Genomic DNA, 57,671 nt, shown 5'->3' with positions numbered 1-57,671 from the left:
GGGGGCCAGGCGTCGCGGATCCGGGCGCGCAGGGGGCGGTTCGACGGGTTGGTGACGGTGAGCGTGACGTCTGCGGGCTCTCCAAGGCGTACCGAGGTGTCTCCTGAGCGCGTCAGGACCAAGCGCCGTACGGGCGCGGCCAGGGCGAAGTCGCAGGCGCAGGCGAGCGCCAGGGGACCGTTGACGGCCATGATGCCCGTCCAGCTGGGTTCCCAGATGCCGACGGGGAGTGAGCCCAGCGCCGCAAGGAGGGCGGCGCGTCCGGTGAATGCCATGGGTCCTCGGCTCAGCGGGGTACGGGGACGTGGGCGAGGATCGCGTTGATCACGGAGTCGGCGGTGACGCCCTCCATCTCGGCCTCGGGGCGGAGCTGGACACGATGGCGGAGGGTGGGGAGGGCCAGGGCCTTCACGTCGTCGGGGATCACGTAGTCGCGGCCCGTCAGCCAGGCCCAGGCGCGGGCGGTGGCGAGCAGCGCTGTCGCGCCGCGCGGGGAGACGCCGAGTGTGAGCGACGGGGACTCGCGCGTGGCGCGGCAGATGTCGACCACATAGCCCGTGATCTCGGGCGAGACGGACGTTTCGGCGACGGCCGCGCGGGCGGCCTCCAGGTCCGCGGGCCCTGCTACGGGGCGTACGCCGGCGGCGCGCAGGTCGCGCGGATTGAAGCCTTCCGTATGGCGCGTGAGGACGCCGATCTCCTCCTGGCGGGAGGGGAGGGGCATGTTGAGCTTGAGGAGGAAGCGGTCCAGCTGGGCTTCGGGGAGGGGGTAGGTGCCCTCGTACTCGATCGGGTTCTGGGTGGCGGCGACCAGGAAGGGCTCGGGCAGCGGGCGCGGGACGCCGTCGACCGTGACCTGGCGCTCCTCCATCGCCTCCAGTAGGGACGACTGGGTCTTGGGCGGGGTGCGGTTGATCTCGTCGGCGAGGAGCAGGTTGGTGAAGACCGGGCCCGGCTGGAACGAGAACTCGGCGGTGCGGGCGTCGTAGACCAGTGAGCCGGTCACGTCGCTGGGCATCAGGTCGGGGGTGAACTGGACGCGCTTGGTGTCGACGTCGAGTGCGGCCGCGAGCGCGCGTACGAGAAGGGTCTTGGCGACGCCGGGGACGCCTTCGAGGAGGACGTGGCCGCGGCAGAGCAGGGCGACGACGAGGCCCGTGACGGCGGGGTCCTGGCCGACCACGGCCTTGGCGATCTCGGTGCGCAGGGCCTCCAGGGACGCTCGGGCGGTGCCCGGATCCCCTGCGTGACCGGCGTTGTCAGTGGTCGGGTCCATCATGAAGTGCGTACCTCTCTTTCGAGGGCGTCGAGTTGGTCGGCGAGGGTGATGAGGGCTGCGTCGTCGCGGGGTGGCGGCCCGAAGAGAAGCGTGTGCAGGTCCTGTCCGCTGCCGTGGAGTTGGGCGGAGAGGGCCGGGAGGAGTGCCTCGGGCGCGTGCGCCTGGGCCGGGGGTACGCCGAGGAGGGGTGCGAGGCGGGTGCGGGTGGCGGCGCGGAGTGCTGTGGCGGCGCGCTCGCGGGCGTTCGCCTTGCGGTAGAGGCGGGCGCGGCCTTCGGCGGTTTCGGAGGCGCGGATGGCGACGGGAAGGCGTTCGGGGACGAGGGGGCCGAGGCGGCGGCCGCGCCAGAGGGCTGCGAGGGCGGCGGCGATGGTGAGCTGCAGGGTGCCCCAGAGCCAGCCCGAGGGGATCAGGTCGAAGAAGCTGCGGTCGCTTGCGTCGGTGGCGGTGTCGTCGGAGAGGGAGGGGAGGTACCAGACCAAGTGGGTGCGGGAACCGAGGAGTTGCAGGGCGAGCGAGGCGTTGCCGTGCTGGTCGAGGCGGTCGTTGTAGAGGATGTCGGCGGCGCCGATCACGATGGTGTCGCCGGTGCCGTCGGCGGCCGGGATGCGCACGAGAGTGGGAAGGCCGTCGTCGGGGTAGCAGCGGTCGGCGTCGGTCGCGGCGGTGTAGCGCCTTCCGCCGGTGTCGGCGTTTCCCGCGCGGCGGGCGGCGGGCAGGTCGCAGCCGGGGGAGAGCGTCGAGGCGAGGCTGGGAGCGGGGTCTGCCGTGACCCCTGGGGCGAGCGTGCCGAGCGACGGATCCCCGGGGGCGACCAGGACGGTGCGGCCGCCGGAGTCGGCTGTGGCGGCGCGGAGTTCGGTCTGCTGGCGGCCGGTGAGCAGATCGGGGGCGGCCACGAGGAGGGTGGTGTCGGGGCCCGCTGCGGCCCGGGCCTCATCGGTGGTGGTCACGATGCGCGTGGACACGCCCCGGTCGTCGAGGAGTTCGGCGACGGCCCGGCTTCCGTAAGGGTCGGCGGAGCGGGGGTCGAGTCTGCCGTGCCGGTCCCCGGAGCGGACCACGGCCAGCGCGATCGCTGCCGCCAGGAGAATCACGAGTGCGAGCACGACGCCTCGGGCGCGGGTCCACCGCTGACGAGCGGTGGGCGAGACGGAGGTGGAGGTGAGGGTGGCCTGGGTCATTCGGCGGCCCCGTGGTGGGTGGTGCTGTGGGGCGTGCTCTGGGCGCTGCTCGCGCTTCCTGCTGTTGTCGCGCTCCCTGCTGTGGCGGCGAGGACTGGCTTGGTGCGCTCCAGGTCGTGGTCCAGATCGGAGATGCGGCGGTACGCCGGTTCGTCCGCGGTGCGGCCGCCGTATGTGACGTCGTCGAACTCGCGGGCGGCAGCGCGTAGTCGGTCCGTGTGCGCGGGCAGGACGCGGCCGGCTTCCGCGGCGGCCTCGTCGGCGGTGCGGCCGGGGCGGGGGTCGAGCAGAGCCCGCTCCTCCAGGGAGCGGACGACGGCTCGCATCCGCTCCTGGACGGCCGGGTTCCAATGGCCCTGGGCCGCATGCGCTTCGGCGGTTGCTCGGTGGTCTGCCGCGCTGCGTGGCCGGTCGTCGAAGAGCGCGGAGGATGCGGGCGCGCGGCGCGGTGTGCCGAGGCGCCACCAGAGTGCGGCCAGGAGCGCGACGACGGTCAGTACGACCACGAAGAGGCCGATACCGCCGCCAGGTGTAGCGGCGGAGGCGGCGCTGAGGAGACCGTCGACCCAGTCCCAGAACGTGTTCAGGGCGCGTTGCAGCAGGCCGGGGTCGTTCTCGTGGTACATCGGCCGTGACAGTTCCCGCTCGGCTGCCTCCCGCGCCGGGTCGCGCGAGATCGTCACCGGCGGTTCGTCGTCGGCGCGTGGCAGCAGCAGAGCCGCCCTGAGAACTCCCCCCGTCGCACTCACTGCATCAGCTCCCTGGCGTGCCCGGTGCGCCGGAAGCGTATCCCTGGACGCCTGCGGCGCGGGCGAGTTCGAGGTCCAGGGCCTCGCGGCGGATCCTCTGGTCGATGTAGAGCAGCACGGTGACGCCGGCGGTGATCGGGAACGTGAGCGTGGATCCGATCACGGAGCCGATGCCGCTGACGATGAGGAACGTCCAGCCGACGTCCCCGACCCCGCTGTCGAGGAAGCCGGTGATGCCGCCGCCGCTCAGTGCCCCGGCGAGGAAGGCGAACGGGATCACGATGATCGACGCCACGATGTTGGCGATGATCGCGGCGAGCAGCTGGATGCCGAACACCCGCCACCAGGCGCCGCGCACCAGCTTGGCCGAGCGGCCCATCGACTTCACGATGCTTTGTTTCTCGAGCATCAGGGCGGGCGAGGCCAGCGAGAAGCGGATCATCAGCCAGAGGGCGACGACCCCGGCGGCCAGCGCGCCCAGTACGGCCAGTGCGGCACCGGCTTCGGCACCTCCCGCGGCGGCGATGAGGATGCCGGGCAGGGCGCCGACGCCGACGATGGCGAGGGCGAGGAGGAGCAGCAGGAAGGTCAGGCCGAACAGTTTCAGCAGCTGTGGGCGTGCGTCGCTCCAGGCCTCCCGGGTGGTGACCGATCTGCCGAGCACGGCGCGGCTCGTGACGGTCGTGAGCAGGCCGGTGGCGACGATCGTGCCGAGCAGGCTGATCAGCAGGATGACGCCGGAGTTCAGCAGGGTGTCGCTCATCGCGCGCATGAGTTCGTCGACGGTTGCGCTCGGATCTTCGAGGGCGGCGGTGCTGCTGTCGTCGAGTGTGAACTTCTGCAGCAGAACGACCACGATCTCGGTGACGACGGCCACGGCCAGGGAGATGCCGAGAACGGTGCGCCAGTGCGTACGCATGGTCGACACGGCGCCGTCGAGGATCTCACCGACGCCGAGCGGGCGCAGCGGGATGACACCCGGCTTGGCCGCCGGCGGAGGGCCGCCCCAGTTGCCGCCCCAACCGCCGTGGCCCGCAGGGCCGCCACCGTAGCCGCCAGGCCCCCGGGGAGGCTGCTGACCGCCCCAGCCGGTGCCGGCGGTCGGCGGCGTCTGGCCGGGGGCCTGCTGACCGGGAGCGGACCATTGGCCGGGCGGGGGCTGCTCCTTGGACCATTTCGAGGAGGGGCGCTTGTCGTCCGCCGGATCCACTGGGCCGTCCTGGCCGGGGGTGGTGTCGGTGGGGCGGGAGGCGTCCGGTTCCTGTCCGTCGGAGGGGGCAGATCCGGGCGAGGCCCAGCCCGGAGTGTCGTTCATCGTCGCTCCTTCACGGTGCCCGTCCGCGGTTGCGGCGGCAGGTTGGCAGCCATCGTGCCACGGTGTGTCCGGCTGTGGACCGGGCGGACCAGGCAGCTTCTCGGCTGTGCACCTTCAATTGTCCGTCGGGTAAGGGGCAGACTGGTCGAATGGCTGATCAGTACGTGCAACCCCATGAGGAATCACAGTCCTCTCAGACGCCGGCGATCCGCTGGGAAGAGCCACCGGAGGGTCCCGTACTGGTCCTTCTCGATCAGACCAGACTGCCGGCCGAGGAAGTCGAGCTGGTGTGCACCGATGCCCCGGCTCTGGTGCAGGCGATCCGGACGCTTGCCGTGCGCGGTGCACCGCTGCTCGGTATCGCAGGGGCGTACGGTGTCGCGCTCGCCGCCGTGCGCGGGTTCGATGTGGAAGAGGCCGCCGATGCGCTGGCGAGCGCTCGGCCCACCGCGGTGAACCTCGCGTACGGGGTGGGCAGGGCCCGCGCGGCGTACCAAGCTGCACTCGCGGGCGGTGGCGGCCAGGAGCAGGCCGCCACGGCAGCGCTCGCGGCTGCGCGTGCGCTGCACAAGCAAGACGCCGAGGCGAGCGCGCGGATGGCGGGGCACGGGCTGGCGCTGCTCGACGAGCTGCTGCCCGGCGGCAACCACCGGATCCTCACTCACTGCAACACCGGGGCACTCGTGTCGGGTGGTGAGGGCACGGCGTTCGCCGTGGCGCTGGCGGCGCACAGGGCAGGGAAGCTGCGCAGGCTGTGGGTCGACGAGACGCGGCCGCTGTTGCAGGGCGCGCGGCTCACCGCGTATGAGGCGGCGCGCAACGGCATGCCGTACACGCTGCTCACGGACAACGCGGCGGGATCGCTGTTCGCGGCGGGCGAGGTGGACGCGGTGCTCATCGGCGCCGACCGCATAGCGGCCGACGGTTCGGTGGCGAACAAGGTGGGGAGCTATCCGCTCGCGGTGCTGGCCCGGTACCACCATGTGCCGTTCATCGTGGTGGCTCCGCTGACGACCGTGGACCCGGACACCCCGGACGGCGCCTCGATCGAGGTGGAGCAGCGGGCCGGTCATGAAGTGACGGAGGTCACGGTGCCGCAGGCGCCGATGGCCGGGACGGAAGCAGGAGGCGGAATTGCGGTGGCTCCCCTGGGAACCCAGGCGTACAACCCGGCGTTCGACGTGACGCCGCCCGGATTGGTGACAGCGATCGTCACCGAACAGGGCGCCGTGTCGCCCGTGACCGCCGAGGCCCTGGCCGACCTGTGTGCCAGGTCACGCCAGGTAACGATTAGCTAATGGGATGATGACGTTTATGAAGGGACGAGTCCTTGTCGTCGACGACGACACCGCACTGGCCGAGATGCTCGGCATTGTGCTGCGTGGTGAAGGTTTCGAGCCGTCGTTCGTCGCGGACGGCGACAAGGCGCTGGCCGCCTTCCGTGAGACCAAGCCCGATCTGGTGCTCCTCGATCTGATGCTGCCCGGCCGGGACGGCATCGAGGTGTGCCGTCTGATCAGGGCCGAGTCGGGCGTGCCGATCGTGATGCTCACCGCCAAGAGCGACACCGTCGACGTGGTGGTCGGACTCGAGTCCGGTGCCGACGACTACATCGTGAAGCCGTTCAAGCCGAAGGAGCTCGTGGCCCGTATCCGGGCGCGGCTGCGCAGGTCCGAGGAGCCGGCGCCGGAGCAGCTCGCCATAGGTGACCTGGTCATCGACGTGGCCGGCCACTCCGTGAAGCGCGACGGTCAGTCGATCGCGCTCACCCCGCTGGAGTTCGATCTGCTGGTGGCGCTGGCCCGTAAGCCCTGGCAGGTGTTCACCCGCGAGGTGCTGCTCGAGCAGGTGTGGGGCTACCGGCACGCGGCGGACACCCGTCTCGTCAACGTACATGTGCAGCGGCTGCGCTCGAAGGTCGAGAAGGACCCGGAGAAGCCGGAGATCGTGGTGACAGTACGTGGCGTCGGATACAAGGCCGGACCCAGCTGATATGTCCCAGGACAGTGCCGCTCCGGCGTCCGGGACGCCGGGAGCCCGCTCGGGGCGGCCTGTCGACCGGAAGACACCTGCCTCACGCCTCGCGCGCCTGCTCGAAGGCGGGCTGCTGCTTCAGGGCGGGATGCAGGGCAGCCCCGTGCTGCGCCTCTTCACACGTTGGGTGCGGCGTCCGCTGCTGCCCGCGTTGCGGCTGTGGCGGCGCAACATCCAGCTCAAGGTCGTCGTCACCACCCTGCTGATGTCACTGGGCGTGGTCCTGCTGCTCGGCTTCGTCGTCATCGGGCAGGTACGCAACGGCCTGCTGGACGCCAAGGTGAAGGCATCGCAGAGCCAGGCCACGGGCGGTTTCAAGGCTGCCGAGACCGCTGCTTCCCCCACGGGCGGCGACCAGGACGCAGGCCCCGCGAACGGCCGCACCGAGCAGAACACCGCGGTGTGGATGACCGACCTCGTGGGGCAGCTGGCCAGCGGCGGCCAGAGTGCCTTCGACGTGGTCACGCTCAGCCCGGCCGCGTCCGGTGACGCCAGCGCGCGGGCTCCCCGGGCCTCAGGCGGTGTCAAAGCCGTGCCGAGCATTCCCGAAGAACTGCAGGACCGCGTCGAACAGGGCACCGGCGCGTTCCAGAGCTACACGCGCATCGTCTACGACAGCGGTCAGGAGTCGCAGCCGGGACTGGTCATCGGCAAGCGGCTCAACGATCCGAACAGCCAGCCGTACCAGCTCTACTACCTCTTCCCGCTCACACAGGAGGAGAAGTCGCTGAGCCTGGTCAAGGGGACGCTGGCGACCGCCGGACTCTTCGTCGTGGTGCTGCTGGGCGCCATCGCCTGGCTCGTCGTACGGCAGGTCGTGACGCCCGTACGGATGGCTGCAGGGATCGCCGAGCGGCTGTCCGCCGGGCGCCTCCAGGAGCGTATGAAGGTCACCGGAGAGGACGACATCGCGCGCCTCGGTGAGGCCTTCAACAAGATGGCTCAGAACCTCCAGCTCAAGATCCAGCAGCTGGAGGACCTCTCACGGATGCAGCGGCGCTTCGTGTCGGACGTCTCGCACGAACTGCGCACCCCGCTGACGACCGTCCGGATGGCCGCCGACGTCATCCATGAGGCGCGCGAGGACTTCGATCCGGTGACAGCCCGTTCCGCGGAGCTGCTCGCCGACCAGCTGGACCGCTTCGAGTCGCTGCTCGCGGACCTGCTGGAGATCAGCCGTTTCGACGCGGGCGCGGCGGCGCTGGAGGCGGAGCCGATAGACCTGCGGGAGGTCGTACGCCGCGTGGTCGGCGGCGCCGAGCCGCTCGCGGAGCGCAAGGGCACGCACATCCGGATCGTCGGCGACGAGCAGCCGGTGGTGGCGGAGGCCGATGCGCGACGCGTGGAGCGTGTGCTGCGCAACCTGGTCGTCAACGCCGTCGAGCACGGCGAGGGCAAGGACGTCGTGGTGAAGCTTGCCGTGGCCGGCGGCGCGGTCGCCGTCGCCGTGCGGGACTACGGAGTGGGCCTGAAGCCCGGCGAGGCGACGCGGGTCTTCAGCCGCTTCTGGCGGGCGGACCCGGCACGCGCGCGTACCACCGGTGGAACGGGTCTCGGACTGTCCATCGCCCTCGAGGACGCGCGGCTGCACGGCGGCTGGCTGCAGGCATGGGGGGAGCCGGGCGGAGGCTCGCAGTTCCGGCTGACGCTGCCGCGTACGGCGGACGAGCCGCTGCGGGGTTCACCGATACCCCTGGAGCCCGACGACTCGCGGCGCAACCGCGGTCTGAACGACGCGGGGTTGCCCCTCGGGAGCAGCAGCAAGCTCGCCACGGTGCCCGCGCAGCATTCACCCGTGGATGTCCCCCGGGCCGAAGGCTGGGGGAACACGCCTTCGCAGAGGGCCACGCGCGCGCCGATCGCCCCGCGGCTGGGCGCCGCGCCCGCGTCCGCTCCGGCCGCGGATCCGACAGCGCTTCCCGGGAGCGGCGCGCGGGTCGTGCCGCGGCCGTCCGGGGACGTCGCCGACAGGGCAGCTGCGCGGCCGGCACCGGCTGGTCCGGGCGAAGACCGCGAACCGGCCGAAGAGGAGGCCGGGAGCGGGCAAGCGGTGTCCCCGGTCCATGAAGGCCGGAAGGATCCCGTCAGCGACGCGACGGGCGCGGTGAGGGAAGGGGAGACCTTCGGTGGGCGCTGAACGCTTCGGGCGCGGTCGTCGGCGGCCGCTGCGTGCCGGGCTGGTCCTGGCCTGCAGTGGCGTCCTGCTGGCGGGCTGCGCGTCCATGCCGGACAGCGGGGACGTGCGGGGCGTTCAGGCCACGCAGGGACCGGACTCGCAGGTCCGGGTCTTCCCCATGCCGCCGAGTGCCGACGCCTCACCCGTGGAGATAGTCCAGGGCTTCCTGGAGGCGCTGACGAGCGACGACCCGCAGTTCGAGGTGGCCCGCAAGTATCTGACCGCGGAGGCGTCCAAGGACTGGAATCCGGACAGTTCGACCGTGGTCCTCGCCGACGGCCCGACCACCGAGGTGGACCGCGGTGGCGACGAGGGAGGCGGTGATCGCACCTACACACTGACCGGCCAGAAGGTCGCCAGGGTGGACGCTCAGCACGCCTATCAGCCCGTTGGCGGCCGGTACAGGGAGGCGGTGCATCTCACGAAGGTGGACGGCCCCGACGGCCAGGAGTGGCGTATCGACCTGCCGCCGGACGGGGTGGTCCTCGGTGACTCCGACTTCCAGCGGATCTACGAACCGGTCGACAAGTACTACTTCGCGGACTCGTCGTCCGACGGCGACGGGCAGAGGGAGCTCGTCGCGGACCCCGTCTACGTGCGCGGGCAGATCGACCCGCTGACACAGACGGTGAAGTCGCTCCTCGCAGGGCCCACAAACTGGCTCGAGCCGGTGGTGCGATCGCGCTTCCCCAGCCGTACGCAGCTGAAGAAGGGCACGAAGTCCCTGTCGCCCGACGACCAGAACAAGCTGAAGGTCCCGCTGAACCGGAAGGCCGACCATGTCGGGCGGGCACAGTGCATGGAGATGGCCGCTCAGCTGCTGTTCACCATCGACGATCTGACCCCGTCAGGCGTCGACGAGGTCGAACTGCAGCGCGCGGACGGTTCGCAACTGTGCGTGCTGAGCCAGGCCCAGGCGGAGACGATCGCACCGCACCGCACGGTCGGCCGCCCCGAATACCAATACTTCCTCGATGAGAAGCACCGTCTGGTACGGATGGGTGGCAGCAGCAGCGGCAGCGGCACGGCCTCCGAGCTGGAGCCGGTGCCAGGCCCACTGGGCAACGACGATCAGACGCTGCGGTCGGCGGCGGTCTCGCGTGACGAGGAGCGGGCGGCCGGTGTGTCACTGGATGGGCGCTCGCTGTTCGTCGCATCGCTCACTTCGGGCGGCTCGCTCGGGGATCCGGTGGTGACGAGCCGGGCCAAGTCCGAGAGCGACCGGCTGTCGACGCCGAGTTGGGACGGCAGGGGCGACCTGTGGGTCGCCGACCGCGATCCCAAGGATCCGCGACTGCTTCTGCTGGAGAAGGGGGCGGGGGAGCCGATCGAGGTGGGCACACACGACCTCGACGGCGGGCGCATCGAGGCGGTGCGGGTGGCCGCCGACGGCGTACGGGTCGCGCTGCTCGTGAAGGAGGACGGCAAGACGTCCCTGCGGATCGGGCGGATCGAGCGCCAGGACGGGTCCGGAGAGCGGCCCGAGGTGTCGGTGGTCAGACCGCGTCTGGCGGCGCCGCAGATGGAGGTCACGGCCATGTCGTGGGCGGGCGGCAGCCGCCTCGTCGTGGTCGGGCGCGAGTCGGGTGGTGTGCAGCAGATTCGGTACGTCAAGTGCGACGGTCTGACGCCTTCGGGCGGAGTGCTTCCCGGCCTCAACGGAGTCAAGGAGATAGCCGCCTCGGAGAACGACCAGCTGCCGTTGGTGGCGAACTCGGACGACGGGATCGTACGGCTGCCGGTGGGCGCGGCCTGGCAGACCGTCGTTGAGGACGGGACGGCGCCGGTTTATCCGGGGTAGCCGGCTTATTGGGGCGGCCTGTCGTTTGTCGCGGACCGGCGTTTGTCCTGGGCCGGCGTTTGTCGCGGACCGGCGCTCGTCCCGGGCCGGCGCTTGTCGTCGGTCGGGCTCTTCTCGCGGATCAGCTCTTCTCACGGTGCCGGACCTGGCGCCGCGGTGGCCGGGGCGCCGTCCGGTGACGGTGGCGCCGAGTTGTCCACAGGGCGTTACCTCGAGTTATCCACAGGGGTGGCAGCCCCGTGTCTGCAGAGGCACAGTGGTGGGCATGCGGGGGTGGTGGCAGGACCTCACAGACCTGGTGCTGCCGGCCGAGTGCGGAGGTTGTGGACGGCCTCGTACGGCGCTCTGCGCGCAGTGCCGTGAGGCCTTGTGCGGTCGCGCTCCGTGCCGGGTGCGGCCGGTGCCGGAGCCGGCGGGCCTGCCCGTGGTGCACGCGGCCGCTCCGTACGAGGACGCGGTACGGGCGGTGCTGCTCGCACACAAGGAGCGAGGCGCTTTGGGTCTCGCGAGGCCGCTGGGCGAGGCGCTGGCGGGTGCGGTGATGGTTGGAGCAGGGGAGGGGCATGGGTTCGGGGGCCTCATACAGACAGGCCGTGAAGAGCAAGAGCATGGGCACACAGGGGGTGAAAAGCATGTGCCTTGTCGGTGGGCCGGGCATGGGCGGGCCGGGCCGGATGGCGCCGGACACGCCGCGGCCACGGGGTGTGGGCCGCTGTTGCTGGTGCCTGTGCCGTCCGCGCGGCGGGCTGTGCGGGCGCGTGGGCACGATCCGGCGCGGCGGATCGCGCTCGCCGCGGCCGGCGAGTTGCGCAGGGCGGGGGTCCCCGCCCGGGTGCTCCCGGTACTGCACCAACGGCGCCCGGTGGCCGATCAGTCGGGGCTGAACTCCCGGCAGAGGCTGGCCAACCTGACGGGCGCCCTCGAGGTGGTGGCCGGGGGCGGACGGCTACTGCGCGGAGGCGGCCGGATCGTCCTGGTGGACGATCTCATGACGACGGGCGCCTCGCTGACGGAGGCTGCGCGGGCCGTCCGCGCGGCATGTACGGAAAGCCGGACAGGACAGGAGAGACAGGGAAGAGCTGGGAGAACGCGTGGATCGGCTCGAGCGCCGGGAACGAGCGGACCAGGAAGAACTCAGGAAGTATCGACGGGAGCGACCGGGGTAATGCTCCGGAGAAGCACACCGGTGAACGTGATCAGCGCCGCCGTCGTCGCTGCCACCCCCGATTCCTTCGAATAATCCGGAACTGGCTAATGACCTGCGTCGTTGCAGGAAGTGACCGGGTTAGTTCACCTGAATGGAGGTACGTCGCGGTAGAGGGTGACGACATCCGTCCGGGCGAGATATGTTCGGTGTGAGGGAATGGCGTCGCCGTCCCTCGCATATCCGAATGCCGTGCCGTGGGGTTTTCTGTAATCACCCGGTCGGCGGGGTGGAGATCTTGCCCGCGGGGGAGGAGGAGGTGGAAGTCACCGAGTCCGAGGCTCCCGGGGCATTCCGGGGCCTGGTGCAAAAGGGAGATGCTCCGCGCCGAAGCGGAGCGATCCGGGAACGGAGTTCTGCGTGGACATCGTCGTCAAGGGCCGCAAGACCGAGGTGCCCGAGCGGTTCCGGAAGCACGTGGCCGAAAAGCTGAAGCTGGAGAAGATCCAGAAGCTCGATGGCAAGGTGATGAGCCTCGACGTCGAGGTGTCCAAGGAGCCCAACCCCCGACAGGCCGACCGTAGCGACAGGGTGGAGATCACGCTCCGCTCCCGCGGTCCGGTGATCCGGGCAGAGGCCGCGGCGAGTGACCCGTACGCGGCGCTGGACCTGGCGGCCGACAAGCTGGAAGCGCGGCTGCGCAAGCAGCACGACAAGCGGCACACACGGCGCGGTACGGGCAGGCTGTCGGCAGCCGAGGTGGCGGACAGGGTCCCCGGTGCGGCGACGCTCAACGGGGACGGCACGCTCGCCAGGGAAGAAGAGCCGGACGGTGTGCCGACGAAGAAGATGGGTCCCCTTGAGGTCAAGGGTGAAGGCCCGCTCGTAGTCCGCGAGAAGACCCACGTCGCGGCACCGATGACGCTTGACCAGGCGCTCTACGAAATGGAGCTGGTCGGGCACGACTTCTATCTTTTCGTCGACTCCGAGACGAAGGAACCGAGCGTCGTCTACCGCAGGCACGCCTACGACTACGGCGTCATCCACCTGTCCACGGACCCTATGGTGGCCCAGCCGCCGTCGGCTGAAGCGGGCGGTGCACTCGGCGGTTGACGTTCCCCGGTGACCGCAGGACCGGTGCCCCTGGCGTGCGCGTGCGCCCCCGGGGGCACCCGTGTGCGCCCCTCCGAAACCGCGCTGTCGCCCCACTGTCGTCCGGGCATGAAATCATGGCGGTCAGGTCAACCCGTCGGCAGCGGCCACGGGTTGGCGCAGGACCCACCTGGCAGCGCAGACCGGGCAGCTCAGGAACACAGGCCACGGCCTTCAGGGGGAGGAACGATGGCGGACAGCTTCGGACCGATGCATGACGAGGACGCCGACGACGGCGCCGTCGCCATGGGACCGGACGGGGGCTCCCCGCGGAAGGAGCCCATCAGGGTCCTCGTGGTGGACGATCACGCCCTCTTCCGCCGCGGCCTCGAGATCGTGCTCGCCGCCGAGGAGGACATCCAGGTCGTCGGGGAGGCCGGTGACGGTGCGGAGGCCGTCGACAAGGCCGCCGACCTGCTGCCCGACATCGTGCTCATGGACGTCCGGATGCCCAAGCGCGGCGGCATCGAGGCATGCACCTCCATCAAGGAGGTGGCTCCCAGCGCCAAGATCATCATGTTGACGATCAGCGACGAGGAGGCAGACCTCTACGACGCGATCAAGGCGGGCGCCACGGGCTATCTCCTCAAGGAGATCTCCACCGACGAGGTGGCCACCGCTATCCGTGCCGTGGCAGACGGGCAGTCGCAGATCAGCCCGTCGATGGCCTCGAAACTGCTCACCGAGTTCAAGTCGATGATCCAGCGCACCGACGAGCGGCGCCTCGTGCCCGCCCCGCGGCTCACCGACCGCGAGCTCGAGGTCCTCAAACTCGTGGCGACCGGGATGAACAACCGCGACATCGCCAAGGAATTGTTCATCAGCGAGAACACCGTCAAGAACCATGTGCGGAACATCCTGGAGAAGCTGCAGCTGCACTCCAGGATGGAGGCCGTGGTGTATGCGATGCGGGAGAAGATCCTCGAGATCCGCTAGTGGATCTCCGCCGCCGGGCTCACGCGGAAACACCTACGGCCGAAGCCGTGCGGGCGGCGGCCACGCCGTCAGGCGAGCCTGCGGGCGAGCTCCGCCGACAGCGGCTCGCGGAGCTCCTCCGGATCCAGCCGCTCCACGCGTACATCGGTGCAGCCCACCCAGCTTGCGGCCTCGACAAGGGCCTCAGCCACGGCGGGGACGGCCTTGCGGCCCTCCAACGACACCTGTCTGGCGACCAGCGTCCGGCCCTGACGTGCGGGGTCCACCCGCCCGACCAGCCGGCCCCCGGCCAGGACGGGCATCGCGAAATAGCCGTGCACCCGCTTCGGCTTCGGCACATACGCCTCCAAGCGGTGCGTGAAGTCGAATATCCGCTCGGTGCGCGGCCGCTCCCAGATCAGCGAGTCGAACGGGGACAGCAGCGTCGTACGATGCCGGCCGCGCGGCACCGTCTCCAGCGCCGCAGGGTCGGCCCAGGCAGGCTTGCCCCAGCCCTCCACGGCCACCGGTACCAGCCCCGAGTCCGCGATCACCGCGTCGAACTGCTCGCCCTTGAGCCGGTGGTAGTCCGCGATGTCCGCGCGCGTGCCCACGCCCAGTGCTTCGCCGGCGAGGCGCACCAGCCGGCGCAGGCACTCGCTGTCGTCCAGCTCGTCGTGGAGCAGCTCGTCCGGGATCGCGCGCTCCGCCAGGTCGTACACCCGCTTCCAGCCGCGGCGCTCCGTGCACACCACCTCGCCGTACATCAGCGCGCGCTCCACCGCGACCTTCGAGCCCGACCAGTCCCACCACTCGCCGCCGTTCTTCGCGCCGCCCAGCTCCGTGGCGGTCAGCGGCCCTTCGGCGCGCAGCTGCTTGATGACCTGGTCGTACGCCCCTTCCGGCAGATCGTGGTACCACTGCGGTCGGGCGCGGTAGGCGCGGCGGCGGAAGGCAAAGTGCGGCCACTCCTCGACGGGGAGGATGCACGCCGCATGCGACCAGTACTCGAAGGCGTGCGGGGCGCCGTCGGTGCCCGGGGTCCAGTAGGCATCGTCCACCGTCTGACGCCCCACGGCGCCCAGGCGGGCGTACGGGATGAGCTCGTGCGAACGGGCCAGCACCGAGATCGTGTCGAGCTGGACCGCGCCGAGGTGCCGCAGCACGCCTCGCACACCCGCCTTGCGGTCGGGGGCGCCCAGGAATCCCTGTGCGCGCAGCGCGATACGGCGGGCCTCGTCGGCGGAGAGCTCGGCGGTGGGACGCGGCGGAGTCGTCATGCCCGCACGATAGGGCGTGCCACTGACAGCGGGTCCGGGACCGCCGAGTTCAGGCTCCCCGGGCAGGCAGATACGGTGCCGTCGACGGCAGGCCCAGGTCCGACGGAAGCAGCGAGCCGACCCAGCAGTCGCGTCGCACGCCCTTGTTGTTGATCGCCGAGCGCAGCGTGCCCTCCATCGTGAAGCCGGCACGCAGGGCCACAGAGCGGGAGCCCTCGTTGCCGACCTCCGCCCGCCACTCCACGCGGTCCATCCGTGCGCTCGTGAACGTCCAGCGGCACACGGCGAGCGCCGCCTCGCTCACATAGCCCTGGCCGCGGTGCTCCTTGGCGGCCCAGAAGCCGATCTCGCCGGTGCCCAGGGAACGCATGTCGAGGCCCACCATCGCGACCAGCACGCCGCCCCGCGGAGTGCCGTCCCGCAGGAAGACGCCCAGCGTGAACATCGAGCCGTCCCGCCAGCCGTCGGGTACCAACTGCCCCACGAAGCCGTCGGCGTGCTCCCGCAGGTACGGAGACGGGATGGTGGTCCAGCGCTGGATGTCGGGGTCCTGGCAGGCCGTGTACACGGCGTCTGCGTCGTCGGCGTCGACGGTGCGCAGGAGGAGGCGGTCGGTGGTGAGCGTGACGGGTTCCATCGGCCGATTCTGCTCGGGGGTCCTCGCGGACGCCACCACATTCCCGGGCTGCAGGGGCGCCACCGCGTTCCCGGGGGGCCGGGTGCGCGGATATCCGGACGCCATGTGACCGTTTATCGGGGAACGGGTCACCGGTCGCCGGTCACCGGTCACCGGGTGACGGGTGACGGACCGTGGCCGACGAAGGCTGCGTGATCCGGCCGTCACAATTCGCAGCGGGATCGCGGCACCTTCGCCGCGCCCCGCCCGTTCTCCTAGTGGCTGTCGCCATGGCAGACCTCCCGGCGCGGCGGGGTCCTCGCATACGATGGCCGTTGCTCAAGCAGTCAAATGGAAACCGACCATGCCAGGCCCGACCGGCAAGGAGACCAACCCCCGTGTCCGTCCTCTCAAAGATCATGCGTGCAGGCGAAGGCAAGATCCTGCGCAAGCTGCACCGCATCGCGGACCAGGTCAACTCCATCGAAGAGGACTTCGTGGGCCTCTCCGACGCCGAGCTGCGCGCACTCACCGAGGAGTACAAGGAGCGCTACCAGGAGTGGGTCGACAGCGAAGGCAAGAGCGGGGACAGCCTCGACGACCTGCTCCCCGAAGCCTTCGCCACGGTCCGTGAGGCCGCCAAGCGCGTCCTCGGCCAGCGCCACTACGACGTGCAGATGATGGGCGGCGCCGCACTCCACCTGGGCTATGTCGCCGAGATGAAGACCGGTGAGGGCAAGACCCTGGTCGGCACCCTGCCCGCGTATCTCAACGCGCTGTCGGGCAAGGGCGTGCACCTGATCACGGTCAACGACTACCTGGCCGAGCGCGACTCCGAGATGATGGGCCGCGTCCACAAGTTCCTGGGTCTGTCGGTCGGCTGCATCCTGGCGAACATGACGCCGGCGCAGCGCCGCGAGCAGTACGCGTGCGACATCACGTACGGCACGAACAACGAGTTCGGTTTTGACTACCTGCGCGACAACATGGCGTGGTCGAAGGACGAACTGGTCCAGCGCGGACACAACTTCGCGATCGTGGACGAGGTCGACTCCATCCTCGTCGACGAGGCCCGTACGCCGCTGATCATCTCCGGCCCCGCCGACCAGGCCACCAAGTGGTACGGCGACTTCGCCAAGCTGGTCACCCGCCTCAAGAGGGGCGAGCCGGGCAATCAGCTCAAGGGCATCGAGGAGACCGGGGACTACGAGGTCGACGAGAAGAAGCGCACCGTCGCCATTCACGAGTCCGGCGTCTCCAAGGTCGAGGACTGGCTGGGCATCGACAACCTCTACGAGTCGGTGAACACCCCGCTCGTGGGCTACCTGAACAACGCCATCAAGGCCAAGGAGCTCTTCAAGAAGGACAAGGACTACGTCGTCATCGACGGCGAAGTCATGATCGTCGACGAGCACACCGGCCGTATCCTCGCCGGCCGCCGCTACAACGAGGGCATGCACCAGGCGATCGAGGCGAAGGAAGGGGTGGACATCAAGGACGAGAACCAGACGCTCGCCACGATCACCCTGCAGAACTTCTTCCGCCTCTACGACAAGCTCTCCGGCATGACCGGTACGGCGATGACCGAGGCCGCCGAGTTCCACCAGATCTACAAGCTCGGCGTCGTCCCGATCCCGACGAACAAGCCGATGGTCCGCAATGACCAGTCGGACCTGATCTACCGCACCGAGGTCGCGAAGTTCGAGGCGGTCGTCGACGACATCGCAGAGAAGCACGAGAAGGGGCAGCCGATCCTCGTCGGCACCACCTCGGTCGAGAAGTCGGAGTACCTCTCGCAGCAGCTGAGCAAGCGGGGCATCCAGCACGAGGTGCTCAACGCCAAGCAGCACGACCGCGAGGCCGTGATCGTCGCCCAGGCCGGGCGCAAGGGCGCGGTCACCGTCGCCACGAACATGGCCGGCCGCGGTACGGACATCAAGCTCGGCGGCAACCCGGAGGACCTCGCCGAGGCGGAGCTGCGCCAGCGGGGCCTCGACCCGGAGGAGCACATCGAGGAGTGGGCCGCCGCCCTGCCCGCCGCCCTGGAGAAGGCCGAGGAGGCCGTCAAGGCGGAGTTCGAGGAGGTCAAGTCGCTCGGCGGGCTGTACGTGCTGGGCACCGAGCGCCACGAGTCGCGGCGTATCGACAACCAGCTCCGCGGCCGCTCCGGCCGCCAGGGCGACCCGGGCGAGTCCCGTTTCTACCTGTCGCTGGGCGACGACCTGATGCGCCTGTTCAAGGCCCAGATGGTCGAACGCGTGATGGCCATGGCGAACGTTCCGGACGACGTGCCCATCGAGAACAAGATGGTCACGCGTGCGATCGCCTCCGCCCAGTCCCAGGTCGAACAGCAGAACTTCGAGACCCGGAAGAACGTCCTCAAGTACGACGAGGTCCTCAACCGGCAGCGTGAGGTCATCTACGGCGAGCGGCGCCGCGTCCTGGAGGGCGAGGACCTGCAGGAGCAGATCCAGCACTTCATGGACGACACCATCGACGCGTACATCGAGGCGGAGACCGCCGAGGGGTTCGCGGAGGAGTGGGACCTCGACCGGCTGTGGGGAGCCTTCAAGCAGCTCTACCCGTGCCGGGTCACGATCGAGGAGCTGGAGGAGGCGGCGGGCGACCGCGCGGGCCTCACCGCGGAGTTCATCTCGGAGTCCATCAAGGAGGACGTCCACGAGCAGTACGAGGCGCGGGAGGCGCAGCTCGGCTCCGAGATCATGCGCGAGCTGGAGCGCCGCGTGGTGCTGTCGGTCCTGGACCGCAAGTGGCGTGAGCACCTCTACGAGATGGACTACCTCCAGGAGGGCATCGGCCTGCGGGCCATGGCGCAGAAGGACCCGCTGGTCGAGTACCAGCGCGAGGGCTTCGACATGTTCACCGCCATGATGGACGGCATCAAGGAGGAGTCCGTCGGCTACCTGTTCAACCTGGAGGTCCAGGTCGAGCAGCAGGTCGAGGAGGTCCCGGTGGAGGACGCGGCGCCGGCTCCGTCCCTGCAGAAGAGCGGTGTGCAGGATGCCGTGCCTGCGGGCGCGGCATCCTCGGGCGGCGGCGCCCGGCCCGAGATCCGCGCCAAGGGGCTCGACACGCCGCAGCGGCCGGACCGGCTGCACTTCTCCGCGCCGACGGTGGACGGGGAAGGCGGCATTGTCGAGGGCGACTTCACGAACGGGGACGCGCCGGGGCCGCGGTCCGAGTCGGATGGGCTTACGCGGGCGGAGCGGCGTAAGCAGCAGAAGGGCGGACGGCGTCGCAAGAAGTGACGGGCGTCTGCGACGCGTGAGCAGTTGAGGGGCCGGGCGCTGGGCGCCCGGCCCCTTTGTGTGTCCCCGGGGCTGCTGCCCAGCTGGGTGCACGTCCGACGCCGAGGGCGCCCGCCGTCGTGGGGCTGTGCCCACCATCTGCCATTGCCTCAAGGGGCATGGGCGGTACCCCCATCGCCCTGCGGTAACGGTGGTACCCCCATCGCCCTGCGGAACTGTGGTTCCCATCGCCCTGCGGAACGCCTGCCCACGGCCAGAGGGAGGCCTGCTGGAGCGCGGTTACCTTCGGATGGGGCGGGGGAGGCCTGGGACGGCTAGTTCTACTGCTGTACAGCGCCAGCGTTGGTCGGGGCCTTGCTCCAGGCGGAAGGCCATGGCGCGTAGGTGTTCGCCGGCGGCGATGCGGGCGAAGGCCTCGATGGCTCCCGGGCGCGGCATCTCGTAGCCGAGGTCGCGGACGACGGGCCTGTACCTGCCGATGCGCAGCGGGGCGTGCTCGGCCAGCCAGACGAGTTCGTCGTAAGCCCTGCCTGCGGTGTATCGCAGCATCGAGTGCACAGGGCGCTGCCCGCTGAGCACGGCCAGCAGGAGGTCGGCGAAGAGATCGTGGGGCCGGGGCGGCGGTCCCGGTGGGGTCACCCTTGGTGGAGCTCCGGCCGGACGCCGTGAATCGCGACGGCCGGGCGGGCGCGTGGCGGCGCCGGGCCTGTTGCGTGCCGACCTCGTCATCACCTTGTTCACAGTGGGTGGCCCCCGTCTGTTCCGGCCCAGTGGGATACCGGGCAGTAGCTTCGTTGGGGATCTTGTACGAGGCTGCGGGAGCGGCCCGCAAGGAGCAGCAGGGGGCGGCGGAGGCGGCGGGGGAATTCACCTATCAGGGTGATGGGCGGGTTGGTGCGCCCAGTAAGGGCCTGGTCGGAGGCGGGTTGGCGAGGGCTGCCGAAAGCCGCCGAGTCGACGCCGGACGTCCCTTCACCCGGCCACGAAGGGGGACTCCCGGCACGTATCCTGAAGGTCTCTCCGCGGCCCGGCGGTATGAATTCCGACTACGAAAGCGGCCAGTATGCGCGTCTACGTCCCCCTGACCCTTCACGGTCTCGCCGAGGCGCACAAGACGGGCGAGCTGGGCCCGGGACCGCTGACGGCGTACGCCGTGACGCCCGCGCTGCGGGAGTGGTACCTCTCGGACGACATCGAGGAGCTCGAGTACGCGGCGCTGAACCGCGCGGCGGTCGCCTCGCTGCGGCTGATCGCCACCGATCCGGGGGCCCCGCGGCGCCGGGTCGTCGTCGCGGTCGACGTACCGGACGGGGCCGCGGTCGCCGACCCCGACCGCGGGCTCGACCCCGCCGCACTCGGCGAGGTCCGGATCGCGGTCGCGGTGCCGCTGGCCAAGGCGGCGGCAGTCCACGTGGACGCGGACGACGCCGAGGCGGACGTGTCCGCGGCGGCGGACGCCCTCGGCGCGGCGGACCAGGGGGACGACGACGCGCAGTTCATCGTGGACGGGGCCGAGGACCACGAGCTGCTGTGGTACGCGACGCAGGAGATCCCGAACCTCATCGGCTGAACCGGCGCTCGTGGAGGGGCACGACGGGTTGTCAGTGGGGGCGGGTACGTTCTTGGACATGGGGAAGCACGCAGCGCACATCGTGTGGGACTGGAACGGCACGCTGTTCCATGACAACGACGCGGTCATCGGCGCGACGAACGCCGCCTTCGCGGAGATCGGCCTGGAGCCGATCACGCTGGAGCAGTATCGCGAGGTGTACTGCGTGCCGATACCCCGCTTCTACGAGCGGCTGATCGGGCGGCTGCCGACGGACGCGGAGTGGGAGCGCATGGACGCGGCCTTCCACCGGCACTACACCGCATGGCGCGCGGCGTGCAGGCTCGCCGACGGCGCGGAGGTGCTGCTGGCCGACTGGCGGTCGGCGGGCCACAGCCAGTCGATTCTCAGCATGTACGGGCACGACGAGCTGGTGCCGCTGGTCAGGGGGTTCGGCATCGAGCCGCACTTCGTACGGATCGACGGGCGGACCGGGCCCTCCGGGGGCAGCAAGGCGGAGCATATGGTGCGCCATGTGGCCGCGCTCGCCGGTGTGGAGCCGGCGCGGACGGTGGTCATCGGGGACGCGGCCGATGACGCGATAGCCGCGCGGCGGGTGGGGGCCCAGGCCGTTCTCTACACCGGTGGTTCGCACAGTCGGGCCAGCCTGGAGGTGGCGGGGGTTCCTGTCGTGGACAGCCTGGCGGAGGCGGTGGCGGAGGCGGAGCGGGTGGCTGCCGCCTGAGTCGGCGGCCGCCGGGGGGTGCCCCCGGCGGCCGACGTAGGCAGAGGACGCGCCGTGCGTCGTGGGTTGTGCCCACCCTCCCCAGACTCCGTCCGGGAGGTGCCCCCAGCCCTGCGGAACGATTGCCCACAACGGGACGCCCGGTGGAACCATTGCCCACACCGGCAACGGCTCGCCCCTGCGGCGGGCTACGTCACCGGCGCCTTCGCCCGCAGTACCGTCAGGAACTCCCTCATCCACGTGGAGTGGTCCGGCCAGGCTCGGGAGGAGACCAGGGTGCCGTCGACGACGGCCTCGGCGTCCTTGAAGGTGGCGCCTGCTGCCTGCATGTCCGGTTCCAGGGCGGGGTACGCGGTGACGCGGCGGCCGCGCAGGCCGTCCACGGCCGCCGTGAGCAGCGGGCCGTGGCAGATCTGTGCAACCGGCTTGTCGGAGTCGAAGAACGACTTGAGGATCTTGCGGAGTTCGGGGTCGTTGCGTAGGTACTCCGGGGCCCGGCCGCCCGGGATGACCACGGCCACGTACTGGCCGGGGTCGACCTCGGAGAAGGCCAGGTCGGCGGGGTACGTGTAGCCCGGCTTCTCCGTGTACGTGTCGAAGCCCGGCTCGAAGTCGTGGACCACGAACTGCAGCTTCTTGCGGGTCGGGGCCGCGATGTGGACGTCGTACCCCTCCTCACGCAGGCGCTGGTACGGGTAGAGGACCTCCAGTGACTCCGCTGCGTCGCCGGTCACGATAAGGATCTTGGCTGCCATTGCGCTGCGCTCCCCTCGCTCGACCTTCCCGGCCGAAGCCGGACGTTTCGCTCGGACGTTTCGCTCAACGTGCCTGCGGTGTCCGCCTCTGCCAAGGGGCCGTGCGTCGTTTCGGGTACCTCCATCGTGCGCTGTGCCCATCCCGTCCGCACCACCGCCGCCACCGGCACCCCACAACCCGCACCCCACAACCCGCACCGCCCTGTCCCTGTGCAGAACGTCAAACTTCCACCGCTGGTTTTGTACACATACGGCTCATGACGGGGCACCCGTACGGAGCGATAGCCTTGGAGCCGTGATCAGCGCGATATCCCGCGGGGGCGCCTTTGCCCCTGCCGTGCGCCCGGAGCACACGGAGGACATCCGTGCCCGGGCGATCGCTGGTCCGCACGGAGGGGGTGGGCCGGTGAGGCCGGCGGAGCCATCGGTGCTCCCGGAACACCCGGGATCACCGAGGCCATCGGAATGCTCAAGATTGGCTCATAACGCCCCTCTCATCTCTCATCGCGGCATAACGTCGACTCCGACCGGAGACCCCGCGTCGTGGCGTTGTGTCGCAAAACTTCCTTCTACGTCACGCAACGGCGCGCGACAGGAGCCAGAGGACAATGCAGACCAAGCTGGACGAAGCAAAGGCCGAGCTGCTCGCACGGGCCGCCCGGGTAGCTGAGAACAGTCCGGTCGGGGGGTACCTACCGACTGGAGAAACCGACAAGGGCACACCTGACCAGGAGACAGTGCTCGCGTTCCTCCAGCGCTACTACCTGCACACCGCGCCCGAGGACCTTGCCGGCCGCGACCCGGTCGATGTCTTCGGAGCCGCCTTCTCCCACTACCGGCTGGCCGAGCACCGCCCCCAGGGCACGGCGAACGTGCGGGTCCACACCCCCACCGTCGAGGAGAACGGCTGGACCTGCAGCCATTCCGTCGTCGAGGTCGTCACGGACGACATGCCCTTCCTCGTCGACTCGGTCACCAACGAACTGTCGCGGCAGGGCCGCGGCATCCACGTCGTCATCCACCCCCAGGTGGTCGTCCGCCGGGACATCACCGGCAAACTCCTCGAGCTCCTGCCCCCGGGTACTCCCGGGCACCCCGGCCCCGCCGTACTCGCCGCGGCCTCCGATGCAGCCCGCGAGGCCGACCTCGACGTCGCATCGAAGACCCCCGCGGGCACGCCGCAGTCGCTGCCGCACGACGCCGTCACCGAGTCCTGGATCCACGTCGAGTTCGACCGTGAGACGGACCGCGCCGATCTCAAGCAGATCACCTCCGACCTGCTGCGGGTCCTCTCCGACGCCCGTGAGGCCGTCGAGGACTGGGAGAAGATGCGCGACGCCGCGCTGCGCATCGCCGACGAGCTGCCCGTCGAACCCACCGCCGACGACCTGCGCGACCAGGAGGTCGACGAGGCCCGTGAGCTGCTGCGCTGGCTCGCGGACGACCACTTCACCTTCCTGGGCTACCGCGAGTACGAGCTCCGGGACGACGACTCGCTCACCGCCGTCCCCGGTACCGGCCTCGGCATACTGCGCTCGGACCCGCACCACGCCGTCGAGGACCACCACCCGGTGAGCCCGTCCTTCAGTCGTCTGCCGGCCGACGTCCGGGCGAAGGCGCGCGAGCACAAGCTGCTGGTGCTGACCAAGGCGAACAGCCGCGCGACCGTGCACCGGCCGTCGTATCTCGACTATGTCGGCGTGAAGAAGTTCGATGCGGACGGCAACGTCGTCGGCGAGCGCCGCTTCCTGGGGCTGTTCTCCTCGGCCGCGTACACCGAGTCGGTGCGGCGCGTGCCCGTCATCCGGCGCAAGGTCGACGAGGTGCTGCGCGGCGCGGGCTTCTCGCCCAACAGCCACGACGGCCGGGACCTGCTCCAGATCATGGAGACCTATCCGCGCGACGAGCTCTTCCAGACCCCGGTGGACGAGCTGCGCTCCATCGTGACGAGCGTGCTCTACCTGCAGGAACGCCGCCGGCTGCGGCTGTACCTGCGCAAGGACGAGTACGGGCGCTACTACTCGGCCCTCGTCTACCTGCCCCGCGACCGCTACACCACCGGCGTCCGGCTGCGGATCATCGACATCCTCAAGGAGGAGCTGAACGGCACCAGCGTCGACTTCACCGCCTGGAACACCGAGTCGATCCTCTCTCGCCTCCACTTCGTCGTCCGCGTGGCGCCCGGCACCGAGCTGCCGAAGCTGAGCGACGCCGACAAGGAGCGCATCGAGGCCCGTCTCGTCGAGGCCGCCCGGTCCTGGGCCGACGGCTTCGCGGAGGCGCTGAACGCCGAGGTCGGCGAGGAGCGCGCCGCCGCGCTGCTGCGCCGGTACGGGAGTGCCTTCGCCGAGGGCTACAAGGCCGACCACTCCCCGCGCGCCGCCGTCGCGGACATCCTCCACCTGGAGGCACTCACGCAGGAGGGCAGGGACTTCGGGCTCTCCCTGTACGAGCCGGTCGGCGCCGCGCCCGGCGAGCGACGCTTCAAGATCTACCGCCTGGGCGACCAGATCTCCCTCTCCGCCGTGCTTCCCGTGCTGAACCGCCTCGGCGTCGAGGTCACCGACGAGCGTCCGTACGAGCTGCGCTGCTCGGACCGCTCGACCGCGTGGATCTACGACTTCGGGCTGCGCATGCCCAAGGCCGCGGGCGCCCACAACGGGGACTACCTCGGTGAGGACGGCCGCGAGCAGTTCCAGCAGGCCTTCGAGGCCGTCTGGACCGGGCAGGCAGAGAACGACGGATTCAACTCCCTCGTCCTGCGTGCCGGAATCACCTGGCGGCAGGCGATGGTGCTGCGCGCCTACGCCAAGTACCTGCGTCAGGCCGGGTCGAAGTTCAGCCAGGACTACATGGAGGACACCCTCTGCAACAACGTCCACACCACCCGGCTGCTGGTCTCCCTGTTCGAGGCCCGGATGTCCCCGGACCGCCAGCGCATGGGCACCGAGCTGACGGACGCCCTCCTCGAGGAGCTGGACGGCGCGCTCGACCAGGTCGCCTCGCTCGACGAGGACCGCATCCTGCGCTCCTTCCTCACCGTCATCAAGGCGACGCTGCGCACCAACTTCTTCCAGGAGGCCGGGGGCGGCAAGACGCACGGGTACGTCTCCATGAAGTTCGACCCGCAGGCCATCCCGGATCTTCCGGCGCCGCGTCCGGCGTACGAGATCTGGGTGTACTCGCCGCGTGTGGAGGGCGTGCACCTGCGGTTCGGCAAGGTCGCACGAGGGGGCCTGCGCTGGTCCGACCGGCGTGAGGACTTCCGTACGGAGATCCTCGGCCTGGTGAAGGCGCAGATGGTGAAGAACACCGTCATCGTGCCGGTCGGCGCGAAGGGCGGATTCGTCGCCAAGCAGCTGCCGGACCCGTCCGTGGACCGCGACGCGTGGCTGGCCGAGGGCATCGCCAGCTACAAGACGTTCATCTCGGCGCTGCTCGACATCACCGACAACCTGGTCGCGGGCGAGGTCGTGCCGCCGCACGACGTGGTGCGCCACGACGGCGACGACACCTACCTGGTCGTCGCCGCCGACAAGGGCACCGCGACCTTCTCGGACATCGCGAACGAGGTCGCCCAGAACTACAACTTCTGGCTCGGCGACGCCTTCGCCTCCGGCGGCTCGGCGGGCTACGACCACAAGGGCATGGGCATCACGGCCCGCGGCGCCTGGGAGTCCGTCAAGCGGCACTTCCGGGAGCTGGGTGTGAACACCCAGGCCGACGACTTCACCGTGGTCGGCATCGGCGACATGTCCGGTGACGTGTTCGGCAACGGCATGCTGCTGAGCGAGCACATCCGCCTGGTGGCCGCCTTCGACCACCGGCACATCTTCATCGACCCGACCCCGGACGCGGCCGTCTCGTACGCCGAGCGGCGCCGCCTGTTCGAGCTGTCGCGCAGCTCCTGGGCCGACTACAACAAGGAGCTGCTGTCGCCCGGCGGCGGGGTCTTCCCCCGCTCGGCCAAGTCCGTCCAGCTCAACTCGCACATCCGCAAGGCGCTCGGCATCGAGGGCAACGTCGCCCGGATGACGCCGGCCGAGCTGATGCAGCGGATCCTCAAGGCGCCGGTCGACCTGCTGTGGAACGGCGGCATCGGCACGTATGTGAAGGCGTCGACGGAGACGCACACCGACGTCGGCGACAAGGCGAACGACGCGATCCGCGTCGACGGCGCCGACCTGCGGGTGAAGGTCGTCGGAGAGGGCGGCAACCTGGGCCTGACCCAGCTCGGCCGTATCGAGTTCGCACGCCACGGCGGCAAGATCAACACCGATGCGATCGACAACAGCGCGGGCGTGGACACCTCCGACCACGAGGTGAACATCAAGATCCTGCTGAACGCGGTCGTCGCGGACGGCGATCTGACCGTCAAGCAGCGCAACCAGCAGCTCGCCGAGATGACCGACGAGGTCGGCCGGCTCGTGCTGCGCAACAACTACGCGCAGAACGTGGCCCTGGCCAACGCCGCCGCCCAGGCACCGGACCTGCTCCACGTCCACCAGCGGATCATGCGCCGGCTGAGCCGGGAGGGCCGCCTGGACAGGGCCATCGAGTTCCTGCCCAACGACCGGCAGATCCGCGAGCTGCTCAACTCCGGGCGCGGGCTGACCCAGCCGGAGCTGGCCGTCCTCCTCGCCTACACGAAGATCACCACGGCCGAGGAGCTCATCGGCACGCCGCTGCCGGACGACGCCTATCTGCGGCGGCTGCTGTTCGCCTACTTCCCCCAGGCGCTCCGCGAGAAGTTCCCCGACCAGATCGAGGCGCACGCCCTGCACCGGGAGATCATCACGACCCTCCTGGTCAACGACACAGCGAACACGGGCGGTTCGACCTTCCTGCACCGGCTGCGGGAGGAGACGGGCGCGTCCACCGAGGAGATCGTGCGGGCGCACATGTCCGCACGGGAGATCTTCGGGCTGGCGCAGGTGTGGGACGCCGTCGAGGGGCTCGACAACGTCGTCGCCGCGGACGTGCAGACCCGTATCCGGCTGCACTCGCGCCGCCTCGTCGAGCGCGGCACGCGCTGGCTGCTCAACAACCGGCCGCAGCCGCTGCAGCTCGCCGAGACCATCGGCTTCTTCAGCGAGGGCGTGGCCCAGGTCTGGTCCGAGCTGCCGAAGCTGCTGCGCGGTGCGGACGCCGAGTGGTACCAGCGCATCTTCGACGAGCTGACCGGCGCGGACGTCCCGGAGGAGCTGGCCCAGCGCGTCGCCGGGTTCTCGTCCGTCTTCCCGGCGCTCGACATCGTCTCGGTCGCCGACCGCATGGGCAAGGACCCGATGGCCGTCGCCGAGGTCTACTACGACCTGGCCGACCGGCTCGGCATCACCGAGCTCATGGACCGCATCATCGAGCTGCCGCGGGCGGACCGGTGGCAGTCCATGGCGCGCGTGTCGATCCGCGAGGACCTGTACGCGGCGCACGCGGCGCTCACGGCGGACGTCCTCGCCGTGGGCAACGGGTCCTCCACGCCCGAACAGCGGTTCAAGGCGTGGGAGGAGAAGAACGCGGCGTTGCTGGCGCGGGCGCGCGGGACGCTGGAAGAGATCCGGAGCTCGGAGAGCTTCGATCTGGCAGTGTTGTCCGTTGCGATGCGGACTATGCGGACGATGCTGCGTACGCATAACTGAGCGTGGGCTCTATGGGGTGCCCTGGGCCTTCGGCCCGGGCACCTCGTCCGTTCGACGCCCTGCGGAACGCCTGCCCACAACCTATCGTCGAGTTCATGATCGCGGTGGGCGTCGTCAGGGCCCTCGGCCGGAACGGCGTGCAGGGCGTTGTTCTGCTCGTTCTTGTGCTGATGCTCGCCGTCGTCGTCCGGCTGCCCTGGGTCGGGGATCTCGGGATTCACGCGGCCACGACGGAACGGCTGCGGCACAGCCTGCTCGATCCGGGCAACCCGCTCGTCGCGGAGGACACACCGAGCCCGTACTACTCGCCGTGGATGCTGCTGCTCGGCTGTCTCGCCAAGGCCACGGGCCTCTCGGTGTTCGTCGTCCTGCGGATCGCCGCGCTGATCAGCCTCGCGTTGCTGGTGACGGGCGTGCGGCACTTCGTACGGACGTTCAGCACGCGCCGGGCGGCCGTGCCCCTCGCTCTCCTCTGCGTGCTGTTCCTGTGGGGCACGGAACTGTTCGCGTGGAGCGGCTTCCTCGGGCTGAACTCGCTTGCCCTGACCGTTTCCTACCCCAGCACGTTCGCGCTGGCCCTGGCCTTCCACTTCTGGGCCCTGCTGAGGAAGGCGCTGCCGGGACCGGCGGGATGGTGGACCTTCGCCGGGCTGGGGCTGATGTGGGCGGTCATTCTGCTCAGCCACCAGTTCTCGGGTGTGGTGGCGTCGCTCGGGGCCCTCGCCCTGGTGCTGGGGGCGCGGCCCTGGCCCGGCCGGGACGCCTGGGCTCGGCTGGGCGCCGGGCTCGCCCTGGGGGTGGTGGCCCTCGCGGTCTGGCCGTACTACGACTTCTTCGCGCTCTTCGGCACCCAGGACCTGGACGCCATCCACCGTTCCCTCTTCCGCGACGTGCTTCCGCGCTTCTGGCTGGTGCTCGTCGGAGTCGCCGCGCTGGCGGTCCGGTGGCGCCGTGATCGGCGCGATCCGCTGGTGATCTTCTTCCTGATGGGCGCGCTGGTGTTCATGGCCGGCCGGCTGACCGGCCACTACTCATGGGGGCGTGTCCTGCCCGCCGCCCTGATCCCGGCGCAGCTGGCGGCCGCGCTGGAGGCCGCGGAGTGGAGCGGCAGGCGGGCGGGATCTCCCGCCACGCGACCGGCGACGCTCTTCGCTGCGGTCCTCGCCGCCGCGCTCCTCGTGGGCGCGTGGACCCAGGCCGGGACGCTCGGCTACGCGATCCGCCCCGGCCTGCTGCCCATGGCCGTGGCCGACAAGTACCGCAAGCCCTGGAACGGCTACCACTGGATCACCCCATGGGTGTCGTACGGGGACGTGGTGATGGCCAAGACCTTCCCGGCCCGGCAGATCCCCGCGTACGGGCCCTACACCGTGGCGCCGGGCTACCCGGACTTCTTCCTCCCGGACCAGCAGCAGCGCCTGGACGCGGTCGAGCGCTACTTCGCCGCGGGCACACCTCGAGCCGAGCGGCTCGGCATCCTGCACCGGTACGGCGTCCGGTGGATCGTGCAGCGGCCCCGCGACGGCGGTCTGCCCGCCCGCGACCCGGGGCTGCGGCGGGTGACGTCGGGGCCGGGCGGACAGATCCTGTACGAGGTCGTCGGCTGAGCCGTCCCGTACGTACCGTGCCGGACGCCCTCAGGCCAACGCCCTGGCGACCGTCCGAGCAGCCTGGCACACCCGCGTCCTCGCGGCCCGCCGTGCCAGCGGCCGCACGACGTGTGCGGTGAGGCCGAGGGGTTTCCAGCGGATCTGCAGCCGTCCGGCGCCCCGGCCCTCCGGCTCGACCGTCACCCGATGCGGGGCGCCTCCCCGCCGGTAGTCGACGCGGGCGGTCATCGCAGGGAAGGAGAGCGGGGCGAGCAGCAGTCCGGTGTTGCGCTGCCGCTGCTGCTCGAGTTGCAGCACCGGGTGGCGGACGCCGTCGAAGCCGTGCACGGGCAGGGTGGCGGCGGACAGGTCCAGACGCACGCCGCCCTCGAAGACGCCGGGCCGCACCGGGTCCAGGCGGAACGGCGTGGTCAGCCGGCGGCGTCCGGGGGTGACGGCGAGGGCCGCGATGTGCGGGCCGACGGGAAGCCGCAGCCCCGGATCGTAGGTGCGGATCCGCAGGTCGACGCAGACGCCAGGCCCGCGCTCCACAACTGTGACCTCCGTGATCTCGTGGCGGAACCGCGCGCTCTGGAAGGGCCGGGCCTCCAGCCCTTGGTCGGTGAGGTCGAGTTCGTGCCGCCCGGACTCGGTGTCGGGCACCTGCTCGCCCCAGTAGATCCGCCCCGCCTCATCGGCGGTGACCGCGCGTGGCGCCACGCCGTGGCCGAGGCCCCGGGCGGCGAGCCGGGCGTCGGCGAGGCGTCCTTCGCGTACGAGCTGGAGGACCACCCGTTCGTCGCGCGGCAGCCGCTCGTACGCGCCCGGCGCGAGCGTCGCGAGATACGGGTTGACGATCTCCGCGAAGCCGGCCAGCCACTCCTCGTCGCGGTACGGCAGGTCGCCCGCGTACATACGGAAGTCGTGCTTGAGGAACTTGTGGTCCTTGTCCTCGCGGACGGCCTCGTGCCCGCTCTCGACGAGGAAGTCGTCGATCAGGGTCTGGACGTGTATCCGGTCCCGGACATTGGCGAGCATGTGCCGCTGGTTGGATATCGAGGCGGCTTCGGCGTCGGCGTACGGATCTATGTACCAGCGGTAGACCGGCTCCGGGACGATCGTGAAGGACTCGGCCAGGCAGTACGCCTGCGCGGAGAACAGCTGGTCCTCGTAGTGGATGCCCTCGGGGAAGCGCAGCCCGTGCCGGTCCAGGAAGGCGCGCGCGTACATCTTGCTGGTCGACAAGTGCTCGAAGAACAGCCGGGGTTCGGCCTCGATGCCGGGCACCGTCCGCCGTTCGGCGACCAGACGGGGCATCCAGGTCGACTTGGAGCCGGTGTCGACCCGGATCCGCTGGACCGCGCCCATCGCGAAGTCGATGTCGCGTTCGCGGTGCGCGGCGAGGAGCAATTCGACGGCGTCGTCGGTGAGTTCGTCGTCGCTGTCGAGGAACATCACATACGGGGCGCGGGCGACGTCGAGCGCGCGGTTGCGCGGTGCGCTGCAGCCGCCGCTGTTCTCCGGAAGCCGCAGACTGATGATGCGGTCGTCCTCGGCGGCAAGGGTGCGCGCCACCTCGGGGGTGCGGTCCGTCGAGTGGTCGTCGCTGATGACGATCTCGATGTTCGCGTGCGTCTGGCGGCGCGCCGAGGCGACGGCGCGCGGCAGCCGCTCCGCGTCGTTGTAGACGATGACGACGACGGTCGCATCGGGCGCTGCCGCAGGGGCCGACAGGGGTGAAGGGCTCGGGTGGGGGCTCATCGGGGTGCGGCCTCCTCAGGGGTCGGCGCGGGCGTGCGCTCGTCGATGGGCACGACCGGCGGCAGCGACTCCTCGCTCTCGCCGAGGAAGACCCGGCGTACGACCCGCTCCGCGGCGTGCCCGTCGTCGAACTCGCAGAAGCGGCGGCGGAACGCGGCCCGCGCCTTCGCGGCGGTCTCGTCGCGCCAGGCGCCCGAGGTGAAGATCTCCGCCAGCTCGTCCTGGGTGCGGGCGATCCGGCCGGGCGCCTCCTCCATCAGGTCGAAGTAGACACCGCGGGTCTTCGCGTACGTCTCCCAGTCGTCCGCGTACACGACGATCGGGCGGTCCAGGTTGGCGTAGTCGAACATGATCGACGAGTAGTCCGTGACCATCGCGTCCGAGGCGAGCGCCAGCTCCTCCACCGGGTCGTACGACGACACGTCGATGATCCGGCCGCTTCTGCGCAGCCAGGCCGGCGGGGCCGCGGCGCCGCTGTAGAAGTAGTGGCCGCGCACCAGGAGCACGGTGTCCTCGCCGAGCCGTTCGGCCAGCGAGGCGAGGTCCAGACGCGGAGTCCAGGTGGCCTCGTAGTCGCGGTGCGTGGGCGCGTACAGGATCGCCGTCCTGCCGGGCGCGATGCCCAGTTTCTCGCGGATCGCGAGGATGTCGTCGGCGCCGGCCCGGTAGAAGACGTCGTTGCGCGGATAGCCGTAGTCGAGGGATGTGTAGTGCGCGGGATAGGCGTGCTCCCACACTTCCGTGGAGTGGCTGTTCGCCGAGACGCTGTAGTCCCACTTGTCGACACGGGCCAGCAGGCCCCGGAAGTTGAAGCCCTTGGAGACCGCCGGATACTCCCGCTGGTCCAGGCCCATGCGCTTGAGCGGGGTGCCGTGGTGGGTCATGACGTGGACGGCCTCGGGGCGCTTCACCACGGCGCCCGGGAAGTTGACGTTGTTGACGAAGTACCTGGCGCGGGCCATGACCTCCCAGTAGCGCCGGGTGCCGGCCACGACATGGTCGGTGCCGGGTGGCACCAGCGGCGCCCTCGCGGCGGAGACCGTCCACACCGGGTAGATGTGCGGGGCGAGCCTGGCGAGTTCGGCGGCGATCGCCGCGGGATTACAGGCCACGCCGCGGTCCCAGTACGCCGAGAAGACGGCGAGGCAGGGGTCGACGGGGCGGCGGAGTTCGCGGTGGTAGCGGAAGTCGCGGACCCTGGCGCCGACCTTGGCCCTGACCTTGCGCTTTCGCGTCGCGAGCGCTGATCTGGCCTTGTGCTGCCGGTGGTTGGCGGCCTGCAGCAGGCGGTACTTGACGTATGCGTCCTGTTCGAGGAGCGAGCGCTGGACGCCGCCCAGTCCCGCGGGGCGGGCATGGCCCTCCGGGCGCCAGGCGACCGCGGCCCGTGAGGCGCGATGGAAGAACTCCCGTACGAGCGGCTCCGACAGTCCGCCTCGCGCGATGATCCGCAGCCACTCGGAGACCATCACGTCGTAGACGGTGGCGCGCAGCGCGGCGGGCGCCCCGGAAACGGCCATGAGCCGCTGTACGTCCTCGTACTGGCCGATCTGCGCGTACAACTCCTCGGGAGTGGGCGGCGGCAGACTCGCGGGCCTCAACTGCCGGTGGTCCAGGCATACGTGGCCGAAGCAGGCGACGGCCGTGGAGCACAGCAGTGTGGCGTACGCGGCGAAAAGCTCGTCGTCGGTGGGGGGTTCGGGGCCGGCCCCGTGGGGTCCGCTCGGGTCCGGCGCGCGGAACTCGGCGGCGTGCGCGTGCCAGAACTCCGCGCGCAGCGCCCGGTTCCCCAGCAGCGGTGCGACCCGCAACAGGCCCGGGAAGTCCGTGAGGGCGACGGGTGCGGGGCCTGCCTTGGCCAGGACCCGGCTGTCCCGCCCGGCTGCCCCCTGGCTGTTCCAGGTCGAGCGGACGTGGTCGAAGAGCAGGACGTCCACCGAGTCGGGGAGGCCGCCCGTGTGTTCGGCAACGGCACGCTGAGCCCCCGGAGGCAGGGCGTCCTTGCTTCGCACGAACTGCAGCCAGCGGCCGGTGGCCTGCTCGGCTCCCGCCGCCCGCGCTGCCGCGTCGGTCGTGTCCTGGGGGAGGGCGACGGGGACGATGCGGGGGTCGCGGGCGGCGTGGACCTCCGCGACCCGCTGGGCGGAGGGGCCGACCGCCGCGACGATCACCTCGACGTCGGCGCCGGGGTCGTCCAGGCAGATAGCGTCCAGGGACTCGTCGAGATGCCCCTGGACGTTACGTCCGTACACGATGACGCTCAGGCTTGGCTGCACACGGACTCCTTGCCCTCGAGCGGTACCGCGAGCTCTCCATAGCGTAATAAGTCATCGCTTGATGCGACAAAAGGGATACGTACGGTTGGGTCTCGGGACGGGAGTCACGGGCGGAAGTCTCGAGACCGAGCCTCAGGAGGATGCCCTTAGGAGGATGACTCAGGGGGATGGCTCAGGAGGATGCCTCAGGGGATGCCTCAGGAGGGAAGAGGGATCTTGGGCTTCGCCGAGGCCGCCTTCTTGCCGCTGGGCTTCTTGGCGCTGGGCTTCTTGCCGCCGGTGCCGCTGCTGCCGCCGGTGAAGGCTTCGTACTCCTCGAGCACCTCCTCCGTCGGCCCGTCCATGCGCAGCTGGCCGCGTTCCAGCCAGAGCACGCGGTCGCAGGTGTCGCGGATGGACTTGTTGTTGTGGCTGACGAGGAAGACCGTTCCGGCGTGCTTGCGCAGCTCGCGGATGCGGGCCTCGGAGCGCTTCTGGAACGAGCGGTCGCCGGTGGCCAGCGCCTCGTCGATCAGCAGGACGTCGTGGTCCTTGGCGGCGGCGATGGAGAAGCGCAGCCGGGCCGCCATGCCGGAGGAGTACGTACGCATCGGAAGGGTGATGAAGTCGCCCTTCTCGTTGATGCCCGAGAAGTCGACGATCTCCTCGTAGCGCTCGCGGACCTCCTCGCGGGACATGCCCATGGCCAGCCCGCCGAGATGGATGTTCCGCTCGCCGGTCAGGTCGTTCATCAGGGCCGCGTTCACACCGAGCAGCGAGGGCTGGCCGTGGGTGTAGATCCGCCCGTTCTCCACGGGCAGCAGTCCCGCGACGGCCTTGAGCAGCGTGGACTTGCCCGAGCCGTTGGTGCCGATCAGGCCGATGGCCTCGCCCTTGTAGGCGGTGAAGGAGACGCCCCTGACCGCGTGCACCGTGCGGACGCCCGCGGCCTTGGCCGCCCGGCCGGGCCGCAGGATCCGGCTCAGCGCGGCGGTGGCGGTGCCGCGGCCGCCGCTCACGCCGTTGACGCGGTAGACGACGTCGACGCGGTCTACGACGACGGTGGGGACGGGGGACTCGCCGGGGTCGGCGCCGGCGGTTGCCGAGGTTCCGGCGGCGCCGGTGGTGTCGCGGGGGGTGTCGGGTGCGGTGTCGGGTGTCTCAGCCACGGCCGTACTGCTCCTCTGCCTGCCAGAAGTAGATGAATCCGCCGACGCCCGCGAGCAGCGCCCAGCCCAGGGCCCAGGCCCACACATGGTCGGGGAGCTGGCTCGCATGGAAGCTGTCGATGAGCGCGAACCGCATGAGGTCGATGTAGATGGCCGCCGGATTCGCCTCGAGCACGACGCGCACGGCGTCCGGCAGGTTCGTGCGGCTGAGTACGTGGTCGATGCTCCACATCACACCGGACACGTACATCCAGGTGCGCAGCACGAACGGCATCAGCTGGGCGATGTCCGGGGTCTTGCTGCCCATGCGGGCCATGATCAGCGCAAGGCCGGTGTTGAAGGTGAACTGCAGCAGCAGAACGGGGATCACCAGCACCCAGGACAGGGTCGGCGGCACACCGAAGACGAGCAGGATCACGACCAGTGCGCACATGGAGAACAGCAGCTGCTGGAGCTGCTGTAGGCAGTACGAGATCGGCAGCGCCGCCCGCGGGAAGTGCAGGGCGCGTACGAGGCCGAGGCTGCCGGAGATCGCACGGGTGCCGGTCATCACGGAGCTCTGCGTGAACGTGAACACGAAGACGCCGGTGACCAGGAACGGGACGTAGTCCGGGACGCCGTGCTTGGTGTTCATCAGCACGCCGAAGATGAAGTAGTAGACCGCCGCGTTCAGCAGGGGCGTCATGACCTGCCAGAGCTGGCCCAGCTTCGCCTGGCTGTACTGGGCGGTGAGCTTGGCGGTGGCGAACGCTGCGATGAAGTGCCGCCGGGCCCACAGCTGGCGGACGTAGGCGGACAGCGAGGGGCGCGCGCCGCTGACGGTCAGGCCGTAGCGGGCGGCGAGGGCGGCGGCGTCTTCGGCCGGCTGCGCTGTGGGGGGCGCCGTCCGGGGTGCTGGCTGGGGGGTGGCATCGAGGACCTGACTCACGTCGCTGCTTTCACTCGGGTGTCAGGGAGGCTGAGGCGCGTACGACCGATCGAGATGGCCGCGTCGGGACGGGACGCCTGTCGGGACGGGACAAGACGTCGGGACCACACGACCACATAAGACGTCGGGACGGGACCGTTTCGTCGTAACGCCGAGAGTAGGACGCTCTTACGTCGGAACGCAACCGTTTCGTCGTAACGTCCTATGCTGGTCTGTATGACGACGAACGACGCCCAGCAGCGCCGCAGAGCCCCAGCCGGGGCGGCCGTGCTCCGCGAGGATGTGACGGAGGCCATCCGAGCCGCCGTCTTCGAGGAGCTGGCAGCGGTGGGCTACGCCCGTATGTCCATCGAGGGCATCGCGCGCCGCGCGGGCGTCGGCAAGACCGCCGTCTACCGGCGCTGGCGCTCCAAACTGCACCTCGTACTGGACCTGGTCTCGGCGGTGGCGGTGCAGGGTCTGCCGATGCCGGACACGGGGTCGCTCGAGGGCGACCTGCGCCTGCTGTACGAGGTGACGTCGCGCGCCCTGCGCCACCCCGTGGCCTCGCAGATCATCCCGGATCTCCAGGCGGAGGCGGCGCGCAATCCCGACATCGCGCAGGCCATGCAGAAGGCGCTCCGCGAGGGGCAGCACGGAGTGGCGAGCGGCATCCTCCGCTCGGCGGCCGCCCGCGGCGAACTCCGTGAGGATGTCGACGAGGACCTCGCCCTCGACCTGATCTCCGGCCCGTTGTACTGGCGGGCCGTGGTCGTCAGGGGCGACCTGTCCAAGGGCTATCTGGCGAGTTTGACGGGGGCCACGGCGGCGGCGTTGCGCGCGCTGTGAGCCTACGGGGAGCCTGGTTCAGGGTGTTCCCGCTGGTTCGTTGTTCCCGCTGAGTTCTGGGCGGACAGGGCCTAGTTGCGGCCCGCCTCCGGATGCAGCCGTACCCATCCCTCCCACGCCGACGTGATCATGTCCTCTACGTCGTGCTTCGCCTTCCAGCCCAGTTCCGCTGCGATGCGGTCGGCGGAGGCGACGACCCGCGCCGGGTCGCCGGGGCGGCGCGCCGTCACGGTCGGCGGGGTCTCGTATCCCGTCACCTCGTTGATCCGGTCGATCATCTCGCGGACCGAGACACCCTCGCCCCGGCCGATGTTGAGGGTCAGATCCGTCCCGGGGGCGGCGGCCAGGCGGCGGGCCGTGGCCACATGGGCCTCGGCCAGGTCCACCACGTGGATGTAGTCGCGTACGCATGTTCCGTCCGGCGTCGCGTAGTCCGCACCGAAGATGCGTGGCGCTGCGCCTTCCGTCAGCTTCTCGAAGACCATCGGCACGACGTTGAAGACGCCCACGTCGGCCAGTTCGGGTGCCGCTGCGCCTGCCACGTTGAAGTAGCGCAACGACGCCGTCGCCAGCCCGTGGGCGCGGCCCGCCGCACGCACCAGCCACTCGCCCGCCAGCTTCGTCTCGCCGTACGGGCTCATCGGGAGGCACGGTGTCTCCTCGGTCACCAGGTCCACGTCCGGCATCCCGTACACCGCGGCGGACGAGGAGAACACGAACGACGGGACGGATGCGGCCACCACGGCCTCCAGCAGGACCCGCAGGCCCTCCACGTTCTCGTGGTAGTAGCGCAGCGGCTCGTCCACCGACTCGCCCACCTGCTTCTTCGCCGCCAGGTGCACGACGCCGGTGATGCCGTGCTCGGTGAGTGTCCGGTCCAGCAGCTCGGGGTCCAGGGTCGAGCCGATGACGAGGGGTACGCCGTCGGGGACGCGCTCGGCGATTCCGGTGGACAGGTCGTCGTAGACCACGGCCGACTCGCCGGCCTCGGTCATGGCGCGGACGACGTGCGCCCCGATGTAGCCGGCCCCGCCGGTGATCAGCCAGGTCATGGTCGATGGTCACCTGTCCCGTCGTGTCGTTCGTGCGTACGTATTAGTGAACCAGGCCACCAGGCCGCCCGGTCGGCCACCGGGCCGATCACTGGAACAGTCTCGCCGCCCTGCGCCGCGCGGCATCCGCCACGCCGCGCGTCCCCGGTGCCAGCCGCACCGCGAGGGACCCGGAATGGGTGGCGTACGGCTGTACGAGCAGGATGCCTTGGCGGCGGCTGGGGAGGACCGAGCGCCGCAGCAGGCCGGGGCCCGCGGCGGCGTGGGCGGTCGTCTCGCGCCACGTGCCGTCGTGGAAACGGAGCCGCAGACGCAGGTCCCAGACGCCGGATGCCAGCGCCGCCAGGTCCACGAGCACATCGGCGGACCAGGTGTCCCCGTCGTCGGGATCCGGGGCGAAGGCGGCCGTCCTGCGCAGGCCGGGACTGCCTCGCTGCCGGTCCACGAACTCGACGTCGACGGACTCGGGCCCCGCGGCTCCCACCCGCCCGTACAGCTCGTGCAGGCGGAGCCGCAGTCGTGTGGCACGCGCGCGTGGCCGCAGTTCCGCGTCGACCGCCACCGGGAGTACGTGCATCGGACGGAGCAGCAGATGGTCCAGGCTCACCTGGGGCAGGTCCTGTGACCACACCGGAGTGCCGTCGGCGGCCCGTGCGTAGGGGGGCAGCAGCCGCGCCGGGCGGGACGCCAGCTCTTTCAGACGGGGCAGGTCGCGCGGCTCCTCGGAGGCGAGGACGACGCGGGCGACGACGCGGCCGGGGGCCGGGGCCCGGTCGAAGTCGGCCGCGTCGAACGTCTCCAGGTACGCGCGCGTGAGAGCCCACCAGGCGCGGCGGTAGCCGGGGCCGCGCAGCTCCAGTTCGCGCGCGTACATCCGCAGCGGGTGATCGAGGGAGTAGGCGCGGACCGCCCGTGCCAGCTTCTTCTCGCCGGCGGCCAGCAGGATCTCGACCGCCTGACGTTGGGCCGCCGTCCGGGCGCGCCAGTTGTCGATACCCGAGCGGTCGAGTGAGATCGACAGCTGTTCGGCGGCCCGGCGGACGTGCCATACGTAAACCGCGTCCCGGATCAGTGCGATGCGTGGCGCGGCAGCGAGCACGCGTGCGCTGAAGACGACGTCCTCGTACGGGAAGCGGCCATCGGGGAAGCGGATCGTGTGCTCGCGCAGGAAGGCGGCGCGGTACAGCTTGCCGACGCAGAGCGCGTCGCGGACGAGGGCCGGGCGCCTCTCCGGGCGGGCGACGAGGGTGGGTCGCTCGTGGAGCTCGGGCAGCCAGGGCGTCTCGCGGCAGGGGTGCGCGGCGCGGCGCCCGCGCCCTTCGCGGGATTGCTCGTCGTGGCCGGGCGGCAGTTCGCGGCGTACGCACAGGCCGGACGCGATGTCGGCTCCGTGCGCGACGGCGGAGTTAAGCAGGGCGGTCGCCGCACCCGGCGGCAGTACGTCGTCGCTGTCGAGGAACATCACGTACGGGGACGTACAGGCGTCGGTGCCGTCGTTGCGGGGCGTGCCGCAGCCGCCGCTGTTGGCGGTGCGGCGGATCACCTTCAGGCGTGGGTCCTCGGCGGCGAGCCGCTGCAGGATGTCGCCGCTGCCGTCCGTCGAACAGTCGTCGACGGCGATCACCTCGCGGACGGCGGGCTCTTGGCCGAGCGCCGAGCGCACCGCGTCCGTCACGTGGGCCGCGTCGTTGTAGCCGATCACGACGACGCATACCTGTGGCGGATGAGAGGGCGCCAGTTCCATAAGATGAAATCTTAGGTCTTCAGAGCATTTGTCCGGTGTGAGGTCGGCTGTCCGATGTGGGGGGCCGACTGGACCGCCACAGCCGCCGGAAGGACAGCACCGCCGCGGCGATGAGCAGCCCGTTGCGTACGAGCATCACCAGGCAGCCCGTCCAGGTGCCGCCCGTGATCTGCGTGTACAGCACGGGATAGGCCAGCGCGCTCACGCCGGCCGCGGCCGCGAGCAGCGCCGCCACGGGGCGTTGTGTGGTGTGCCGCGAGGTGAGGCAGACCGCGGCGAGGCCGAGGAGCCAGATCATGTACTGCGGGCTGATCACCCGGCTTGTGACGGTGAAGAGCAGGACGGCGCAGAGTGCGGCGTCGTACGGGGTGGCCTCGGTCCACCGGCGGGCGCACAGCCGCCACAGCAGGAGCAGGCAGAAGGCGGCCGCGGTGAGCAGCAGCGACAAGGCGGCCACCGTGGACACGTACGGGCCGGTGAACTCCATCGCTCCGAACTGGTATCGCACCTTGCCGGGCCAGCCGACCCGCCGCGCGAGCCCGAGCGCCGTGCCGCCCAACGACTCGATCTGCACACCGCGCTTGCCCTGTTGGCGCAGAAAGGACAACGGGTGTTGGAAGGCGAGGGCCAGGACCAGCAGCAGGGCACCCGCCGAGACCGCCGCCGCGGTCCAGGCCTCTCTGGTGGTACGCCCGCGCGGCGTTCCCAGCAGCGTCAGCGCGGGCCACACCTTCACGAGCGCCCCCCCGGCGGCGAACGCACCGCACGCGCGCGTGGAGCGTGAGAGGGCCAGCAGCGCGAACACGCCGAGGGCGGTGGCCTGCACGTCGTACCGGACGAGCGGGATGTGCAGGAGGAGTGGGAGGCCGGCAATCCAGAAGACGGCGCCGTGCAGGCTGCGTCCCGGCCGCTTCCCGACGCGCAGGAGCGCCATCGCCACCAGCGCGTCGGCGGCGAGCGTGAGTGCGACGAAGGCCTCGAAATAGGTGAGGGACGGCAGCGCCGGTGACAGCCACGAGGGTGACAGCAGCGCGGGTGAAAGCAGCACGGGCCCGGCGCCCGGTGGGTACTGCCACATCGGGTCGTCCACCGGGAAGCCGCCGTGCGTCAGGGTGACGTACCAGCGGAAATAGTGCTTGTGGACCTCGCGCGAAACACCGCCTCCGCCCAACGGGCCCCATTCGTCGTGCAGGAGAAGCCACAGCATGAGCGCGCGTGTCGCGAGCCAGGCGACGGCCAGGCAGGCGACCGCTGGCGGGCGCCTGAGGCGCGCCGGGCTCGGCTCGGGCGGCGAGGAGGTACGGGCCTGAGGCATGGGGCGGGTCCTGGACCGGGGCAGCGGGCGCGTCATCGCGGGAAGGGTAAGGCGTTCACCTGCCTACCGCCCGATAGGCCGTCAATACCGAGAAAAGGTGAGCTAATACCACAAAATCGGATTCATGTCTGCACAAGCGACCACATCTCGCAAGGAGCTCCTCGACGCGCGGCCCTTTCCGGCCCCGCTCCCCGCGCGGCTGGAGCGGCGGAGGTTCCGCTTGCCGTCCGCGCGGCCGAAGGGGTGCCCGGATGAGCGGCTCAAGAGCGGGGAGCCGGCGGGCGGGGAGCAAGCGGGCGGGGAGCCACCAGGCGGGCAGTCGCCGGTTGCTCAGCCCTCGGATACGCAGCCGCCCGGCGGGCGGCCTGTGGCCGAGCGGTCTCGGGGCCGGTGGTCAATGGGCGGGTGGTGGCCGCTGGGTGCGCGGTCTGGACGTCAGCGGTCCTTGGGCGGACGGTCGCGAGGCCGACAGTCCCAGGACCGGTCTCTGGACAAGGACCGGCATCTGGACAAGGACCGGTCTCCGGAAATCGACCGGTCTCTGGACAAAGTCACCACCCCACGTGTCACCGATCCACGTGGTACCGCCCCACGTGGTGCCAACCCACGCATCACCGCCACACGAGTCACCGCAGGGGCAGTCGACTCCCGGCGTGGTATCGCCGCCCGAGTCACCCGCGCGCGGGCCGACACCACAAGCGGCAATGCCGTCCTGAGCCGCGCGGCCCTCCTGAGCGGCGCAGCTGTCCGGCGGCTCGCCGTCGTACTGCTCCCGGCTCTTGCCATGTTCGGCGTGGGCCTGTGGGGACTCGAGCGCGGCACGATGTGGCGCGACGAAGCGGTCACCTTCGAGGTCGCCCAGCGCTCACTGCCCGAGATCTGGCGTCTGCTGCACACCTCGGACGCGGTGCACGGCCTGTACTACGCCCTCATGCACTTCGTCCTCGGCGGCCAGCCCGGCGAGTTCGCACTGCGGCTCCCTTCCGTGTGCGCGGCCGCCGTCACGGCCGGCCTCGTCGCCGCCATCGGCGCCCGTCTGGCACGCCCGCGTGTCGGCCTGTGGGCGGGCCTGCTCTACGCGGCCACGCCGATGGCCGGCTATTACGCGCAGGAAGGCCGCTCCTACACCATGGTCGCCGCCGGAGCCGCCCTGGCGACGCTGCTCCTGGTGCATGCGGTGCATGCGGTGGGCGGCGAGGCCCACGCGCGCGTGCGCTGGTGGTTCGCCTACGGCGCCGTCGTCGCGGTCACCGCCCTGCTGCACGAACTCTCGATCCTGCTGCTCCTCGCGCACGGGGTGACGCTGCTCGTCTCCCGGGTGCCGCGGCGTGTGTGGTGCGGCTGGGCATGTGCCGCGGTGGCCGCCGTACTGGTAGTGCTGCCGCTGGTGCTGGCCTCACAGGGGCAGTCCGGTCAGGTCGCATGGCTGAAAGCGCCCGACGGGGACGACGCGGAATACCTGCTGCGCTCCTTCGCGGGCCCGAGCCAACTCGTCCTGGCCGTCTACCTCGTACTTGCCGCAGTGGCCCTGCGCGCCCCGCTGCCGCGGGCTCGCGGAAGCCGGGCGGCCACGGATGTGGCGCCGACCCGCAGGGGCGGCGCGGTCTCGCGTGTGTCGTCGACCCGCAGGCCCGGCTCGGCCTCGTCGGTGCCGCCGACCGCCCGGGAAGGGACGGCCTCGCCGGTATCACCGACTCGTGAGGTCGCGGCACCCTCACGCATCGCGGCGCCCTCGCGAGTACCGCCGGCTCGCACAGGCGGGACGGCAGCGCGTACGTCGTCGGCCCGCTGGGGCGAACTGTCGCTGAACGCGGTGGCGTTGCCGCTCGTCCTGCTGCCGCCCGCCGTCCTGTTCGCCGTCTCTCAGCACTGGCCGCTGTACAACGCGCGCTACGTTCTGTTCGCGCTGGCGGGCGCACCCCTGCTTGCCGCGGCTGGTGCGGAGCGGATCGTTTCGTATGTGGGCCTTTTGGTGGGCGCACGCGCGCGTGTCCACGGCGGGGCCGCCGATCGCGGTGCGACCACGACCAGAAAGAGCTACAGGACCCCCGGAGGCTCAGCAACCACCCGAGGCTCAGTGACCACCCGAGGCGCAGCGACCAACCGAGGCGCAATCACTTCACGAGGAGCAAGTACCACCGCAGGCGCAAGAACCACCCCAGGCGCACTGGCCCCCAAAGGCACAGCGACCACCCGCGGCAAAGCGGCCACCCGGGTAGGGGCGCGCCCCTACGCCGGAGCCCTCGCCGGTGTTCTCGCCGTGGCCGTCGCCTTCTGCTGGCAACTGCCGGTGCACCGGCACGACCGGACGGCCGGACACCGGCCGGACGACCCGGCGGCCATGGCGGCAGTAGCGGCCCGGGTGGTGAACCCCGGCGACGCGATTCTGTTCCTGCCGTCGGCAGGGCGGCGCACCGCCCAGGCGTACCCGAAGAGCTTCCGAGGCGTGTACGACGTCGCCCTGCAGACGAGCGGACCCGACTCAGGCACCCTCTACGGGGTGGAGGAGGGGCCGGAGCAGCTGTGGCACCGGCTGGCCTTTCTGAACCGGCTGTGGGTGCTGGCCGAGCCCAACGCACTGCGGCCCGACTGGTCCCCGCGGAATCCGACGGAACGGGCGAAACTCGCCGCTGTCCAGCAGCAGTTCATGCCGCAAGCGGAGTTCGAACGGCCCGGGGGCGTACTGCGGCTGTACGTCAGGCAGCAGGCGGAACCGGCAAGCGCCTCGGCGGGTACCTCGGTGGGCCCGGAGTACCAGGAGTACCCGGAGTACCAGGAGTACCCGCAGCCGCCGTCGCCGCCCATGGGCCCACAGAACCCGGCGCAGCTGCACTTTTCCGTGCCGTAGCAGTACCTGTCGTCGTGGCGGGCCGCCGAAGTCGTCACTCGCAGACCGGGACCCCCTCCAGCGCCGCCGCGTCCAGAGCCAGGGTGAGACGGTCCAGGCGGGCACGGAGGTCGCGGATCTCCCTGAGGTCGAAACCGGTGGCCGCCGCGATCCGGCGCGGCACCACCAGGGCCTGTTCGCGCAGGTCGGCGCCCGCTTCGGTGAGGTTGACGCGGACGGACCGCTCGTCCTCGGCGCTGCGCTCACGCCGTACGAGACCGGCGGCCTCGAGTCGCTTCAGGAGCGGGGACAGCGTCCCCGAGTCGAGCCGCAGATGCTCGCCCAGCCGTTTCACGGGCAGCTCGCCGTGCTCCCACAGCACCAGCATCACCAGGTACTGCGGATAGGTGAGCCCCAGTTCCTTGAGCACGACGCGGTAGACGCTGTTGAAGGCCCGCGAGGCGGCGTTCAGGGAGAAGCAGATCTGCCGGTCCAGACGGAGGAACTCCTCGGCGGGCACGGCGGACGGGTCGGACGGGTCGGACGAGTCGGACAGATCAGGCAGTGCCTCGGCCTTGTCGGGCAAGTCCCGCACGACCCCCTCGGAAGCGGAAAGCGGCGTCTTGGTCATGCCCCCAGGATAGTCCAACGCAAGCCATTTAGTTGTGCACAACTTAATTGTGTGCTGTAGTAGTGCCCGCAAGGCGGCCTACCGAGGCCGCCCGGACACCGCACCCGGACACACAGAGGGATGGTTCTGATGGACGCGCTGTACACCGCCGTCGCCACCGCCAACGGCCGAGAGGGTCGTGCCGTCAGCTCCGACGGCCAGCTGGACCTGCCGCTGGCCATGCCGCCGGCCCTAGGCGGCAACGGCCAGGGCACCAACCCGGAGCAGCTCTTCGCCGCGGGCTACGCCGCGTGCTTCGCCAGCGCCCTCGGCCTGGTCGGCCGCCAGGCGAAGGTCGACACGAGCGATGTGTCGGTGACCGCCGAGGTCGGCATCGGCAAGGACGCCACGAGCTTCGCGCTCGCCGTCACCCTGCGCGTCGAGCTCCCCGACTCCCTCGCCGGCGAGACGGGCGAACTGCTCGTCAAGCAGGCCCACGAGGTCTGCCCCTACTCCAAGGCGACCCGCGGCAACATCCCGGTCGAACTCGTCGTCGAGTAGGGCCGAGTAGGTCGAGCAAGACGAGCAAGTGGAGCAAGTCGCGAGCAAGACGAGCAAGACGAGCAAGACGAGCAAGACGAGCAAGTCGAGTAGTCAGCCCGCCGGGCTTCCCCACCTCGAGCTGGACCCCGCCCTCGACACACCCCCGTCGACCCGCGTCAGGACCTCCCCGATCCGCCCGTTCCGCGCCACCACCACCGCCTCCTCCGGCACCTGTTGGCCCTCGGCAAGCAGGAGCCACCGCAGGTGGTACCGGCGCACGATCGCGGTGCGCTCCGCGCGGGTCGACGTCGGGGCCAGGTAGGCGCGGACGGCCTGCACTCGGCGGCCCCGCTCCCGTTCGCCGAGGGCGGGGTCGGGCCAGGCGGGGGCCATGAGGTTGGGCCCGCAGGCCGCGAGCGACCGCTTCGGCGGGTACCCGTCGGTCAGGACGACCTCGCGGGGCCGGATGTGCCGCGCTGCCCACTCACACCTGGGCCCGGCCGCCGCATGAGGCCGCTGCCGCGGTGTGGTGCCGGTGGCGCCGCGAGCCGTCCGCCGGTCGGCCGTTGCCGTGGTCACCGCTGCAACCGGCGACTGCTCGAGGCCTCAGCGCCCCGTCTTGGGCCTGACCAGAGCCCGGGACACCACCGGCGGCAGCAGCTCGAGCGCGAGACGGCGCGCGCCACGCGGACCGGGGATCGCGTTGATCACGCGGATCACCGGATCGCCGTCGATCTTCTCGTCCGCGACCACGCGGTCCACGCGGTCAGCTGCCCAACTGCGCACCGCCCGCTGGAACGGCTCGGGGTCGCCCCATGTCGCGTACAGCTTGGCCGCCGACAGGCACACCGGCCTCAGGCCCTTGGTGAACACGGCCTCCCAGGCGGCGGCGGCCACCCCCGGCACGTGCTCGGTGCGGTAGTCGTCGATCGCGACGATGCCGTGCTTGCGCAGGACGCTCCGGGCGATGTCGATGTCGCCGCTCATGTCCTCGTACGTGCGCGAGGCGTCGATGTGCACGAAACGGCAGCTGTCCCGCTCGATCCGTGATGCGAGTGCGGTGGTCCTGCCGTGCACGATGACAGGCAGATTCTCGTGAAACGCAAGGTAGTTGGCCTCGAAGGCCGCTCGCGTCAGGGTCTGGCGGTAGAAGGCCAGAGTGTCCCGGCGGCTGTACAGCCCGTGCGACTCGACGCCGAACAGGTCGCACACCGTGAACGTTTCTTCAGCGCGCAGATGCTCTCCCAGCAGGATGGCGCTCTTGCCGAGGTAGCACCCCATCTCCAGGAGGTCGCCCGGCTCGGTCGCGGTGGCATCGAGCAGGACGCGGAAGAGGTCCTGGTCGATGGCGCGGAACCAGCCCGGTACCTCGTTGAGACTGCGCGCTGTTCCTGGTGCGGTCTGGGTCGTCATGGTGATCAACTCGCTTCGTGATCCGGCCGGACGGCTGGCCCATGGATGGCTCCCCGCCAGTCCGGCGCTCGATCGGGTGAAGCGAACAGACACGGGAAACCGGGGACTCGGACCGTGAACGAGTACGAGGCCTCGGGATTACGGGGCCCATGGGCCTTCCGGGTGAATACGGAAAGTGATTTGCCTACCGGGACACGAGGAATCCGCTGGCGACTGAAGAAACGTATCGCTTAAGTATGTTCATCACTGAAGCGTCGGGTCGTATCCATCGCCATGTGCGGTGCTACGTTCCTCATCCATGGGCATGAGTATGCGAGCGTTGTCTGATTCACGGGCCATGCGGAGGGGGCAAGTTGTCGCCGTCGCCGTCGCGGTAGTGATCTGTCTCGCGATCAGACTGTTCTTCCTCCTCACGACGCACGGGAGAGCAGACGTTGATATCTTCCACGGATTCGCGAGGGCAATCGAACAGTTCGGTCCCATTCGTGTCTACGAGCAGCCGCTGCATGGGCTTCCCGTCTATAACCATCCGCCGCTGGCGGGGTGGATGCTGCTCGGGATGAGTGAACTCGAGCGAATGGGGATCCCCTTTCTGGTGCTCATTCGCTTGCCAGCGACGCTTGCCGATGCAGTCTCCGTAGTGCTCGTCTTTGAAATTGTCAGGCAACGCGCCCGTGTTCACACTGCGGTGGTCTGCGCGTGGACCGTGGCCCTCAGCCCGATCCTGGTCTGTGTATCCGGGTATCACGGGAACACCGACCCTGTCGCGGTCATGTTCGCGCTGGCCGCGGCTTACCTGCTTGCGGACCGGAAGCGGCCCTTGGCCGCGGGACTGGTCGCCGCGCTGTCGGTGAGTGTGAAGTTCATCCCCGTCGTGGCGATCCCCGTCCTCCTGGTCGTGGCCGCGCGCGGCGGACAGCGCGTGCTGGTCCGTTTCAGCGCGGGGCTCGCCGGGTTGATGACGCTCGTCTGGGGGCCTGTCCTTCTGACAGTGCCGGGTGCCCTAAAGGACAACGTCCTGAACTACGAAGGCAGCCGTTATCGCCTTTGGGGCCTTATCAGGTTCGCCGACTGGCTCGATGTGCCGGAACCGGCCATCGCTTTCGCCAAAGGCCCGGGCCACCTCCTCTTCGTGCTGCTCTGCGTCGCCGTCGGCGTCTGGCTGGCCTGGCTGCGTCCGGACGGGGCCCCGGTCGTTGTGGGGCTGACCTTGGCACTTCTCCTGCTGCTGTCCACGGCCTCCGGTGCCCACTACCTGTCCTGGGCCGTCGTCGGACTGTGTGTCAGTGGCATGTGGGCAGGCCTTGCCTACAACGCAGTCGTCGGAGTCGTTGCCTACCTCGCCTACACGGGAGGCTCCATCGTGATCTGGAGCAGGGAGACGCTGTTGCTCGGCGCATTCGGCTGGGCCGTCCTCGCGGCGGGCATCGCCAGCGGCATGTACAGGCTTCTCATCCGCCCGGGCGCCACAGCCGGGAACCACCTCCAAGCACTGACGAAGATCGGTGCCCCCCGTTCCGAGAGAGCCTCCGAACTCGCCGACCACTCGGCCAAGTAAGCATATTTCCAAGCGAAGATGAGGAACTACCCCGTGACGCAGACCCCGGCTCCCAGGATCGGCATCCTGGTCGTCGCGTACAACGCCGAGTCGACCCTGCGGACATCGCTGTGGACCTGGACGCGATCGTTCATGGTCGTACTCGGGCTCATCACGGTCATGGCGGGGCAGCAGAGCTGAGGACACACGTTCCGCTCGGGCACCCGCCGCCCCGCAACCTCTCGTACGGCTTCCCAGTTGTAGGTATTGGTCAATATGGCGAAATGAGAGGTCTGCTCAGATGCGTCCACTGACGATCGAGGGTGCGTGGGCGTGGGAGCCCAGGGTGTTCCCGGACGAGCGCGGCGCCTTCCACGAGTGGTTCAAGGAAGGCCCGTTCCATGAGGGCGCGGGACGGTCCCTGAGCCTCGCCCAGGCCAACTGCTCTGTCTCACGCAGGGGCGTGCTGCGTGGCATCCACTACGCCGACGTCCCGCCCAGCCAGGCGAAGTACGTGAAGTGCGTGCGCGGAGTGGTGCTCGACGTGATCGTCGACATCCGCGTCGGCTCGCCCACGTACAAACAGTGGGAGGCCGTACGCCTCGACGACGTGGACCACCGCAGCGTGTTCCTCGCGGAGGGCCTCGGCCACGCCTTCATGGCACTGAGCGACGAGGCGACGGTGGTGTACCTCTGCTCGACCCCGTACACGCCGAGCCGCGAGCACGGCATCCACCCGCTCGACGAACAGCTCGGCATCGCCTGGCCCGAGGTGTTCGAACCCCTCCTCTCCGCGAAGGACGCCGAGGCGCCCACCCTCGCCGAGGCCGAGCGGGCTGGGCTGCTGCCGCGCTACGAGGACTGCCTGGCGATGTACGCCAGCCACAGTCCCGCACTGCTCGGATGGTGAGACATGACGGTCAAGGTCAGCGTCGTCGTCCCCGTCTACAACCCGGGCCCGTACATCGAGGACTGCATCGCCTCGCTGCTGCGTCAGAGCCTCCCTGACGACGAGTACGAAGCGGTCTTCGTGGACGACGGCTCCACGGACGAGACCCCGACCCGCCTCGACGAACTCGCCGCCCGGCACCCGCATATGCGCGTCCTCCACCAGGAGAACTCCGGGTGGTCGGGCAAGCCCCGCAACGTGGGTATCGAGGCGGCGCGCGGCGAGTTCGTCATGTTCGTCGACAACGACGACTGGCTGGGGGACGAGGCGCTCGAGCGGATGTACGCGTACGGCGTCGAGCACCAAGCGGACGTCGTCATCGGGAAGATGGCCGGCAAGGGCCGCCCCGTACCGCTGGAGCTGTTCCGCGTGAACCGGCCCCGGGCCGACGTCATGAACGCCCCGCTGATCGACAGCCTCACCCCGCACAAGATGTTCCGCCGGTCGTTCCTGGACGAGCGCCGGCTGCGTTTCCCGGAGGGGCGGCGGCGGCTCGAGGACCATGTCTTCGTCACCGAGGCGTATCTCACCGCGGGCAGCGTCGCTGTCCTCAGCGACTACGTCTGCTACTACCACGTCAAGCGCGAGGACGCCTCCAACGCCGGTTTCCAGCGCATCGACCCGGTGGGCTACTTCCGCAACCTGCGGGAGGCCCTCGACGTCGTCGAGAAGTACACCGAGCCCGGACCACTGCGGGACAGGCTGTACCGCCGCTGGTTCCGCAACGAGATGATCGAGCGGATGCGCGGCGGCCGGCTGCTCGGCTGGCCGGAGGACTACCGGCACGAGATGTTCCGCGAGATCCACAAGGTGGCCGTGGAGCGCTTCGGGCCCGGCGTCATGACGGGGATGCTGCCCACGCAGCAGGTCGTCGGCGCGCTGATCAAGGCGGACCGCTACCCGGACATCGAGGCGCTCGCCCGGTGGGAGAAGGACATCAGGCCGGGCGCCGAACTGACCGGCCTGGAGTGGGAAGGCGGCACGCTCCGACTCGCTTTCACCGGCGAGATGCGCGTCAGCAAGGAGCCGATGACGTTCCTGCACAAGGGCGAGGAGGGCCTGCTCGACATCCCGATCGAGACGGCGGGCCGGGACGTCGTGGCGCTGCAGGACGCCGACATGTCCGCCCGTACCGGCAAGACGAAGATCGATCTGGTGGTACGGGAACGCTCCACGGCCGCCGAGTTCTACCAGCCCGTCGAGTTCACCAGGCAGCGCATGGACGGCCAGGAGGCGGACCGGTTCAGGCTGGTGCTGCGTGCGACAGCCACGATCGACCCGCAGTCCGCGGCGGGCGGCGCGCCGCTGACGCGCGGCATCTGGGACGTCTTCGTACGGATCCATATCTGCGGCTGGACCAAGGAGACCCGCCTGGGCGCCGTGCGCAGCGAGGCCGCCCGGGCGGGCCGCCGCGCCGCCTTCCTCGGCGAGCCCGCGCGGCTCGTCCTGCCGTACTGGACCGAACCCCACGGCAATCTGTCGCTGGACGTCGGCCAGGCGACCTCGCGATTCGCGTACGACCTCGCGGACCTCGGCGTCCGGGAGGTGCGCGTGGACGGCGCGGATCTGGTGGCGCACCTGCCGGTGCAGGTCGCCGAGGAGGCCGAGGCACTGCTCCACCTGTCCGGGAACGCGGGCGCGGAGCGCACGGTGACGGCCCGCGCGGTGGTGACCGCCGCCGAAGGACGCTCCGGGTCGGTGCTGCGCGCCGGGCTCTCCGACCCGGAACTCGCCGAGGGGGACTGGCGGCTGGAGCTGAGCCTGTGTGACGAGCCGGAGCGTCGCACCCGGCTCCCCCTCGTCCTGATCGTCGGCCCCGGAGGCGCGTTCTGCCTGCGTCGCCCGCACGAAGGCGCCGCCCAGCATCCCGTACCGCCTCCCCGTAAGCCGCGGCCCGGTCTGCTCCGGCGGGCGATGCGCAGGGCGCAGCGGCTCACTGCCCGCTGAGTACCGCCCTGGGCTCCACCACACACCGACCACGAGGTTCCCATGCTCAAAGTCAGCGTCGTTGTACCCGTCTACAACGCGGGCCCCTATATCGAGAAGTGTGCGGAAACGCTTCTTCGGCAGAGCATCGGCCCGGACGCGTACGAGGTCGTCTACGTCGACGACGGCTCCACCGACGACTCGGCGGAGCGCCTCGACCGGCTCGCGGAACGCCACCCTCATGTGCGCGTCCACCACCAGGAGAACTCCGGCTGGCCGGGCAAGCCGAGGAACGTCGGCGCCCGGATGAGCCGCGGCGAGTACGTGCAGTTCGTCGACCAGGACGACGAACTGGGCCTCGAGGCGCTGGAACGGCTCTACGCACTCGGCAAGCGCAACGGATCCGACATCGTCCTCGGCAAGACGGCGGGCACCATGGCGGGGTCCAGCAACGTCTTCGCCCGCACCATCGACAGGTGCACCGTCGAGACCCACACGCTGTTCGAAAGCCTGACCCCTCACAAGATGTTCCGGCGGGAGTTCCTGCTCGAGAACGAGATCAGGTTCCCGGAGGGGCGGTGCCGGCTCGAGGACCAGCTCTTCATGGCTCACGCCTATTCGGTGGCGAACTGCGTATCGGTCGTGGGCGACTATCCCTGCTACTACTGGATGCGCCGCGAGGACGGCAAGAACACGAGCAGCAGAGGGCTCGTCGTCGACGAGTACTTCGGCTATCTGCGGAAGGTCGTCCAGACCGTCAAGGCCCATACGCGGCCCGGACCGGTGCAGGACAAGATGCTGCGCCGCACGTACCGGGTGGAGATCCTCCGTCAGGTGTCCGAGCCCTACGCACTGAGCAGCCACCGGCAGATCGAGGAGCGCTACGAGGCCGTACGGAAGCTCGTCCTTGAGGAGTTCCCCCCGTCGGTCCTTGCCGGCCTTCCCGCGGTGGCGCGCCTGAGGGGGCACTTGCTGGAGCAGGGGCGTCTCGACGCGCTGTGCCTCCTGGCCGGCCGCACCAAGCAGATGGCGCCCCGTGCCGAACTCGGCAGGCCCCGCTGGCATGAAGGGGCACTCACCGCGCCGGTGCGGCTGCATCTCGTCCATGCCGACGGCAAGCCCCTGACGCTCGTCGAACGCCGGGGACGGCTGCTGCTCGATCCGGCGCTCACCGAGGGACTCCCCGGTGCGGAGGAGTGGGAGGCGGGCGACCCCCTGAATGCCGCCTACGGCGAAATCCGGCTTTCACACCGGGGACAGCACATCGGCTGGTATCCCGAATCGGACTTCGGGGTCCGTCTCGAAGACGCGGGTCGCGGCAGGAAGAAGCCCGTGGTGTCCGGAACCATGCGGATCGATCCGCTCACCGCGGCCGGAGGCGGTCCCCTGGAGCGGGGCGTGCACGACGTCTCCGCGTTCTTCCAGTTCCTGGGACTCGGCCGCAGTGCGGCGCTCCGCGGCGACTGGAAGAGCCAGCCGCTTGCCGGACAGGCGGTTCAGGTGGGCACGCCCACCCGCACGGTCATCCCGTACTGGACGGCGAGCCGCCAACTCGCCATCGACATCGGTGAGTTCTACCACCGGCTGAGCGATGTTCCGGGGCGGGTCGCGCTGAGGCAGCGGATCCGCGTCCCGGCACCCGTCCGACGGCCGCTGGGGAAGGTGCTGCGTTACGTGCGGCGGTGAGGCGGCGGCAGCTGGCCCCTGCCTGGGAGAGGGGCACGGCAGGCGCCTCGGGCGACCGGGCGCAGCTAGATCAGGGGGGGTGCGCTGTCCGCACTTGTGGCGCACCAATGCGGCAGCGGCCGGCGAGAGCCGGACCGTGTCGGCGGTCACGTGGACGAAGGTCGTGCCGTGAGGGCACTTGCACGCTCCTGCCCAGGCGGTGCAGGAGCAGGTCCACCCCAACGAGGTGTACTTGGCCCGGAAGCGGCTGTATGGATCTGCTCAGCGATCCGCGCTCAGGTAGAGAACGACGATGGGGCATCAGGATTACGCGGGCTGTGCACCTTCTGGGTGATTCCCGAAAGTGATTTCCTACCGCAGTGGTGCGAGGGGTGCTGGCGTGACGTATCTCATTGGACTCGTGGAGCGCATAAGTATTTTCATCGTGAGAGGGAGCCGTAGTTCTGAATCGTCTCTTCGGTGCTACGTTCCTGGTCCATGGGCATGAGAATGCGAACGTGGTCTTATCTATCGGCCGTACGAAGCGGGCAAGCGGTCATCGCAGTCGCGCTGGCGACGGATGGGCAGTCCTCACCGTGGGCATCGCCAGCGGCATGTACAAGCTCCTCGTCCGCCCGCGGACCGCGGACGCTAACCACCTTCGTGAATTGAAGAAGGTGGGGGCGCCCCCGTTCCGGAAGGACCTCCGACCTCGCCGACCACTCGGCTAAATGAACGTGTCCAAAGCGAAGATGGGGAATCACCCGTGACGGAAAATCCGGCTCCCAGGATCGGCATCCTGGTCGTCGCGTACAACGCCGAGTCGACCCTGGAGAAGACCCTCGACCGTATCCCCGCCGGCTTCAGGTCGCGCATCGCCGAGATCCTCATTCTCGACGACGCCAGCCACGATGGGACCTTCACTGCCGGCTGCCGCTGGTCACAGCTCGAGGGCAGGCCGAAGAGTGTCGTCATGCGGCACACCAAGAACCTGGGCTACGGCGGAAATCAGAAGGCCGGCTACGCACTGGCCATGGAGCGGGGCCTGGACATCGTGGTGCTGCTGCACGGCGACGGCCAGTACGCCCCCGAACTGCTTCCGGAAATGGTTGCGCCCATTGAACGCGGTGAGTGCGAGGCCGTGTTCGGGTCGCGGATGATGGACTCCAAAGGCGCTCTCAAGGGCGGCATGCCGATGTACAAGTGGCTCGGCAACCGCATCCTCACCCGCTGCGAGAACCGGCTGCTCGGGTCGGATCTCACGGAATTCCACTCCGGTTACCGTGCCTACAGCGTCGATGCGCTGCGCAGGCTGCCGGTGGACCGGAACACCGACGACTTCGACTTCGACACCCAGATCATCGTCCAGCTGCTCCATGCGGGGATGCGGATCAAGGAGATCCCCATCCCCACCTACTACGGCGACGAGATCTGTTACGTCAACGGGATGCGCTACGCCAAGGACGTCATGAAGGACGTCCTGGAGTACCGGCTCGCCCTCAAGGGTTTCGGCACCTGCTCGTGGATTCCCAAACCGGCCGCGTACGCCTTCAAGGAAGGCGACGGCTCGTCGCACTCGGTCATTCTCGAGAAGATGCGCGGTCTACCGGCCGGCCGGGTCCTCGATCTGGGCTGTTCCGGCGGACTGTTCGCCGAACGCCTCCAGGCGCTTGGGCACCTGGTGACGGGAGTTGACTACATCGAGGTTCCGGGCGTACGGGAGCGGTGCTCACATTTCGTCCTGGCAGACCTGGAAGCGGGCCTGCCGGAGGAGATCGACGGGGAGTACGACTACGTCGTCGCCGGGGATGTCATCGAACACCTCTCCCGGCCCGAGCGGCTGCTCTCGCAAATCAGGGATGTGCTGCGGCCCGGCGGACAGGTGCTGGTGTCCGTGCCCAACTTCGGCCACTGGTATTCCCGTCTGCGCGTCGCGCTCGGGGTCTTCGACTACGACCGCCGCGGCATTCTTGATGAGACGCATCTGCGCTTCTTCACCCGCGGCAGCCTGCGCCGGACGGTCAGGGCGGCGGGATACGACGTCCTCGACGTGACCACCACGGGCGCACCCTTCTGGTCCGTCCTCGGCGGCGGGCCCGTCGCCCGGACACTCGGCGTGGCGTCCAGGTTGCTGACCCGCGTCAGGCCGACCCTCTTCGGCTATCAGTACGTCGCATCGCTCACTCCGCATGCGGCACAGACGATCATTGCGGGGGAGCACATCGATGTCCAAGACCTTCTCAACCGTCAGTTCACCCCTGCCGACAGGGCCCAGGCAGGCGTCTGACGCATCGTCCGATCTCCGTCCGGTACGCGAGGCGGAATCCCACTCCGCGCACCGCAATGAACGACCCGTCAGGAGAAAGCCCTTGACCCTTCCGAGTCTTGCGCTGCTGCTCTTCGCCGTCTTCTCGTCGGCGGCCGGGCAACTCCTGCTCAAGCACGGCATGCGCGCCGCTGCGGCCCAGGTCGAGCGCAGGGGTGGATCCATCGCCGTGCACGCCGCGACCAGCCCATGGGTGGTGCTCGGCCTGACGGTGTTCGCCGTCTCGGCGGTGGCCTGGATGTCAACCCTGGCCCGGGTGCCGCTGTCCATCGCCTACCCGTTCAACGCCCTGGGGTATCTGCTGATCGTGCTGGTGAGCGCCACCGTGCTGCACGAGCGGACGTCGCTGTGGACCTGGACAGGATCCGTCATGGTCGTACTCGGGCTCATCACAGTCATGGCAGGACAGCAGAGCTGAAACTACGGCTACGGGCCCGCGCACGCCCGGACCACAACTCCTCAAGTCTCAGCAGTTACATAGTGACTACTCCAGTCGCACTTCGTTATCCCCACTGGTCAGGGGCGATAACGAAGTGCGACTGCGTGCCAGAGCTTCGGGGCCAATCGATGGAACCGGTGGCATCGGTCGTAGTGAACCAGGTGCCGGCAAGACGGGGGCAGCCGGCTCCAACGGCAGGCGGCGCCACTTCGTCGGACTGATGCACCGGCTGCGGGCCAGGATCTCCGACAAGCGTGTCCTGGCTCTGGTGAAGGCGCTCTTGAAGGCGGGAATCATGCACCACGGCATCAGTTCCACGCGTGGTGGTCGATCGCATTGAAGGTCCGCTTCGCCGCGCCGTGACGAAAGTAGGTCGTCCACCCGACCAGGCTCCGGTTCAGGCTCTCCAGGAGCTGGGCCAGGCTCTGGTTCTGGGGGTGTCTCTAGGTCCGCGCCGATACCCGCTCTCTGATGGCCGGCATGGCCTTCGAGGGAGGGGTGTAGATGGCCTGCTTGTTCTTGCCGCGTTTCGGCTGGCGGCGGATGTGGTGGCCGAGAAAGTTGCAGCCCGTCGTCGATGTGGACCAGGCCCACCGCGTCGCGATCTGGCTCCGCCGCAAACATCGCATCCCAGCAGCCAGTTGAGGAATCACTGCGATCACGGATGGCGGTTCGCCGCAGGCGACACAGTGTTCCTCGGCGCATCCAGCGTCGTGGTCGAACGCTATCGCTACCGCGGAACTCGGATCCCGACTCCGTGGACCATCGAACCGGCAGCCGATCAAAGTCGACTGCCGGGCAAGACACGTGGAGTGCCGGATGCGTGGCCAACGCGTACGTCCGGTTCGGGCCGACCGCACAAGGTCAGTCGGGCCCGGGAAGGGTGCAGCGGATGTGGTGGAGGGTGGAGCGGAGTCGCCGTCTGTGGCCGAGCCAGGACCTTGCGAAAACCGCTGGCAATACCCAGCGCCAGCACTGTCCATCCGAAGACGGCGAGGCTCAGCGTGTCTTCATTCCAAAACATGGGTGAGGGCCCTGTGTACACCATGTAGGCGACAGCCCCGACGATTGCGTTGTACGCCAGCCCCTGCCAAAGGCCTGTCGCAGACATGCCCACAGCGGCCCACGCCAGGTACTGGACCGCACCGGCCGTGGACAGCAGCAGCAGGAGCGCCAACGTCAGCCCTACTACGACCGGGGCTTCATCAGGTCGCCGCCAGACGAGCCAGATGCCGATCGCGACGCAGAGCAGTACGAAGAAGAGGTGCCCCTCACCCTGAGCAAAGGCGATGGAGGATTCCGAAATGCCAAGCAAATCGGCAAATCGCATGAGGCCCCAAATGGGCCAGGGCTGGCCTTGGTAGTCGACAACATTTTCCTTGAGGGCGGCCGGTACAGTCAGGACAACCGGCCCCCAAATGAAAGCCGTCAACCCGAAGAGCCCTGCACAGAAACTCAACAGCGCCTGCCGTCCACTGCGCGCAGCCACAACAAGCAGGATTGGAAGTGTCACCACCGGAACGAATTTCACGCTCACCGACAAAGCGGCGACCAGCCCTGCCGTCCAGGGCCGTTTCTTGTCCACCAGCAGATAGGCCGCAGCGATCGCCAACATGACCGCAACAGGGTCATTGTTTCCGTGGTATCCGGAGATAGCAATCAGGAGCGGGCTGAGGGCGACTGTCCATGCACACCCCATCGCAGAGTGGACGGAGGTCCGGCGCCTAAGGATTTCGAATACGAGCATGCTGGAGACGGCGTCGGCCAGCGTCGCCGGTAGGCGAATTAGTGCAGCGAAAGAGAAACCCATCCCGTTGAGTTCACTCATTCCGAGCAGTATCCAGCCGGCCAAAGGTGGATGATTATAAACAGGGAGCCATGGTAGTGGCTGCTCATAGATCCGAATCGGACCAGAATCCTCGATCTCTTCAGAGAATCCGAGGAAGATCGAAACGTCCGCCGACCCTTTCGTTGTATAGAGGAGGATAAATCTGATCACTGTGCCGATCGCCGCCACACAGAAGACCATCATTCGAGCTCTCGGAACCGTCAGGTGTTCAGACCCCAGTCGCGCACTCATGCTCATGGACGAGAACTTAACATCGGGCGCAGCAATAGGCGGTGCCCCACGCCCAACGATAGACTTACCCAAAGCAGCGTTGAGTTTAAGTGTCAGCGAATTTAGCCAGGCTCGGTAGGTGAATGGCTTACCGGAATCACCGGACTGCCCACGCCACTGTAATTGGCATGCCTCGCCCTCGATAGACGTTCGCCTCATTAAGGTGCGGAGATAGATTTATACTACATACTCCGCACGTCGGCCTTCGTCGAAGGGACAGAACCCGCGCCCGGAAACTGGACTGTCCAACCATCAGCACCACTCTCCATGTCAAGCGGCGTCGATCGAGAGGCATCCCGGTCGCGGACACGGGGTGGTAGACGGCATCGGCTATGCCATGTTGACGCCTGTCCGGCGACACTGCCAGGGCGGGCTACGTGCCGGGCCGCCGATTGCCGTAGCGGCGCTGAACGTTGGTGCCTGCGCTCTCCGGCTGCACGACCGAGCCGGGAGCGCGCCCAGCCGCTGGCTGTGAGCCGCTCGGCAAGCGGTGAGCGGTGCACATTGCCTGTGCAGACGAAGAGCACCCACATCATTGCTCGATGGCGCGCGCGGCCGGGGCCCGCGTGCCGGCGCCGTCACTCATCGCAGGCTCCCAGTGAGGGACGTATCCCGCAGGGAGGGACCCTGGGCGCGCCCGCTGTTCGCATTGCCGTAATGGCCGTACCGGTCCTCCTTGGGCAACCGTGCCATCGACAGCACGGCGCCCAGCATCGATGCTCCGACCACACGCAGTGCGGCCACTGCATCCTCGATGCGGTGGCGGGGGGTGTGCTTGGCGCGAACCACCAGGACCGTTCCATCGGTGTGGGCGGCGAGGCCGGTGCTGTCGGCGACGGGGAGCAGCGGAGCGCTGTCGATGATGATTTTGTCGAAGCGTCCGGCCAGCTCCGCCAGTACCTCACGCATGCGGGCAGAGGCGAGCAGCTCGGCCGGATTGGGCGGGAGTTCACCGCTGGCGAGCACGGCGACCCGACCGCCGTCGATGTGCTGGAGCACGTCGTCGAGGGTGGCGCGGCCGATCAGCGCGGTGGTAAGCCCGGCGTTCTCGACCAGCCCGAAGAAGCGGGCAAC

At 69.6% G+C, this 57,671-nt stretch carries 43 protein-coding genes and 1 pseudogene (2 of these 44 cut by a window edge); 22 read left to right on the top strand and 22 right to left on the bottom strand.

Translation table 11 applies throughout. From position 1 onward, the window contains the following. The 5 genes in view from H1D24_RS28015 to H1D24_RS27995 are tightly spaced (at most 11 nt apart) and all read right to left on the bottom strand, a layout consistent with a single transcriptional unit that may run on beyond the window. Nucleotides 1–275, bottom strand: the 5' portion of a protein-coding gene (locus tag H1D24_RS28015; RefSeq protein ID WP_181660488.1) for a DUF58 domain-containing protein. Its footprint begins 1,036 nt before the window's first position; only the first 275 of its 1,311 coding nucleotides appear in the window; it begins with the start codon at nt 273–275; its stop codon lies off the left edge, out of view. An 11-nt stretch (nt 276–286) separates the two neighbouring features. Beyond that, the gene (locus H1D24_RS28010; protein WP_181660501.1) at nt 287–1,276 is read right to left on the bottom strand and encodes an AAA family ATPase; all 990 of its coding nucleotides are present in this window, start codon (nt 1,274–1,276) and stop codon (nt 287–289) included. Next, complete coding sequence (locus tag H1D24_RS28005) at nt 1,276–2,463, bottom strand: DUF4350 domain-containing protein (protein WP_181660487.1); 1,188 nt, start codon at nt 2,461–2,463, stop codon at nt 1,276–1,278. The genes H1D24_RS28010 and H1D24_RS28005 overlap by 1 nt, the downstream gene beginning before the upstream one ends. Then, nucleotides 2,460–3,212 carry a DUF4129 domain-containing protein gene (locus tag H1D24_RS28000; RefSeq protein WP_309484463.1) on the bottom strand — a complete coding sequence of 251 codons (753 nt, stop codon included), beginning with the start codon at nt 3,210–3,212 and terminating at the stop codon, nt 2,460–2,462. The genes H1D24_RS28005 and H1D24_RS28000 overlap by 4 nt, the downstream gene beginning before the upstream one ends. A gap of 4 nt (nt 3,213–3,216) precedes the next feature. Continuing rightward, the gene (locus H1D24_RS27995; RefSeq protein WP_181660486.1) at nt 3,217–4,527 is read right to left on the bottom strand and encodes a DUF7847 domain-containing protein; all 1,311 of its coding nucleotides are present in this window, start codon (nt 4,525–4,527) and stop codon (nt 3,217–3,219) included. Nucleotides 4,528–4,676: 149 nt separating this feature from the next. Between H1D24_RS27995 and mtnA the strand changes: the two genes are divergently transcribed. The 7 genes from mtnA (at nt 4,677) to H1D24_RS27965 (ending at nt 13,770) form a co-directional block, all read left to right on the top strand. Then, nucleotides 4,677–5,825, top strand: coding sequence for an S-methyl-5-thioribose-1-phosphate isomerase (mtnA, locus tag H1D24_RS27990; protein ID WP_181660485.1), 1,149 nt, complete (start codon nt 4,677–4,679; stop codon nt 5,823–5,825). 4 nt (nt 5,826–5,829) lie between these two features. Then, on the top strand, nt 5,830–6,519 hold the full coding sequence (gene mtrA, locus H1D24_RS27985; RefSeq protein ID WP_220137311.1) for an MtrAB system response regulator MtrA: 690 nt from the start codon (nt 5,830–5,832) through the stop codon (nt 6,517–6,519). 1 nt (nt 6,520) lies between these two features. After that, nucleotides 6,521–8,698 (top strand): MtrAB system histidine kinase MtrB, encoded by a 2,178-nt coding sequence (mtrB, locus tag H1D24_RS27980; RefSeq protein WP_181660484.1) that lies wholly within the window; start codon nt 6,521–6,523, stop codon nt 8,696–8,698. Continuing rightward, nucleotides 8,688–10,538, top strand: coding sequence for an LpqB family beta-propeller domain-containing protein (locus H1D24_RS27975; protein ID WP_181660483.1), 1,851 nt, complete (start codon nt 8,688–8,690; stop codon nt 10,536–10,538). Before mtrB ends, H1D24_RS27975 begins: the two co-directional genes overlap by 11 nt. Nucleotides 10,539–10,803: 265 nt before the next feature. Then, complete coding sequence (locus H1D24_RS42685; RefSeq protein ID WP_258564358.1) at nt 10,804–11,778, top strand: ComF family protein; 975 nt, start codon at nt 10,804–10,806, stop codon at nt 11,776–11,778. A gap of 324 nt (nt 11,779–12,102) precedes the next feature. Next, nucleotides 12,103–12,795 carry a ribosome hibernation-promoting factor, HPF/YfiA family gene (hpf, locus tag H1D24_RS27970; RefSeq protein ID WP_374064400.1) on the top strand — a complete coding sequence of 231 codons (693 nt, stop codon included), beginning with the start codon at nt 12,103–12,105 and terminating at the stop codon, nt 12,793–12,795. A gap of 228 nt (nt 12,796–13,023) precedes the next feature. Continuing rightward, the gene (locus H1D24_RS27965; protein ID WP_181660482.1) at nt 13,024–13,770 is read left to right on the top strand and encodes a response regulator; all 747 of its coding nucleotides are present in this window, start codon (nt 13,024–13,026) and stop codon (nt 13,768–13,770) included. A 68-nt stretch (nt 13,771–13,838) separates the two neighbouring features. Here the strand turns inward: H1D24_RS27965 and H1D24_RS27960 are convergent, their stop codons facing one another. After that, nucleotides 13,839–15,029, bottom strand: a complete 1,191-nt coding sequence (locus tag H1D24_RS27960; RefSeq protein WP_181660481.1) for a winged helix-turn-helix domain-containing protein — start codon at nt 15,027–15,029, stop codon at nt 13,839–13,841. A 49-nt stretch (nt 15,030–15,078) separates the two neighbouring features. Next, on the bottom strand, nt 15,079–15,666 hold the full coding sequence (locus H1D24_RS27955) for a GNAT family N-acetyltransferase (RefSeq protein ID WP_181660480.1): 588 nt from the start codon (nt 15,664–15,666) through the stop codon (nt 15,079–15,081). Nucleotides 15,667–16,043: 377 nt separating this feature from the next. On the opposite strand from H1D24_RS27955, the gene secA reads away from it, so the two are divergent. Continuing rightward, nucleotides 16,044–18,914 (top strand): preprotein translocase subunit SecA, encoded by a 2,871-nt coding sequence (gene secA, locus H1D24_RS27950; RefSeq protein ID WP_181660479.1) that lies wholly within the window; start codon nt 16,044–16,046, stop codon nt 18,912–18,914. Nucleotides 18,915–19,193: 279 nt separating this feature from the next. On the opposite strand, the gene H1D24_RS27945 is transcribed toward secA, so the two are convergent. Further along, nucleotides 19,194–19,655 carry an Rv3235 family protein gene (locus H1D24_RS27945; RefSeq protein WP_181660478.1) on the bottom strand — a complete coding sequence of 154 codons (462 nt, stop codon included), beginning with the start codon at nt 19,653–19,655 and terminating at the stop codon, nt 19,194–19,196. A gap of 322 nt (nt 19,656–19,977) precedes the next feature. On the opposite strand from H1D24_RS27945, the gene H1D24_RS27940 reads away from it, so the two are divergent. Together H1D24_RS27940 and H1D24_RS27935 are read left to right on the top strand one after the other, a co-directional pair. Next, entirely contained in the window at nt 19,978–20,484 is a 507-nt protein-coding gene (locus H1D24_RS27940; RefSeq protein WP_181660477.1) for a DUF6912 family protein, read from the top strand. 58 nt (nt 20,485–20,542) lie between these two features. Next, nucleotides 20,543–21,208 (top strand): HAD family hydrolase, encoded by a 666-nt coding sequence (locus tag H1D24_RS27935; RefSeq protein WP_181660476.1) that lies wholly within the window; start codon nt 20,543–20,545, stop codon nt 21,206–21,208. 188 nt (nt 21,209–21,396) lie between these two features. Here the strand turns inward: H1D24_RS27935 and H1D24_RS27930 are convergent, their stop codons facing one another. Then, nucleotides 21,397–21,963: a DJ-1/PfpI family protein gene (locus tag H1D24_RS27930; protein ID WP_181660475.1), complete on the bottom strand. Its 567-nt coding sequence runs from the start codon at nt 21,961–21,963 to the stop codon at nt 21,397–21,399. A 608-nt stretch (nt 21,964–22,571) separates the two neighbouring features. Between H1D24_RS27930 and H1D24_RS27925 the strand changes: the two genes are divergently transcribed. Continuing rightward, complete coding sequence (locus H1D24_RS27925) at nt 22,572–27,602, top strand: NAD-glutamate dehydrogenase (RefSeq protein ID WP_181660474.1); 5,031 nt, start codon at nt 22,572–22,574, stop codon at nt 27,600–27,602. A 95-nt stretch (nt 27,603–27,697) separates the two neighbouring features. Continuing rightward, on the top strand, nt 27,698–29,209 hold the full coding sequence (locus H1D24_RS27920) for a putative glycosyltransferase family protein (RefSeq protein WP_181660473.1): 1,512 nt from the start codon (nt 27,698–27,700) through the stop codon (nt 29,207–29,209). A gap of 30 nt (nt 29,210–29,239) precedes the next feature. Here the strand turns inward: H1D24_RS27920 and H1D24_RS27915 are convergent, their stop codons facing one another. From H1D24_RS27915 to H1D24_RS27900, 4 genes are all read right to left on the bottom strand, one after another. After that, nucleotides 29,240–30,952 carry a glycosyltransferase family 2 protein gene (locus H1D24_RS27915; protein ID WP_181660472.1) on the bottom strand — a complete coding sequence of 571 codons (1,713 nt, stop codon included), beginning with the start codon at nt 30,950–30,952 and terminating at the stop codon, nt 29,240–29,242. Next, nucleotides 30,949–33,228: a CDP-glycerol glycerophosphotransferase family protein gene (locus tag H1D24_RS27910; RefSeq protein WP_181660471.1), complete on the bottom strand. Its 2,280-nt coding sequence runs from the start codon at nt 33,226–33,228 to the stop codon at nt 30,949–30,951. Before H1D24_RS27910 ends, H1D24_RS27915 begins: the two co-directional genes overlap by 4 nt. A 197-nt stretch (nt 33,229–33,425) precedes the next feature. Beyond that, nucleotides 33,426–34,376, bottom strand: coding sequence for an ABC transporter ATP-binding protein (locus tag H1D24_RS27905; protein WP_309484462.1), 951 nt, complete (start codon nt 34,374–34,376; stop codon nt 33,426–33,428). Further along, nucleotides 34,369–35,304 (bottom strand): ABC transporter permease, encoded by a 936-nt coding sequence (locus H1D24_RS27900; RefSeq protein WP_181660469.1) that lies wholly within the window; start codon nt 35,302–35,304, stop codon nt 34,369–34,371. Before H1D24_RS27900 ends, H1D24_RS27905 begins: the two co-directional genes overlap by 8 nt. Before the next feature lie 216 nt (nt 35,305–35,520). Between H1D24_RS27900 and H1D24_RS27895 the strand changes: the two genes are divergently transcribed. Further along, nucleotides 35,521–36,132, top strand: a complete 612-nt coding sequence (locus H1D24_RS27895) for a TetR/AcrR family transcriptional regulator (RefSeq protein WP_374064397.1) — start codon at nt 35,521–35,523, stop codon at nt 36,130–36,132. A gap of 71 nt (nt 36,133–36,203) precedes the next feature. Here H1D24_RS27895 and galE read toward each other — a convergent pair whose 3' ends face one another. The 3 genes from galE to H1D24_RS27880 form a co-directional block, all read right to left on the bottom strand. Beyond that, nucleotides 36,204–37,184 (bottom strand): UDP-glucose 4-epimerase GalE, encoded by a 981-nt coding sequence (gene galE, locus H1D24_RS27890; RefSeq protein ID WP_181660467.1) that lies wholly within the window; start codon nt 37,182–37,184, stop codon nt 36,204–36,206. Between the two features lie 88 nt (nt 37,185–37,272). Then, complete coding sequence (locus H1D24_RS27885) at nt 37,273–38,928, bottom strand: glycosyltransferase family 2 protein (RefSeq protein WP_181660466.1); 1,656 nt, start codon at nt 38,926–38,928, stop codon at nt 37,273–37,275. A gap of 19 nt (nt 38,929–38,947) precedes the next feature. After that, nucleotides 38,948–40,243: a glycosyltransferase family protein gene (locus H1D24_RS27880; protein WP_181660465.1), complete on the bottom strand. Its 1,296-nt coding sequence runs from the start codon at nt 40,241–40,243 to the stop codon at nt 38,948–38,950. Nucleotides 40,244–41,027: 784 nt separating this feature from the next. On the opposite strand from H1D24_RS27880, the gene H1D24_RS42680 reads away from it, so the two are divergent. Then, complete coding sequence (locus H1D24_RS42680; protein ID WP_258564357.1) at nt 41,028–43,091, top strand: glycosyltransferase family 39 protein; 2,064 nt, start codon at nt 41,028–41,030, stop codon at nt 43,089–43,091. A gap of 34 nt (nt 43,092–43,125) precedes the next feature. Here H1D24_RS42680 and H1D24_RS27870 read toward each other — a convergent pair whose 3' ends face one another. Further along, nucleotides 43,126–43,701, bottom strand: a complete 576-nt coding sequence (locus H1D24_RS27870; RefSeq protein ID WP_181660464.1) for a MarR family winged helix-turn-helix transcriptional regulator — start codon at nt 43,699–43,701, stop codon at nt 43,126–43,128. A 129-nt stretch (nt 43,702–43,830) separates the two neighbouring features. Here H1D24_RS27870 and H1D24_RS27865 point away from each other — a divergent pair, with 129 nt between their 5' ends. Continuing rightward, nucleotides 43,831–44,241 carry an organic hydroperoxide resistance protein gene (locus tag H1D24_RS27865; RefSeq protein WP_181660463.1) on the top strand — a complete coding sequence of 137 codons (411 nt, stop codon included), beginning with the start codon at nt 43,831–43,833 and terminating at the stop codon, nt 44,239–44,241. 93 nt (nt 44,242–44,334) lie between these two features. On the opposite strand, the pseudogene H1D24_RS27860 reads toward H1D24_RS27865, so the two are convergent. Together H1D24_RS27860 and H1D24_RS27855 are read right to left on the bottom strand one after the other, a co-directional pair. Further along, nucleotides 44,335–44,718, bottom strand: a pseudogene (locus H1D24_RS27860) (hypothetical protein); the annotation flags it as partial. Nucleotides 44,719–44,829: 111 nt separating this feature from the next. Further along, the gene (locus H1D24_RS27855; protein WP_181660462.1) at nt 44,830–45,636 is read right to left on the bottom strand and encodes a class I SAM-dependent methyltransferase; all 807 of its coding nucleotides are present in this window, start codon (nt 45,634–45,636) and stop codon (nt 44,830–44,832) included. A gap of 298 nt (nt 45,637–45,934) precedes the next feature. On the opposite strand from H1D24_RS27855, the gene H1D24_RS27850 reads away from it, so the two are divergent. The 7 genes from H1D24_RS27850 to H1D24_RS27820 all read left to right on the top strand — a co-directional run bounded on the left by H1D24_RS27850 (nt 45,935) and on the right by H1D24_RS27820 (nt 54,457). Beyond that, the gene (locus tag H1D24_RS27850; RefSeq protein WP_258564356.1) at nt 45,935–47,194 is read left to right on the top strand and encodes a glycosyltransferase family 39 protein; all 1,260 of its coding nucleotides are present in this window, start codon (nt 45,935–45,937) and stop codon (nt 47,192–47,194) included. 33 nt (nt 47,195–47,227) lie between these two features. Then, nucleotides 47,228–47,374: a hypothetical protein gene (locus H1D24_RS27845; protein ID WP_181660502.1), complete on the top strand. Its 147-nt coding sequence runs from the start codon at nt 47,228–47,230 to the stop codon at nt 47,372–47,374. A gap of 100 nt (nt 47,375–47,474) precedes the next feature. Continuing rightward, nucleotides 47,475–48,083 carry a dTDP-4-dehydrorhamnose 3,5-epimerase gene (gene rfbC, locus H1D24_RS27840; protein WP_181660461.1) on the top strand — a complete coding sequence of 203 codons (609 nt, stop codon included), beginning with the start codon at nt 47,475–47,477 and terminating at the stop codon, nt 48,081–48,083. A gap of 3 nt (nt 48,084–48,086) precedes the next feature. After that, complete coding sequence (locus tag H1D24_RS27835) at nt 48,087–50,069, top strand: glycosyltransferase family 2 protein (RefSeq protein ID WP_181660460.1); 1,983 nt, start codon at nt 48,087–48,089, stop codon at nt 50,067–50,069. Nucleotides 50,070–50,111: 42 nt separating this feature from the next. Further along, the gene (locus H1D24_RS27830) at nt 50,112–51,734 is read left to right on the top strand and encodes a glycosyltransferase family 2 protein (protein WP_181660459.1); all 1,623 of its coding nucleotides are present in this window, start codon (nt 50,112–50,114) and stop codon (nt 51,732–51,734) included. A gap of 745 nt (nt 51,735–52,479) precedes the next feature. Then, nucleotides 52,480–54,000, top strand: coding sequence for a bifunctional glycosyltransferase/class I SAM-dependent methyltransferase (locus H1D24_RS27825; protein ID WP_181660458.1), 1,521 nt, complete (start codon nt 52,480–52,482; stop codon nt 53,998–54,000). Between the two features lie 82 nt (nt 54,001–54,082). Further along, complete coding sequence (locus H1D24_RS27820; protein WP_181660457.1) at nt 54,083–54,457, top strand: DMT family transporter; 375 nt, start codon at nt 54,083–54,085, stop codon at nt 54,455–54,457. 329 nt (nt 54,458–54,786) lie between these two features. On the opposite strand, the gene H1D24_RS44155 is transcribed toward H1D24_RS27820, so the two are convergent. From H1D24_RS44155 to H1D24_RS27805, 3 genes are all read right to left on the bottom strand, one after another. Then, entirely contained in the window at nt 54,787–54,900 is a 114-nt protein-coding gene (locus H1D24_RS44155; protein WP_181660497.1) for a group II intron maturase-specific domain-containing protein, read from the bottom strand. A gap of 359 nt (nt 54,901–55,259) precedes the next feature. Next, on the bottom strand, nt 55,260–56,564 hold the full coding sequence (locus H1D24_RS27810) for a glycosyltransferase family 39 protein (RefSeq protein WP_181660456.1): 1,305 nt from the start codon (nt 56,562–56,564) through the stop codon (nt 55,260–55,262). A 615-nt stretch (nt 56,565–57,179) separates the two neighbouring features. Next, nucleotides 57,180–57,671, bottom strand: partial view of a tyrosine-protein kinase domain-containing protein gene (locus tag H1D24_RS27805; protein WP_258564364.1) — the end only. It continues 1,035 nt past the right edge of the window; 492 of the gene's 1,527 nt are visible here — the last part of the coding sequence; its start codon lies off the right edge, out of view; its stop codon occupies nt 57,180–57,182.

Origin of the sequence: Streptomyces himalayensis subsp. himalayensis (genome assembly GCF_013778455.1) — a bacterium.
Taxonomy (GTDB): domain Bacteria; phylum Actinomycetota; class Actinomycetes; order Streptomycetales; family Streptomycetaceae; genus Streptomyces; species Streptomyces himalayensis.
Note: the sequence above shows the minus strand (reverse complement) of the source record. Positions and strands in the feature narration are given on the sequence as shown.

Excerpts from the sequence above, each read along its gene's own strand:
- mtrB (WP_181660484.1), top strand. The coding sequence starts at position 6,521 with ATGTCCCAGGACAGTGCCGCTCCGGCGTCCGGGACGCCGGGAGCCCGC.
- H1D24_RS27885 (WP_181660466.1), bottom strand. The coding sequence starts at position 38,928 with ATGGAACTGGCGCCCTCTCATCCGCCACAGGTATGCGTCGTCGTGATC.
- H1D24_RS27870 (WP_181660464.1), bottom strand. The coding sequence starts at position 43,701 with ATGACCAAGACGCCGCTTTCCGCTTCCGAGGGGGTCGTGCGGGACTTG.
- H1D24_RS28010 (WP_181660501.1), bottom strand. The coding sequence starts at position 1,276 with ATGGACCCGACCACTGACAACGCCGGTCACGCAGGGGATCCGGGCACC.
- H1D24_RS42680 (WP_258564357.1), top strand. The coding sequence starts at position 41,028 with ATGTTCGGCGTGGGCCTGTGGGGACTCGAGCGCGGCACGATGTGGCGC.
- H1D24_RS27965 (WP_181660482.1), top strand. The coding sequence starts at position 13,024 with ATGGCGGACAGCTTCGGACCGATGCATGACGAGGACGCCGACGACGGC.
- H1D24_RS42685 (WP_258564358.1), top strand. The coding sequence starts at position 10,804 with ATGCGGGGGTGGTGGCAGGACCTCACAGACCTGGTGCTGCCGGCCGAG.
- H1D24_RS27925 (WP_181660474.1), top strand. The coding sequence starts at position 22,572 with ATGCAGACCAAGCTGGACGAAGCAAAGGCCGAGCTGCTCGCACGGGCC.
- H1D24_RS27935 (WP_181660476.1), top strand. The coding sequence starts at position 20,543 with ATGGGGAAGCACGCAGCGCACATCGTGTGGGACTGGAACGGCACGCTG.
- H1D24_RS27930 (WP_181660475.1), bottom strand. The coding sequence starts at position 21,963 with ATGGCAGCCAAGATCCTTATCGTGACCGGCGACGCAGCGGAGTCACTG.
- H1D24_RS27810 (WP_181660456.1), bottom strand. The coding sequence starts at position 56,564 with ATGAGCATGAGTGCGCGACTGGGGTCTGAACACCTGACGGTTCCGAGA.
- H1D24_RS27955 (WP_181660480.1), bottom strand. The coding sequence starts at position 15,666 with ATGGAACCCGTCACGCTCACCACCGACCGCCTCCTCCTGCGCACCGTC.
- H1D24_RS27960 (WP_181660481.1), bottom strand. The coding sequence starts at position 15,029 with ATGACGACTCCGCCGCGTCCCACCGCCGAGCTCTCCGCCGACGAGGCC.
- H1D24_RS27940 (WP_181660477.1), top strand. The coding sequence starts at position 19,978 with ATGCGCGTCTACGTCCCCCTGACCCTTCACGGTCTCGCCGAGGCGCAC.
- H1D24_RS27880 (WP_181660465.1), bottom strand. The coding sequence starts at position 40,243 with ATGCCTCAGGCCCGTACCTCCTCGCCGCCCGAGCCGAGCCCGGCGCGC.
- H1D24_RS27850 (WP_258564356.1), top strand. The coding sequence starts at position 45,935 with ATGGGCATGAGTATGCGAGCGTTGTCTGATTCACGGGCCATGCGGAGG.
- H1D24_RS27835 (WP_181660460.1), top strand. The coding sequence starts at position 48,087 with ATGACGGTCAAGGTCAGCGTCGTCGTCCCCGTCTACAACCCGGGCCCG.
- H1D24_RS27865 (WP_181660463.1), top strand. The coding sequence starts at position 43,831 with ATGGACGCGCTGTACACCGCCGTCGCCACCGCCAACGGCCGAGAGGGT.
- H1D24_RS28005 (WP_181660487.1), bottom strand. The coding sequence starts at position 2,463 with ATGACCCAGGCCACCCTCACCTCCACCTCCGTCTCGCCCACCGCTCGT.
- galE (WP_181660467.1), bottom strand. The coding sequence starts at position 37,184 with ATGACCTGGCTGATCACCGGCGGGGCCGGCTACATCGGGGCGCACGTC.
- rfbC (WP_181660461.1), top strand. The coding sequence starts at position 47,475 with ATGCGTCCACTGACGATCGAGGGTGCGTGGGCGTGGGAGCCCAGGGTG.
- mtnA (WP_181660485.1), top strand. The coding sequence starts at position 4,677 with ATGGCTGATCAGTACGTGCAACCCCATGAGGAATCACAGTCCTCTCAG.
- H1D24_RS27995 (WP_181660486.1), bottom strand. The coding sequence starts at position 4,527 with ATGAACGACACTCCGGGCTGGGCCTCGCCCGGATCTGCCCCCTCCGAC.
- H1D24_RS27830 (WP_181660459.1), top strand. The coding sequence starts at position 50,112 with ATGCTCAAAGTCAGCGTCGTTGTACCCGTCTACAACGCGGGCCCCTAT.
- H1D24_RS27895 (WP_374064397.1), top strand. The coding sequence starts at position 35,521 with ATGACGACGAACGACGCCCAGCAGCGCCGCAGAGCCCCAGCCGGGGCG.
- mtrA (WP_220137311.1), top strand. The coding sequence starts at position 5,830 with ATGATGACGTTTATGAAGGGACGAGTCCTTGTCGTCGACGACGACACC.
- H1D24_RS27920 (WP_181660473.1), top strand. The coding sequence starts at position 27,698 with ATGATCGCGGTGGGCGTCGTCAGGGCCCTCGGCCGGAACGGCGTGCAG.
- H1D24_RS27915 (WP_181660472.1), bottom strand. The coding sequence starts at position 30,952 with ATGAGCCCCCACCCGAGCCCTTCACCCCTGTCGGCCCCTGCGGCAGCG.
- H1D24_RS27855 (WP_181660462.1), bottom strand. The coding sequence starts at position 45,636 with ATGACGACCCAGACCGCACCAGGAACAGCGCGCAGTCTCAACGAGGTA.